Source organism: Rothia sp. BD8, assembly GCF_044878465.1.
GTDB lineage: Bacteria > Actinomycetota > Actinomycetes > Actinomycetales > Micrococcaceae > Rothia > Rothia kristinae.
In genome coordinates this window covers 56,961-114,631 of record NZ_JANJES010000002.1, presented here as the reverse complement: position 1 = coordinate 114,631, position 57,671 = coordinate 56,961, and the positions used below count along the sequence as shown (strand labels likewise).

Here is a 57,671-nt window from a genome sequence, read left to right as displayed (position 1 = left end):
CGCTACCGGGTGGCGGCCGAGGAGTTCGTGCGCCCCACCTGGGACCTGCGGGTCACCGGGCACCGGGAGTTCGCCGCCTACGCCGGGATCGGCTGACGCCATCGATCGACTGACGCCAGGCCGGACGGAAACGGCCAGGGCCCCCGGCGGTGCGCCGGGGGCCCTGGTCTCAGATCGAGCGGGGACGGAGGGTCAGTGCCACATGCCCAGCACGAACATCCAGCCGCCGCCGACCAGGGACCAGATGAGGATGTTGGCCACCGAGGCGATGAACGAGACCCGGAACCACTCGCTGGTCGGCACGTAGCCGGAGCCGAAGATCACCCCGGCCGGCCCGGAGGCGTAGTGGCTGATGCCGCCGAAGAGGTTGCCGATGAAGCCCAGCGCCAGGGCCGCGAGCATCGGCGGGGTCCCGGTGGCGATGGCCGCCCCGAGGAACACCGAGTACATCGCGACGATCTGGGCGGTGTTGGAGGCGAACAGGTAGTGCACGTAAAAGTACACCAGGCTCAGCACCGCGAAGGCCGCGATCCACGGCAGCCCGCCGACCAGGGAGGCCACGCCGTGCCCGATCCAGTCGATCACGCCCAGGTCGTTGAGCTGGGTCGCCATGCCCACCAGCACGGAGAAGAAGATCAGCGTGGACCAGGCCCCGGAGTTCTTCGCCATGTCCTTCCAGGTCAGCACCTTGGTGACCAGCAGGATCGCGATGCCCAGGAAGGCCGCCGCCGTCGCGTTCACGTGCAGGGTCGACCCCAGGACCCACAGCACCAGCAGGAGCACGAAGGTGGCCAGCATGACCCATTCGCCGCGGGACATCGGCCCGAGCTCGGCCAGCTCCTTCTTCGCCCGTGACGGGGCCTCGGGGGTCTGCTTCAGGGTCGGGGCGTAGATCTTGGACATCAGCCACGGCATGACCGCCAGCGCCACCAGCCCCGGTACGATCGCGGCCAGGGCCCAGGTGCCCCAGGAGATCTCCACGCCCTGCTTCGCGGCGAAGCCCACGGCCAGCGGGTTGCCGGCCATGGCGGTGACGAACATCGCCGAGGTGATGGTGTTGACCTGCACGGAGGTCAGGGAGAGGTAGGAGCCCAGCCGACGGCGCGACTCGGCGTCGTCCGGGCGGGAGCCGTTGACCTCCGCCAGGGACTTGATGATCGGGTAGACGACGCCGCCGGCGCGCGCCGTGTTCGACGGGGTCGCGGGCGCGAGGACCAGGTCGGTCAGGGCCATCCCGTAGGACAGGCCCAGGGAGGACCTGCCCAGCACGGAGACGAACATCAGCGCGATGCGACGGCCCAGCCCGGTGATCAGGAAGCCGTCGGCGATGAAGAACGCCGCGACGATCAGCCAGATCGAGGCGTTGCCGAAGCCCTGCAGGGCCTCCTTGGAGGCGTCCATGGTGCCGGTGATCATGGCCGCGGCCAGACCGATCAGCGCCACGGAGGCGGTGGGCAGCGGCTGCAGGATGAGCCCGAGGATGGTCCCGGCGAAGATCCCGGCCATGTGCATGCCCCGCGGATCCACGCCGTCGGGCACGGGCAGGAAGTACACGACGACGGTGACCAGGAGGATCGCCGCGATCTTGATGATCATTCCCGTGGGCGGTCGCCTGGCTTCCGAAGCGGCGGTGGTGCTGGTCTTCTCGGCGCTCATCTGTTGCGACCCTCCCGTGGCGATCTCGGCGTCGGTGCGCGGGCCCGGCGCCTTCGGCCGACGGCGGACCGAGCCCGTCCCCGATGCTACTCCGCCGGCACCCGCTTTCTGTTGTGTTTCCGTGGGTTCGTGTGCGTCTGTGCGGGCAGGACGTGCTCTCCGGTGCGATCCGTGGCCAGGGCCAGCGAGGAGATGTACTGGATCTCACCGGCCGGACCGGGCCGGGCGGAGGCGATCATGTCCGGACGCTCGAACTCCAGCCCGGTCACGCAGCAGCGCAGCCGCTCATCGGTCGGGTTGCCCTCACCGTCGTACATCGGCACGGCCACGCCGTCATCGGTGCGCCGCAGGTAGTACCGTCCCCCGGTGACCACGGCCAGCACCGGGGTGCACACCACCGCCAGACCCACCGCGAACAGCGCCGAATACGGCTGGACCCCGGATCCGAAGGCGCCGAAGTACACGGCGATGGACACCCCGGCGGAGATCAGGAAGGCGCCGAAGCCCACCGGGTTCACCGCATAGAGCATCCCGCGGCGGAACTCCGGCTGCTTCGGGGAGATCCCCAGCAGCATCTTGTTCACCGCGATGTCCGCGGCCACCGTGGTGATCCAGGCGATCGCGCAGTTGGCGTAGAAGCTCAGCACCGCGCTGAGCATCGCGAACATGTCCGCCTCCATCAGCGCCAGCGCGATGCCGAGGTTCACCAGGACGAACACCAGCCGCCCCGGATACCGCCGGGTCAGCCGCGTGAAGCTGTTGGTCCACGCCAGGGAGCCGGAATACGCATTGGTCACGTTGATCTTGATCTGCGAGATCACGACGAGCACCACCGCCAGCGTCATCGCCAGCCACCCCGGCATCATCTCCCGGTACACCCCCAGGAACTGGTGCACCGGCTCCTCGGCGTGCGGATCCGTGCCCGGCACCGCGTGGGAGATCAGCCAGACCGCCACGAACATCCCGATGATCTGCTTGGCCGCACCGAACAGCACCCACCCGGGCCCGCCCAGCACCAGCGCGGTCCACCAGGCCCGCCGGTTGCGACCGGTGCGCGCGGGCATGAACCGCAGGTAGTCGATCTGCTCGGCGATCTGCGCCATCAGCGACAGGCACACCCCCGCCGCCAGCATGACCGACGCCGTGCTCACCCCGGCCTGACCGGAGCGGCCCGTGTACGCCAGGAAGGTCCCCACCGCGTCCGGGTCGCGCTGGACCAGGTACACCAGCGGCACCACCATCAGCACCAGCCACAGCGGCGTCGTCCACACCTGCAGCTTCGCCAGCGCCTTCATCCCGTAGGCCACCAGCGGGATCACCATGACCGTGGAGATCAGATACCCCACCGGCAGGGGGATGCCCAGACCCAGCTTCAACCCCTGGGCCATGATCGAGCCCTCCGTGGCGAAGAAGATGAACGTGAAGGAGGCGAACACCACGTTGGTCAGCACCGAGCCGTAGTAGCCGAACCCCGAACCCCGGGTGATCAGGTCCAGGTCCACGTTGTACCGGGCGGCGTAGTAGGCCAGCGGGAACCCGGTGACGAAGATGATCACCGCTGCCACCAGCACACCCCACACCGCGTTGGCCGTGCCGTAGGAGATCCCGATGGTCGCCCCGATCGAGAAGTCCGCCAGGTAGGCGATGCCGCCCAGGGCGCTGATCGCGACGACCGCGGGACTCCAGGTGCGGTAGGAGCGCGGGGCGAAGCGCAGGGTGTAGTCCTCCAGGGACTCCCGGGTCCCCGCATCGGGTGCGGCGGGGGCCGGGGCCCCGGCGGTGCCGGGGGCGGAGAGGGTCTGGGTCATCGGGGCTCCTCAGGTGCGCGGGTGCGGTGCAGCGGCCTGAGTGCGTGCGGGCCGCCGGGATGCCCGCCATCCTCCCGCGCCCGGATTTCACCGCCATCAGCGGCGTGTTTCCGCGGCGTCATCGGGTCCCGGCGGACCCGGAGAGACCCGAAACACCCGGGAAACAGCCGCCGCCTAGTCTCGAGCCCATGATGCTCAGTCCCTCGGACACCGAGAAGCTGCTGCTGGCCGTGGCCGGGATGGTGGCCCGCGAGCGCCTGCAGCGCGGCGTCCTGCTCAACCACCCCGAGGCTGTCGCCCTGATCTCCTGCTGGGCCATCGAGGGCGCCCGGGACGGACGCGGCGTCGCCGAGCTCATGGCCGAAGGACGCCACGTGCTCACCCGGGATCAGGTCATGGACGGGGTCCCCGAGATGATCCCGGACATCCAGGTGGAGGCCACCTTCCCCGACGGACGCAAGCTGATCACCATCACGGAGCCGATCTCATGATCCCCGGGGAGATCCTGCCCGCCGAGGGCGAGCACGAGCTGCTGGGCGAGCGCCCCGTGACCACCCTGACCATCACCAACACCGCCGACCGCCCCGTGCAGATCGGCTCCCACTACGAACTCAGCCAGGTCAACCCAGGGCTGAACCTGGACCGGGAAGCAGCCCGCGGCCACCGCCTGGCGATCCCCGCCGGCACCTCCGTGCGCTTCGAACCCGGTGTGACCCGGCAGGTGCAGGCCATCCCCCTGGCCGGCACCCGCACCGTGCCGGGTCTGCGCGCGCCCCTGGACCGCCCCGCACCCCAGGGTGCCGGGCCCGCGACCTCGCAGGAGACGGCATGAGGATCCCCCGCCGCGACTACGCCCACCTGTACGGACCGACCATCGGGGACCGGGTGCGCCTGGGCGACACCGACCTGACCATCACCCCGGAGGTCGACCACTGCTTCGGCGGCGACGAGGTCGTCTTCGGCGGCGGCAAGGACATCCGGGAGTCCATGGGTCAGTCCCGACGCACCAGCGCCGCCGGCCACGGAGAACCCGGGGCGCCGGACCTGGTCATCACCAACGCCCTGGTGCTCGACGCCGCCGGGATCGTCAAAGCCGACGTCGGCATCAAGGACGGGCGCATCGCGGCCCTCGGCAAGGCCGGCAACCCCGAGACCATGGACGGGGTGCACCCCGACCTCGCCATCGGCCCCGGCACCGAGATCCTCGCCGGGGAGGGCAAGATCCTCACCGCCGGCGGCATCGACACCCACGTGCACCTGCTCGGCCCCGGGGCCCTCGAGGAGGCGCTCGCGGCGGGGATCACCACGGTGGGCGGCGGGGGGACCGGGCCCGCCGAGGGGTCCAAGGCCACCACCTGCACCCCGGGGCCGGCCAACCTGATGACGATCCACCGCGGGCTGGACGCGGTGCCGCTGAACATCCTGCTCTACGGCAAGGGCAACACCTCCTCCCTCGAAGCCTGCCGGGAGCAGATCATGGCAGGCGCGGCGGGGCTGAAGGTCCACGAGGACTGGGGTGCCACCCCCGCGGCGATCGACACCGCCCTGCGCGCGGCCGAGGAGCTGGGCATCCAGGTGGCCCTGCACGCGGATTCCCTCAACGAGGCCGGATTCGTGCAGGACACCCTGGCCGCCATCGGCGGGCGCGGCATCCACATCTTCCACTCCGAGGGCGCCGGTGGAGGACACGCCCCGGACATCATCACGGTCGCCTCCCACCCCAACGTGCTGCCGGCCTCGACCAACCCCACCCTGCCGCTGACGGTGAACACGGTGGACGAGCACCTGGACATGCTCATGGTCTGCCACCACCTGAACCCTCGCATCCCCGAGGACCTGGCCTTCGCCGAATCCCGCATCCGCGGCACCACGATGATGGCCGAGGACATCCTGCACGACATGGGGGCGCTGTCCATCACCTCCTCCGACGCCCAGGCGATGGGCCGCATCGGGGAGACCATCACCCGCACCTGGCAGGTGGCCCACGCGATGAAGGCTCTGCGCGGGCGCACCGCCGAGGACGAGGCCGCCCCGGCGGACAACGCCCGGGCCCGCCGTTACGTCGCCAAGTACACGATCAACCCGGCGATCGCCCACGGCATCGACGACGAGGTGGGCTCGGTGACCCCGGGCAAGCTGGCGGATCTGGTCCTGTGGTCCCCGGCCTTCTTCGCCGTGCGACCGGACGCGGTGATCAAGGGCGGCGGCATCGTCCTGGCCCCGACGGGCGATCCGAACGCCTCCCTGCCGACCCCGCAGCCGGTGCTGATGCGGCGCCAGCTGGCCGGGTGGGGGCCCAGCGCGGCGGACCTGGCCACGACCTTCGTCGCCCCGGCGGCCCTGGAGGACGGCCTGCGGGACCGGCTCGGGCTGCGTCGGCGCCTCACCCCCGTCAAGGACACCCGCGGCATCGGGAAGGTGGACATGGTCCTGAATGCCGCGACCCCGCGCATCGACGTGGACTCCGAGACCTTCCGGGTCAGCATCGACGGCGAGCCCGTGCCGCACCGACCCGCCCGCCGGCTGCCGCTGACCCAGCGGTACCACCTGTTCTAGGAGGCTCCCGTGCACACCGAGGTCGAGGCCGCCGCGGACCCGCGGGCCACCGCCGAGCTGCTGCGTCTGCTGCTGGCCGACGCGCGCCTGCCCACCGGGGCACACGCGTTCTCGGGATCCCTGGAACCGGCCCTGCTGGCCGGGCAGCTGCGCCCGGAGCAGATCCCCGGGTACCTGCGGACCCGGCTGCTCAGCGTCGTCGCCGCGGAGGCCGCCGCGGCCGTGCTCGTGGCCCGCAGCCCGGATCGGGGCACCGTGCGTGCGGTGGAGGCGGAGCTTGCCGCCCGCACGCCCGCACCCGCGCAGCGGCGCACCGCGGCCTTCCTGGGGAGGGCCTTGCTGCGCCTGGCCCGCACCCTGCCGCACGCCGTCGCCCCCGAGGCCCTGGACCCGCAGGTCTGCGGGCCCCGACCGCATCGGGGCGTGGCCCTGGGGCTGATCGCGGCGGCCTGGGGCCTGGAGGAGACCGCGCTGGTCACGGCCCTGTGCTACGAAGACGCGCAGACGGTGGCCGCGGCCGCCCTGAAGCTGGAGCCGATGGACCCGGCCGTGCCCCCGGCCTGGATCCTGCGGCTGGCGCCCACGGTGACCCACGTGGTGCGCACCGCCCTGGCGGTCCGGGCCCCGGAGGACATCCCGGCCCTGGCCGCGCCGATGATCGACCACTGGGCCCAGACCCACGACCGACGAGACAGGAGGCTGTTCCGTGCCTGAGCAGACGACCACCCCCGAGACGACCACCGAGAACCCCGCCGCCACCGGCAGCCCCGCCCGCCCCACCCTGCGACTGGGGGTGGCCGGGCCTGTGGGCACCGGCAAATCCTCGCTGATCGCCTCCATCTGCGCCCGGCTGAGCGGACAGCTGAGCATCGGCGTCATCACCAACGACATCTACACCGACGAGGACGCCCGCTTCCTGCGCTCCGCCGGAGTCCTCGACCCCCAGCGCATCCGCGCCGTGGAGACCGGGGCCTGCCCGCACACCGCGATCCGCGACGACGTCACCACCAACCTGATGGCCGTGGAGGAGCTGGAGGAGGACTTCGCGCCCCTGGACCTGGTCCTGGTCGAATCCGGCGGGGACAACCTCACCGCGACCTTCTCCCCGGCGCTGATCGATGCCCAGATCTTCGTCCTGGACGTGGCCGGTGGGGGAGACGTCGCCCGCAAGGGCGGCCCCGGCATCGGACGGGCGGACCTGCTGGTGATCAACAAGACCGACATCGCCGCCTACGTCGAGGTGGACGTCGAGCAGATGGTGGGCGACGCCGCCGCGGCCCGCGAGGGCGCGCCTGTGCTGCCCGTGTCCAAGAACCGCCCCGAGACCGTGCAGGCCCTGTGCGACTGGATCCTGCAGGTCCGGGGCAACCACCTCGCCGGGGTGCACACCCCCGTGGATCCCGGCCCCATGGCCCCGCACTTCCACGCCGACGAGGACGGCGGATACCTGCACACCCACGACGGCGCGGACGAGCCCCACGTCCACGAGCACCCGCACACCCACTCCCACGGGGAGACGGGCGCGGGCCCGGCCGAGGCGTGAGCGCCAGCCGCCCCACCGTCATCGAGATCGACGCGGATGAGCAGGGCCGGGCCCGGGTGACCCGGCTGCAGCCCGGGGACCTGGTCAGCGCCCGCCCCGTGCACCGGGACGGACCGCGGGTGCGCATCGCGCTGCTCGGGCGGCAGATGAGCCTGCTCGGCGGAGACCGGCTGGCCCTGCGCGTGCGCCTGGGACCCGGAGTGAGCGCAGAGCTGATCGAACCGGCCGGGCTGGTCGCCTACGACGCCGGCGGGCGAGCCAGCCGCTGGGAGCTGACCGGCAGCCTGGGCCCCGGGGCACGGCTGCGCTACGACGCCGCCCCCTGCGTGGCCGCCCAGGGCTCGGCCCTGACCCGGGCCACCCGGCTGGAGCTGGCCGACGGCGCCCGGGCCGTGCTGGCCGAGACCCTGGTGCTCGGGCGCTCCGGGGAGACCGGCTCCCCGGTGCGCACCACGACCCGGATCACCCACGACGGCGCCCCGCTGCTGGTGGAGGACCTGCTCACCGGGACCGTGCCCGGAACCGAGACGAGCCTGTGGCGGGACCCGGCCGTGCTGGCCGGACACCGCACCCTCGTGCAGGCCATGGCCCTGGGCTTCGTCCCGGACCCGGAGGGCACGGGGGAGGAGCTGCTACACCTGGCCGGGCCCGGGATCCTGTGGCGGTGGATGGGCGAGCACGCCCACCGCGGCCGCGCAGCCCTGGAGCCGGTGCTGCACCGGTGGCTGGCGGCGATGGACCGCCCCGAGCCCGGTGACCGCCCGGAGGTCACCGGACGCCCCGACCCCCGGTGACCTGACGGGACCTGAGGACGGACAGGCTCCGGACCAGGCGCGGCAGATACACCGCGCAGCCCAGCACGCTGAGCACCAGCAGCCACACGCCCACATACTCCACGTTGAGCCCGGCCAGCAGACGCGGCACCGGCAGATCCGCGTCCGCGGCCAGCTCCGCCGCGGTCACCGCCGCGACCAGCAGCGCAGCCACCGCGGAGATCAGCGTGACCGACGCATCGTAGGCCCGCCGCCGCGCCGGGGCCTCCAGGGCCCACCCGTAGACCCGCCGCACGATGGTGGAATCGGCCAGGTCGCAGCAGGCCATGCCCGCGGTGAACAGCAGCGGCAGCCCCAGAGCGGCCGACCAGGACGCACCCTCGATGGCCTGGGCGGAGATCACCATCAGCCCCACCGAGGCCGCCGTATCGAAGCCCAGCCCGAACAGCAGACCCACCGGATACATACCGCGGGCCGAGCCGATGCCGGACAGCAGGGAACCGAAGATCGCCCCGGCTGGACCCCGAGCCGCACCGGGGCGCTGGCCGCGCTCGCGGCGCAGCAGCAGGACCACGTTCCACACCGCGATTCCCACCAGGAACACCGCGGACACGCTCGGGCCCCACACGCCCGTGAACCGACCCAGGGCCGAGTCCTCGTCCCCGAGCTGCTCCCGCAGCGTCCGCGAGCCGGCCAGCAGCAGCACCACCGCGGCCAGCACCACCGTGGAGTGCCCCAGGGAGAACCACAGCCCGGTGGTTCCTGCCCCACCCCGGCGGCCGCGGGCGTCGTCGGCCCCCATGAGACGACGGGTCACGTTGTCGATCGCGGCGATGTGGTCCGCATCCAGCCCGTGGCGCATGCCCAGCAGGAAGGCCGTCCCGCCCAGCAGCCACAGCCGCCCCTCCGTCCCGGCCGCGCAGGCCCACCACAGCCACGTGCCGGCCAGCAGGAGGAGGACGAACAGCCACGCGCGGCGCACGGCGGGATCGGGGACGCGGAGGGAGGGGGCGCAGGCCTGCTGGGTCATGGGCCCATGATGCCCGGGGCGTGTTGCCCGCAGGTGAACCGCCCGGCCCGACCGGCGCGGCTGTGCCAGCATGGAACCCATGCGCCTGCCCCGCCGCCGCGTCCGCGGCTCCTCGACCTCCGTCGTCGGCGCCGAGGCCCTGAACCTCGGCTACCGCATCATGGACCGGGTGCACGAGCACCGGGAGACGGCCGCCCGCCGGGCCGGCAACGAGCCCGTCATCGTGCCCTTCGTCGGCTACGGCACGACCTCCTGGGTGCGGGTGCTGTGCCGGGCGCTGTACAAGACCCAGCTGTTCACCGAGCTCACGGAGATGCTCACCGGCAACCCCCGCCGCACCAGCGCGGCCCGCGGCTGGCGCTCCTTCACCTCCGTGCCCATCTCCGAGGCGCCGATCACGGTGCGCATCGAGGGTCGGGAGTTCCCCGTGCGGGCCGACGAGGGCGGGGTGCTGGACGTGCGCCTGCCCATCGCCCTGACCCCGGGACAGCATCGGGTCACCCTGGCCATGTCCGGTGCCGAGCCCACCGAGACCACGGTGTACGTGGTCCCGGACGGGCAGCGGATCGGCGTCGTCTGCGATGTGGATGACACCGTGATGGTCACCGCCCTGCCGCGGCCGCTGCTGGCGGCGTGGAACTCCTTCGTGCTCAGCGAGCACGCGCGCATGCCCACCCCGGGGATGCCCGTGCTGCTGGAGCGGATCCACCGGGCCCACCCCGAGGCGCCGATCATGTACCTGTCCACCGGGGCGTGGAACGTGGCCCCGGCGCTGCGCCGGTTCCTCTCCCGCAACGCCTATCCGGAGGGCACCCTGCTGCTCACGGAATGGGGGCCCACGCGCAGCCGATGGTTCCGCTCCGGGGCCGGGCACAAGGTCGGCTTCCTGCGTCGGCTGGCCGAGGAGTTCCCGGACGTGCGCTGGATCCTCATCGGCGACGACGGGCAGCGGGACCCGGACGTGTACAACGGCTTCGCGCTGCGCTACCCGGACCGGGTGGCCGCCATCCTGATCCGCAACCTTACGGTGGGGGAGTCCGTGCTGGCCTCCGGGCGGGTGTGGAGCGATGACCGGGCCAAGCAGATCGCCGCCGGCTCCCTGTGGATGGAAGCCAACGACGGGGCGAGCCTGTCGGACAAGCTGGGTTCGGCCGGGCTGCTCTGACCCGGCCCGCGCCGAACGCTCCCACTACCCCCGCGAGGGGGTCCAGACGGGCAGATCCGGCTGTGAGATGTTCCATGCCGGGCCTCCCGACGGCGCGGCATCGGGGGCGCCGCTGTGGACAACCGAGACCGCCCCGCGGAAACCCGCGGCCGCGCCTGGGGATAACCCCGAGCAGGGGTGTTGAGCACACTATCTGGGGGTCCTTGCAGGGGTCGCCACTAGATGTAGTATTGGAGCCGTTCCGCCGCCCACGAGCGCGACCCGCCGCATCAGGCCCGCGCGCACCCGTTCCGAGCGGATCCATCCCAGCAGTCTTCGGAGGAGCACCATGTCTGTGACCGTGTACACCAAGCCCGCCTGCGTCCAGTGCAACGCGACCTACCGCGCCCTGGACAAGCGGGGCATCTCCTACGACGTCGTCGACGTCACCGAGGACGCCGCCGCCCTCGAGCGGATCAAGGAACTGGGCTACCTGCAGGCCCCCGTCGTGATCACCGAGGACGACCACTGGTCCGGCTTCCGCCCGGACAAGATCGCCGCCCTGGAGGCCACGCTCGTCTCCTGAAGCCCCCGCCTGCACGCGCGGGCACCGGTCGGCCGCCTTCCTCCACGAGCCGCCCGCGGACCGCGCACGCACCCCCAGGACGCGCCCGACCGACGTCGTCCACCGCACCACCCCTGTGAGGAATGAGGTCGAAGTGTCCACCGCCGCGGACTCATCGCACACCATCGATCCGAACACCCCGCCGCACCCCCGGGCTGCGGCGCAGCAGGACCCCCTCGTCGTCTACTTCTCCTCGATCTCCGGCAACACCGCCAAGTTCGTGGCGAAGCTGGGCTTCCCGACCGTGCGCATCCCGCTGCGCACGGGGGAGGACACCCCGATCATGGACCGGCCGTTCGTCCTGTGCGTGCCCACCTACGGGCGTCCCCGCTCCGGGGAGACCATCCCGCCGCAGGTCATGAAGTTCCTGCGCGAGCCCCGCAACCGCGAGCTGATGCTCGGCGTGATGGGCGCGGGCAACACCAACTTCGGGGAGGACTTCGGCATCGCCGCGGACAAGATCGCCGCCAAGTGCCAGGTCCCCGTACTCTACAAATTCGAACTCATGGGCACGTCCGAGGACGTGACCCGCGCACACGAAGGACTCACCGCGTTTTGGACACGAAACTGCCCGCCGCTGCCGGCATGACCGACGAGGCCCCCGCCGCCGACAAGACCATCCCCGAGAAGTACAAGGGCCTGGGCTACCACGAGCTCAACGCCATGCTGAACCTCTACGACGCGAACGGCATGATCCAGTTCGACGCCGACCGGCAGGCCGCCCGCCAGTACTTCCTCCAGCACGTGAACACCAACACCGTGTTCTTCCACGACCTGGAGGAGAAGCTGGAGTACCTGGTGGAGAACCAGTACTACGAGCCGGAGGTGCTGGAGCAGTACAGCTTCGAGTTCATCAAGGGCCTGTCCAAGCTGGCCTACTCCAAGAAGTTCCGCTTCCCGACCTTCCTCGGCGCGTTCAAGTTCTACACCTCCTACACGCTGAAGACCTTCGACGGGCAGCGGTACCTGGAGCGCTTCGAGGACCGGGTGGTCATGGTCGCCCTGACCCTGGCCCGCGGCGATGAGCAGCTGGCCACCGAGCTGGTGGAGGAGATCATCTCCGGGCGCTTCCAGCCGGCCACCCCCACGTTCCTCAACGCCGGGAAGAAGCAGCGCGGCGAGCTGGTCTCCTGCTTCCTGCTGCGCGTGGAGGACAACATGGAGTCCATCGGGCGCTCCATCAACTCCGCCCTGCAGCTGTCCAAGCGCGGCGGCGGGGTGGCCTTCGCCCTGACCAACCTGCGCGAGTCCGGCGCCCCGATCAAGAAGATCCAGAACCAGTCCTCCGGGGTCATCCCCGTGATGAAGCTGCTGGAGGACTCCTTCTCCTACGCCAACCAGCTCGGGGCCCGCCAGGGCGCCGGGGCCGTGTACCTGCACGCCCACCACCCGGACATCTACAAGTTCCTGGACACCAAGCGGGAGAACGCGGACGAGAAGATCCGCATCAAGACCCTCTCCCTGGGCGTGGTCATCCCGGACATCACCTTCCAGCTGGCCAAGCGCAACGAGGACATGTACCTGTTCTCCCCGTACGACGTCGAGCGCGTCTACGGGATGCCGTTCTCGGACATCTCCGTCACGGAGAAGTACTACGAGATGGTCGATGACTCCCGCATCCAGAAGAAGAAGATCAACGCCCGGGAGTTCTTCCAGACGCTGGCGGAGATCCAGTTCGAGTCCGGCTACCCGTACGTGATGTTCGAGGACACCGTGAACCGGGCCAACCCCATCCAGGGCAAGGTCATCATGTCCAACCTGTGCTCCGAGATCCTGCAGGTCTCCGAGCCCTCCGCCTACGACGCGGACCTCGGCTACGCCGAGGTGGGCAAGGACATCTCCTGCAACCTGGGCTCCCTGAACATCGCCCACACCATGGACTCCCCGGACTTCGGCAAGACCATCGAGACCGCGATCCGCGGGCTCACCGCCGTGTCGGACATGTCCGACATCGACTCCGTGCCCTCGATCGAGCGGGGCAACCGGATGAGCCACGCCATCGGGCTGGGGCAGATGAACCTGCACGGCTACCTGGCCCGCGAGGAGGTGTTCTACGGGTCCGAGGAGGGCATCGACTTCACGAACATCTACTTCTACACGGTGCTCTACCACGCGATCCGCGCCTCCAACCTGATCGCCAAGGAGCGGGGGGAGTCCTTCGTGGGCTTCGAGGACTCCGCGTACGCCTCCGGGGAGTTCTTCGACAAGTACATCCGGCGGGAGTGGGCCCCGGCCACGCAGAAGGTGCGCGAGATGTTCGACGGCGTGCACGTCCCCACCCAGCAGGACTGGGAGCAGCTGCGCGAGCAGGTGCAGACCCACGGGATGTACAACCAGAACCTGCAGGCCGTGCCGCCGACCGGGTCCATCTCCTACATCAACGGCTCCACCTCCTCGATCCACCCGATCGCCTCGAAGATCGAGATCCGCAAGGAGGGCAAGCTGGGCCGGGTGTACTACCCCGCGCCGTACCTGACCAACGACAACCTGGAGTACTACCAGGATGCCTACGAGATCGGGTACGAGAAGGTCATCGACACCTACGCCGCGGCCACCCAGCACGTGGACCAGGGCCTGTCCCTGACCCTGTTCTTCCGGGACACCGCGAACACCCGGGACATCAACAAGGCCCAGATCTACGCGTGGCGCAAGGGGATCAAGACGATCTACTACTCGCGGCTGCGCCAGCTGGCCCTGGAGGGCACCGAGGTCGAGGGCTGCGTGTCCTGCATGCTGTGAGCGGCCCCGCCCGCCGCCGTCGTCGAATCCGCCACCACGCACAAGGAGCACCGAGAACGCCATGATGAGCGAGAAGGTCGAACTGGTCCACCAGGTCGAGGCGATCAACTGGAACCGCCTCCAGGATGAGAAGGACCAGGAGGTCTGGGACCGGCTGGTCGGGAACTTCTGGCTGCCGGAGAAGGTCCCGCTGTCCAACGACGTCCAGTCCTGGAACACCCTGAACGAGGAGGAGAAGCAGCTGACCATGCGGGTCTTCACGGGCCTGACGCTGCTGGACACCATCCAGGGCACCGTCGGGGCCGTCTCCCTCCTGCCGGATGCGATCACCCCGCATGAGGAGGCAGTGTACACGAACATCGCGTTCATGGAGTCCGTGCACGCGAAGTCCTACTCCTCGATCTTCTCCACCCTGGCCTCCACCAAGGAGATCGACGAGGTGTTCCGCTGGTCCCGGGAGAACCCGCACCTGCAGAAGAAGGCCAACATCGTCATGGACTACTACCAGGGCGAGGACCCGCTGAAGAAGAAGGTGGCCTCCACTCTGCTGGAGTCCTTCCTGTTCTACTCCGGGTTCTACCTGCCGATGTACTGGTCCTCCCACGCGAAGCTGACCAACACCGCGGATCTGATCCGCCTGATCATCCGCGACGAGGCCGTGCACGGCTACTACATCGGGTACAAGTTCCAGCGGGGCCTGGAGAAGGAGTCCCCGGAGCGCCAGCAGGAGATCAAGGACTACACCTTCGAGCTGCTGTTCGAGCTGTACGAGAACGAGGTGGCCTACACCCACAGCCTCTACGACGGCGTCGGCCTGTCCGAGGACGTGAAGAAGTTCCTGCACTACAACGCCAACAAGGCCCTGATGAACCTGGGCTACGAGGCGATGTTCCCGGCGTCGGTCACCGACGTCTCCCCGGCGATCCTCTCCGCCCTGTCCCCGAACGCCGACGAGAACCACGACTTCTTCTCCGGCTCGGGTTCCTCCTACGTGATCGGCAAGGCCGTGAACACCGAGGACGAGGACTGGGACTTCTGATCCGCTGACTCCCGTCCCGCGAGGACGCAGAGGAGCCCGGCCCGCCCCCATCCGGGGTGCGGACCGGGCTCCTCTGCGTCTCCGGGCTTTCCGAGTGGCGCTGGGCTTTCCGAGTGGCGCTGGGGCCTGCGGTCCTGTATGACGGAGATCATGAGCATTCCCGATCCCACCGAGCAGTTCGAGCGCGTGGACCGCCACGTCAAGGACAACGAGAAGACCCACGTGGTCATGCTGGCCACCCGCTACACCAACCCCATCGCCGAGGTCTGGGACTCCCTCACCGAGCCGCAGCGCCTGGCCGACTGGTTCGGAACCGTCACCGGGGACCTGCGCACCGGCGGGAGCTTCGCCGTCGAGGACCGCGGCGTCACCGGCACCATCCAGTACTGCGACCGCCACCGGGCCATCCAGCTGGAGTGGACCGAGGCCGAGCGCACCGGGAAGGTCGCCGTCGCGGTGACCACTGGGGTCACCGGGACCTCAGTGACCGTGCGGCACACCGTGGCCGATGACCAGCGGTGGGGCGAGTACGGGCCGGCCGAGCTCGGCGTCGTGTGGGATGAGGCCCTGGCCGCCCTGGACGTGCACCTGTCCGGCAATATCGGGCACACCCGCGAAGTCCTCGAGCAGATCCACGCCGAGCAGGGCGAGGATGCCCTGCGCGGTCGGCTCGTGGAGGCTTGGCGTCAGGAGCACGTGGCCGCCGGCGCCGAGGAGGATGACGCGCGGCAGCGTTCCGAGGCCGCGGCGCGGCTGCTCGGCTGAGCCGCCCGCTCATCCCTCCGTCGAGGCCCGCCCCGCTGAGGTCAGATGACCTGCGGGCGGGTCCCGCGCGGCAGCAGCCGGGCCAGCACCGTGCCGACGATGACGCCGATCGCTAGGTCGTGGGTGGCCACCGTCAGTCCGACGGTGGCCACCAGCACGACGGTGACCGGCCAGGGGGAGCGTTTGAGGGTCCGCGGGGCCACCGAGTGCCAGTCGAAGGTGGTCACGGCGATGAACACCATCACCGCGGTCAGCGCCGCCATCGGCATCGCCGCCAGCAGGTCCGCGAGCACCAGGGCGAGCATCAGCACCGAGCCGGCCGCGGCCAGCGTGGACAGGCGGGTCCGGGCCCGGCCGTGCCGGACGTTGATCATGGTCTGCCCGATCATCGCGCACCCGCCCATCGCGCCGAAGCATCCCGCGGCGATGTTCGCCGTGCCCAGCGCCCAGGCCTCCCGGGTCTTATCCGAGCCCGTGCCGGTGATGTCATCGACCAGGCGGGCGGTGAGCAGTGACTCCACCAGCCCGACCACGGCCATCGCGGCCGCGATCGGCACGATCGCCGTCCACGCGCCCGCATCCGTGGGCAGGCTCGGCAGCCCGAGGCTGGGCAGGCCGTGGGGCAGCGCGCCGCGGTCCCCGACGGTCGGCACCGTCCACCCCAGCAGCCACGCCGCGGCCGTCACCACGACGACGGCGGCCAGCGGCCCCGGCACGGCCGTGCTCAGGCGGGGGAGCAGGAAGACCACGAGCAGCCCGAGGGCCACCAGCGGGTACACGGCCCAGGGGACGCCGATCAGCTCCGGCAGCTGCGAGGTGAAGATCAGGATGGCCAGGGCATCCACGAACCCGCGCATCACCGCCGGCGGGATCAGCCGCATCAGCTTCGCCGCCCCGCACACCGCGAGCACCACCTGCAGCGCCCCGGAGAGGATGACGGCCAGCAGGTAGGCCTGCACCCCGTGGGAGCGGACCAGGGGAGCGGCGACCAGCGCGACCGAGCCTGCCGCGGCCGAGACCATGCCGGGGCGCCCGCCGAGCACCGAGGTCACCACCGCGACGATGACGGCGCCGTACAGCCCCATCCGCGGGTCCAGCCCGGCCACCACCGCGAAGGCCGTGGACTCCGGGATCAGCGCCAGGGAGGTCATGAACCCGGCGGTCACCTCCCGCCCCAGCACCCGTGGGTGACGCAGCGCGTTGAGGACGGCGCCGCCTTCGGACGGGTCGGTCTGATCGCGCCCGGAAGACGGGGTGGTGGTGGGCACGGGCGGGGACCTCGGTTCGAGACGGGAATGAGGGGGGCGGCGCTGTTCGAGGATACCCCCGCGCCCGGGACGGGCACCTGCTCGGTTTCCCGAACCGGAATAGGGGCCACAGCGAGCGTCGGGGCTGGACTAGGCTGGCCGGGAATCGGGAGAAAAGGAGGCGCCGGTGCGCATCGAGCGGGTGGAGGCCGCGGCCCCGGGTGCCGCGGACTACGCGCGGACCCTGGAGCTGCTGCGCGCCGTCGGGCGCGGGGAGCACCCGGAGGTGCTGCGCCTGTCCCGTCCGGCGCCGGTGGTGGCCTTCGGGCGTCGGGATGAGCTGAACTCCGGCTTCGCCCGGGCGGCATCGTCCGCCGCGGCTCACGGCTTCGAACCGTGGGTGCGCAAGGTCGGCGGGCGGGCTGCGGCCTATCACCGGGACTGCCTGATCGTGGACCACCTGTGCCCTGACGCCGATGCCACCGGCGGCAACCAGCGCCGCTACCGCGAGTTCGGGGCGCTGTGGGCGCGGGCCCTGGCCGACCTGGGGGTCGACGCCGGGGTGGGGGAGCTGCCGGGCGAATACTGTCCCGGGGAGTTCAGCGTCCACGGCGCGGCCGGTGGCATCGGACCGACGAAGCTGGTGGGCACCGCGCAGCGGGTGGTGGCCGGCGCCTGGTGGTTCTCCGCCGCCGTCGTCGTGGACCGGCGGGAGCCGCTGGCCGCCGTGCTCACCGAGGTCTATGCGGCCCTGGGTCTCGAGCTGGATCCCGGCACCGTGGGAGCGGTCCGGCAGCTGATCTCCGAGGCGAGGATCGAAGACGTCGAGGATGCCGTGCTGGAGCAGTATGCCGCGTGGGAGCGGGCCGCCCGGGGCGGGCTCGGGTGAGCGGGCGCGGTCGGCCTCATCGCCCGGATGGCGTGTGAGCTCGAAGTGCACACGGCGGATGGCATCGGGTCGGAGGTCTAAGGTGGAGGCCGAAGATCGGGATCGCGATGAGCAGGGTGAGCGTGATGAAGCCGGCCACCGTGCCGGCCGCCGACACGACGATCGCGGTGGAGCCCTGCCACTTGGCCTTCCGCCTCTGACACACGCCGATGATGCCCAGGAGTAGGCGATCGGCAGCAGGATCACGCCGAACAGCCCCAGCAGGGGGACACGGAGGAAGATCAGCTCGGTGCCGAGGATCGAGCAGACCAGCGCGATGATGCCGACGACGTTGGATCCGGTCCTTCCCGGCGGGAACGGGGGGTCCCGTCGGGGACCTGCGGGTGGCCGCCCGGGAGGGGTAGGCCCGCGGGACCGGATTGCCAGCTCGGGTGGGGACCGTGGGGTGTCTCGGAGACGGGGCATCTCCCGCGGGGCGAGACGGGATGAGGGTGCACAGGACATTACCGGGTTCTCCCACGGTATGGGAGAGGCGACGTCGGCGTGGCATCGCGAGCCCGCGGAACACGGCGTGGAGGGGTCTTCGTCGCGTGGGAGCGGAAGAAGGACCATGTTGCGCGGCAGGGAAAATCCGGATGGACGCAAAGAGCCCCGGCATCGCTGGGATGTCGGGGCCCGAGGCGGATCGCGAGGGCGATCAGGAAACGAAGGTCACCTCATGGGTGTCCAAGCTGTCCGGATCGATGATCGACAGGTCGAAGCTGATGTCCGACGGATCGGCCACCTGGTAGACAACGTCGAAGGTCAGATCCTTGCCGGGCTGGATCTTCCCAGAAGGAATCTCGATGTTCTGCGCGGAATCGAAGACGGAGTCAGCCTGCTTTCCACCCGACTGGACCGTGGAGCTGATGCCCATGGCATCGATGGCCTTGTCGGTGCCGTTGTGCACGGTGATGGTGAACTTCCGAGCCTGTCCATCGCCCTGGACGGAAGCGCTTTCCGAGGGGGTGAACTCCTGCGGTTCGCCCACGGTGGCCTTGAGACCATCATCCCACTGGACGGTCTGGCCGAACTTGCCCGTCTCCTCGGCGGCGGAACCCGCCGCGGCGGAGGAGGACGCTGAAGTGGACGGCGAGGTATCACTATCCTGCACGGCGTCGTTGACGGCGTTGGCGATGACGAGGAAGAACACGAGCAAGCCGATCAGCGTCCCGACCACCGACACGATGATCGCGGTGATCCCTTGCCACTTGACCTTGCCCTTCAGGCACACGGCGACGATGCCCATGATGAAGCCCACCGGAAGCAGAATCCATCCCAGGGCCAAGATCCCGGGGATGCAGGCCAGGATGGTCCCGAGGATCGCGCAGATCATGGCGATGATGCCGACGACGTTGCGCGCCTTGCTCTGGGGCGCAACCTGGGGAGCGCCGTAGGGGGCCTGCGGGTAGCCGGCCTGCTGCTGGCCACTCTGGTGGGTGGGGGCGGGGTAGCCCTCGGGGGTGGGCTCCTGGCTCGGGTGGGAGCCGTGGGGGTTCTCGGACACGGGGGATCTCCTGTTGGTGCGAGATGGATGGGAACCCGAAGAACCTTACAGGTTTTTCCCAGGGTGTGGGGGAGGCGACGTCGGCGTGGCATGATGGCCGTCGGACGAGGGGAGACGCCGAGGACTGGGAGAGGGGGACCGGCGATGTGCGGACGCTACGTGATCGCCCGGGCGGCGGGGGACCTGCTGGCCGGGGTGGAGCTGGAGGAGAGCTGCGCGGACTACAACGTCGCTCCCACGCACACGGTGCCCATCATCGTGGACCACGCCCAGGAGGACGGCACCCGGCGACGCGCCATCCACCCGGCCCGCTGGGGCCTGCTGCCCCGGTGGGCGAAGGACGAGACCTTCTCCTCCCGCACCTTCAACGCCCGCAGCGAGACCGCCGCGACCAAGCCCGCCTTCCGCCACGCCGCCGCCGCCCAGCACTGCGCGATCCCCGCCAACGGCTACTACGAGTGGCTGCGCACCGAGGTCCCCGGCCGCAAGACCCCCGAGAAGACCCCGTACTACGTGCACCCTTCCGCCGAGGAGCAGAGCATCTACTTCGCCGGCCTCTACGACTGGTGGCGCATCCCCAGCGGCCCCGACGAAGGACAGTGGCTGCTCTCGGCGACCATCCTCACCATGGACTCGCCCTCTGCCGAGGAGGCCGATGCCCGGGACTCCGAGACCCTGCGCCAGCTCTCCCGGCTGCACGACCGCCTGCCGATCCCCCTGGAGACCACCGGGGACCCGCAGGACGGGCTGAGCACCTGGCTGCGCACCGCCGCCGAGGGCGCCGAGGCCGCCCAGCGGGCCATCGACGCGGTGCGGGAACGAGCCTACGATGTCGCCGCCGCATGGCGCCTGCGCGAGGTGGGACCGGCCGTGGGCAGCCCCCGGAACAACGGGCCCGAGCTGCTGGAACCGGCGGGGCAGCGGCGGCTGCTCTGAGCAGTCACGGCAGACACAGCAGACCCGTCAGACGCGCGCGGGCCGAGCGCACCTCGGTGCGATCGGGCCCGCGCGGCGGCGTCCCGTGGGAGCCTAGAGCTCATCCTCCTCGGGGAACCACCGGCGGAAGTCCAGGGTCAGGTACAGGGCCAGCGCCGCGGCGTTGTCCTCGCTGATCCGCAGGGCCACGTGCTCGAACCCCTCCTCCTTCAGCTCTGTGATGGCCACGCGCAGCAGCTGCTCGGCGAAGCCCTCCCGGCGCCGGGAGGACTCCGTGAACAGCTCGAAGATATACGGCGAATCCGGCAGGTCATCGCCCACCCGGGACTCCAGCACCAGGGCGGCGGCGATGATCCGGCCCGCATCATCCACCACCACGGGGGAGGCCTTCGGCAGCACCGCGCCGTACTCGCCGTCGAACATGTGGTGCAGGATCTCCAGAGCGTGGGCCTGGGAAGTCACCGAACCGTCATCGTAGGCCGTGAAGAACAGCCGGGCCAGGCCGTCGGCGTCCTGGCGGGCCACCGGACGGGTGCTGACCGTGACCGGGCGGGTGGACGTCCACGTGTCCCCGATCAGCGTGATCTTTCCGCTCATGGGTTGCTCCTTCCGGGAGAGGGTGCCTCGGGTCCCGCGCCGAGGATCGGGCGGGACCGGGGTGGGCGCCCGGGAACCTGCACGTCAGTGTACCCGGCGCCACATGGGGACCGGGCAGATGACCGTCTGCGTCCGCTCAGGGCCGCGTTCAGGGCCGCCCCGGACCTCACGCGGGCGACACCGGATTGCCCGGCAGGGCCCCGGCGCGGGCCAGCAGCTCGCCCAGCCCGTGCAGCACCTCCCGGGAGTCGTTGCCCAGGGCGTCGTGGTGCAGCGTCGGGGAGGTCCACAGGTCCAGCGACCCCACCGACGCCGCGGTCTGTCGGGCCGCGTCGAAGTCCACGTACACGTCGTGCTCATACGCGCTGGCCGCCACCGGCACCTCGTTGCCCCGCAGAACCCGCAGGTCGTAGAGCCGCCCCCAGTCCTGCTTGGCCGCCAGCAGCTCGGCGACTTCCCGCAGCGGGCGCAGCGCCGGGTCCAGGCGGAAGTGCCACGGCTGGATCATCTCCCCGGTGAACAGCAGCGGGCGGGCCGCCGGGGAGAACTCCGGCAGCTCCTTCCGCACCCGCTGCGCCGCCCACGCCGTCGCCGTGCCCGGGCCATCCGCGTAGATGGCCTCGTGCATCAGGGCGTACAGCGGGTGCCCCGCGAAGCCGACGACGCCGGCCGCCTCCGCCAGGAAGCCCTCCGCGAGGCCATCCGGGCCCTCGGCGAAGGCCGACTCCAGCAGGTAGTGCAGCCGGTGCACCCGCCCGGTGCCGCCCAGCAGCATCCCGACGCTCTGGAACCGCTCCGGGCTCAGCGGAGACCCATCCGGCAGCAGCGCCTCCCGCCCCGCCAGCAGATCCGCGATCCGCCCGGCCCGCTCGGCATCCTCCGGGTACCAGGAGAGGAACTCCCGGCTGCGCTCGGCCATCCGCCGATACGTCGCCCGGTAGACCTCCTCGGGGCCGCGGTGGATCGGGGCCAGGCCCGCGGTCATCCAGCAGTGCAGCAGGGACTCCGGGGCGAAGGACAGGTAGGTCAGGGTTAGGAAGCCGCCGAAGCTCTGCCCCAGGCTCGCCCACCGGGTCTCCGGTTCCCCGGCCAGCAGCGTCGCGCGCACCGCCTCGGCATCGGCCACGATGTCCGGGGCGCGGAAATGCTCCAGGTACGCCGCCTGCGCCGCGGCGTCGCCCTCCCGGGCCAGGGACCCCGCGCTGAGCGGGGTGGACAGGCCGGTGCCGCGCTGATCCAGCAGCACCACCCGGTAGTGCGGGGCGAGCAGCCCCAGCCACCCGGAATCCGACGCCGGGCGCGGGGAGGCCATGCCCGGCCCACCCTGCAGGTACACCAGGTACGGCCGACGCCGCACCGGCACCGGCGCCTCCGGATCAGCACTCGTGGCCACCCGGGCGAAGACCTCGATCTCCCGGTCCGCCACCGCCTCCGGCACCGCCGGATCCTCCGGGTGGGTCCAGACCCGGGCGTGCGCCAGCGGCACCCGGAACCGATGCTCGCTCAGGTGCAGGCTCCCGACCTCGTGCACGGGACCGGCCCGGTGCGGCACCGGGGCCGCACCGGGCGCGGGCAGGATCCGGCTCATCGCCGCACCCCCTCGGCACCGCCGGTCGGCGCCTGCCCCTCCAGCAGGTCCTCGACGGCCTCCAGCGGCCCGGCCTCGGCGAAGGGACCGACGTGCCCGATGCGCAGCACCGGGGCCCCGGCCTCATCCGAGGCCGCCAGATCCACCACGGCCGTGATCCCGTGGTCGTAGTTCTCCTCCGGATCCGCGAAGGCCAGGCGCACCCGCCAGATCCCCGGCTGCGCGTCATCGATCATCAGGTGCTGCGGGGAGCGCGCCTGCGCGTCCGTGAACAGGTCGTCGTAGGCCTCGAAGTACTCATCCATCGCATCGGCCCACCGGTCGGCATCCCACCCGCAGTCCCCGTCCAGGGAGCCCAGGGTGCGCTCGCGCTCGTCGGCGAACAGCTCCACCCGCCGGAACAGGGCGTTGCGCACCATGACGCGGAAGGCCCGCGGGTTGTCCGTGACCTTCGGGGCGGATTCCGCCACGAGCTCCTCCAGGGACTCCGGCTCGGGTGCCGCGTCCTCTCCGGCGCTCAGCCGCTCCCACTCGTCGATCAGGGAGTTGTCCGTCTGGCGGATCAGCTCGCCCAGCCACGCGATGAGATCCTCCAGCTGCTCGGTCAGGGCCGCCGGGGGCACCGTCTGGCGCAGGGCCCGGTAGGCGTCCGAGAGGTAGCGCAGCAGGATGCCCTCCGAGCGGGAGAGCTCGTAGAACTGCACGTACTGGCCGAAGGACATGGCCCGCTCGTACATGTCGCGTACCACGGACTTCGGGGACAGCTCGAACTCCGCGATCCACGGCGCCCCGGAGCGGTAGGTCTCGAAGGTCTGCTCCAGCAGCTCGGCCAGGGGCTGCGGGTAGGTGATCCGGTCCGCGGCGTTCATCCGCTCCGTGTACTCCATGCCCTCGGCCTTCATCGCGGCGATGGCCTCCCCGCGGGCCTTGCGCTCCTGGCCGATGAGCACCTGCCGCGGGTCATCCAGGGTCGCCTCGATCACGGAGACGGCGTCCAGCGCGTAGTCCGGCGACTCCCGATCCAGCAGCTCCAGGGCCGCCAGGGCGAAGGGGGACAGCGGCTGGTTCAGCGCGAAGTCCTCCTGCAGCTGCACGGTCAGCGCCACCGGGCGGCCCTCCTCATCCGGGCGATCCAGGCGGCGCAGGACGCCGGCAGCCAGCAGCTCCCGGTAGATGCCCAGGGCCCGGCGGATCATCTCCCGCTGCCGGGCCGGGGTCTCGTGGTTCTCCCGCAACAGCCGGCCGGCCGCGGCGAAGGGGTCCCCGGGCCGGTGCAGCAGGTTCAGCAGCATCGAGTGGGTCACCCCGAAGGAGCTGGTCAGCGGCTCAGGCTCGGCGGCCACCAGCTGCTCGAAGGTCTGGCGCGACCACGTCACGAAGCCCTGCGGGGGCTTCTTCCGCTTGCCCCGCAGGGACTGCTCGATCCGCTTCTCGTCCTCCCCGAAGCGGTTCCTGGCCTTCTCCAGCAGCTTCGCGTTCTCGATCTCGTGCTCCGGGGCCTGCACGACGACGGTCCCGGCCGTGTCATATCCGGCCCGCCCGGCCCGTCCGGCGATCTGGTGGAACTCCCGGGCCTTCAGCCGCCGGGTGCGGCGTCCGTCGAACTTGGACAGGGCCGTGAAAAGCACCGTGCGGATCGGCACGTTGATGCCGACGCCGAGGGTGTCCGTGCCGCAGATGACCTTCAGCAGCCCGCGCTGGGCCAGCTGCTCGACCAGCCGCCGGTACTTGGGCAGCATCCCGGCGTGGTGCACCCCGATGCCGTGGCGCACCAGCTTGTTCAGGGTCTTGCCGAAGCCCGCCGAGAACCGGAAGCCCGCGATCGCCTCGGAGACCGCCTGCTGCTCCTCCTTGGACAGCACCGCGATGCTCATCAGCGCCTGGGCCTGCTCCATGGCCTGGGCCTGGGAGAAGTGGACCACGTACACCGGGGCCCGGTCCGTGCGCACCAGCTCCTCGATGGCCTCGTGCACGGGCTGCTCCGAGTAGTAGTAGTGCAGCGGGATCGGCCGCTCCGAGGAGGTCACGTAGGCCGTCTCCCGGCCCGTCAGCTCGCTCAGCTCCCGCCGGAACCGGGTCACATCCCCCAGGGTCGCGGACATCAGCAGGAACTGCGCCTGCGGCAGCTCCAGCAGCGGCACCTGCCACGCCCAGCCCCGCTGGGGATCCGAGTAGAAGTGGAACTCGTCCATGACCACCTGGCACAGATCGGCCCCCGCGCCCTCGCGCAGCACCACGTTCGCCAGGATCTCCGCGGTGCAGCACACGATCGGCGCACCGGCGTTGATCGAGGAGTCCCCGGTGACCATCCCGACGTTCTGCGCGCCGAAGATCGCGCACAGGTCGAAGAACTTCTCCGAGACCAGCGCCTTGATCGGCGCCGTGTAGTAGGAGCGCTGCCCGCGGGCCAGGCCCGTGAAGTGCGCGGCCACCGCGACCGTGGACTTCCCGGAGCCGGTCGGGGTGGCCAGGATGACGTTGGCCCCGGAGGCCAGCTCCAGCACCGCCTCCTCCTGCGCCGGGTACAGCTGCATCCCCCGGGAGTCGATCCACCGGGAGAAGCCGTCGGCGATCTCCTCCGCGGTCAGCGGATTCGAGGCGAAATCTCCCCGGAAGTAGCGGCGGTCGTCATCGGCGAGGCGGGGGTCCAGGGCTTCGAGCAGTCTCATCGGGCCCGAGTCTACCGACCCGCCCGGGTCGGCCCCGCTTGCGCCCGCCCGACCCGACCCCGCCGCCTCGGCCGGGTTGGGTCCCGCCGCCACCATACTGGAGAGGGAACGCACCCATCCCCACGACGACGGGAGTCCCCATGAGCATGCCCTCCGACCTCGAGATCGCCCAGCAGGCCCAGCCCCGGCCCATCGAGGAGATCGCCGCGACCGCCGGCATCGAGCGCGACCGGCTGGAGCCCTACGGCCGCCACGTCGCCAAGCTCCTGCCCGCCGCCGACGCCGCCCCCGAACGGCGTCGCGGCCGCTACGTCCTGGTCACCGCCATCACTCCGACGCCGCTGGGGGAGGGCAAGACCGCCACCTCCGTCTCCCTGGCCCAGGGCATGGCGCGCACCGGCCGCTCCGCGATGCTCACCCTGCGCCAGCCCTCCCTGGGCCCGACCTTCGGGATCAAGGGCGGGGCCGCCGGCGGCGGGTACTCGCAGGTCATCCCCATGGACAAGCTCAACCTGCACCTGACCGGGGACTTCCACGCCGTCACCGCCGCGCACAACATGCTCGCGGCGCTGCTGGACAACCATCTGCACCACGGCAACGCCCTGGACATCGACGAGCGCAGCATCACGTGGCGGCGCGTCCTGGACATCAACGACCGCTCCCTGCGCCACGTCGTCATCGGCCTGGGGGAGCGCCAGGACGGGGTCACCCGCCAGAGCGGCTTCGACATCACCTCGGCCAGCGAGATCATGGTCATCCTCTCCCTGGCCACGGATCTGGCGGATCTGAAGGCCCGGCTGGCCCGCATCGTCGTGGCCTCCACCCGGGACGGCGCGCCCGTGACCGCCGAGGACCTGAAGGCCGACGGCGCGCTGGCGGCCCTGCTGGCCGACGCGATCCACCCGAACCTGATGCAGACCCTCGAAGGGGTCCCCGCCCTGATCCACACCGGGCCCTTCGGCAACATCGCCACCGGCAACTCCTCGATCCTCGCCGACTACGCCGCCCTGGAGCACGCCGACTACGTCATCACCGAGGCCGGATTCGGAGCGGACATGGGTGCCGAGCGCTTCGTCAACGTCAAGTGCCGGGTCTCCGGGCTGACCCCGGACGCCGCGGTCCTCGTGGTCACCGTCCGGGCGCTGAAGGCCCACTCCGGACGCCACCGGATCGTGCCCGGCAAGCCCCTGCCCGAGGAGCTGCTGGCCGAGAACCCCGAGGACGTGCGCGCCGGGGCCCCGAACCTGCTCAAGCACCTGGCGATCCTGCGCGGCTTCGGCATCAGCGCCGTCGTGGCGATCAACGCCTTCCCTACCGACCACCCCAGCGAGCACGCCGTCATCCGGGAGATCGCCGAGCGGGCCGGGGCGCGGGTGGCCGTGCACGAGGGCGTGGCCCGCGGTGGAGACGGCGCCACCGAGCTGGCCGACGCCGTGGCCGAGGCCTGCGAGCAGCCGCACGAGCTGGTGCCCACCTACGCCCCCGAGGATTCCCTGACGGACAAGCTCGACGCCGTGGCCCGGAAGGTCTACGGGGCCGACGGGCTGGAGATCGCCCCGGCGGCTGCCCGCCAGCTGGCCCGCTGCGAAGAGCAGGGCTACGGGGACCTGCCCGTGGTCATCGCCAAGACGCACCTGTCCCTGACCGCGGATCCCACCCGGAAGGGCGCCCCCACGGGATGGCGCCTGCCCGTGCGGGAGGTGCGCCTGGCCGCCGGGGCCGGCTACGTCTACGCAATCTGCGGGACCATGCGCACCATGCCGGGGCTGTCCGCCTCCCCGGCGGCCGAGCGCATCGGGCTCGACGCCGACGGCGCCGTGCACGGGCTGTTCTGAGCCGGTTCAGGCGCGACGACGCCCCGTCGACCGCTCGCACGAGGGCGGTCGACGGGGTGTCGCGGCGTCGTCGGGAGGGCGGGGGAGGGATCAGCGATCGGCCGAGACCACGCTCCCGGCTGCCGATCCGCGGCTCACCAGCCGCGCCGCTCCCACTCGTCCAGGTGCGGGCGCTCGGCTCCCAGAGTCGTGGACTCGCCGTGACCGGGCAGGATGAGGGTGTCGTCGTCGTAGACGTCGAAGATCTTGGTGCGCACATCGTGCAGCAGGGCGCGGAAGGCCTCGGGAGAGTCGGTCTTGCCCACCCCGCCGGGGAACAGGGAGTCGCCCGTGAAGATCACGGTGCGCCCGGCCGGGTCCTCGTAGGCCAGGGCGATCGAGCCGGGGGTGTGCCCGCGCAGCTCGATGACCTTGAGGGAGAAGCCCTCCAGATCCGCGGTGTCCCCGTCCTGGAAGGTGATGTCCATCGGCACGTCGATGTCCTGCTCGTCCCGCGCCCCGCAGGCGGTCAGGGCCTCCGAGCGGGAGCGGATCTCCGCCAGCGCCCGCACGTGATCCCAGTGCGAATGCGTGGTCACGATCAGCTGCACGTTGCCGCAGCAGGTGCAGGACCCGGAGACGTCCTCGCGCCCGGCGGCCACCAACCCGGAGATCCGCTCCGGCTCATCGGCCGCGTCGATCAGCAGCTGGGCCCCGGTGGAGCGGCAGGTCATCAGGTACACGTTGTTGTCCATCGAGGAGACGCTGATCCACCGGATCGTCACCTCGGACAGGTCGAGCTTCTCGGTCGCGAGTGCCATCATGCGCACGATTCTAGGGCCCCGCGGCCCCGCCCCCGCAACACGCGCGTGACGCACGCGCAACGCGACCGCCCCTCCGCACCCGTGGACCCGCGCCCGTGAGCCTCGGACACGCCGCGACCCCTGCCGGGCTCATGGGGCGCGGAAGGGGCGGGCCGGTGCGTTCGCCGGTGAGGGAAATCCGCCCGGCGGTCGTTCCGGACAGCTTCGCGAGCCGTAGAATAGATCTTCGAATGCCCGGCGACCGCGCCGCCCCCAACCCGGAAGGGAGCCCTCCCGCACCCATGAGCACCACCGCCGCCGCGCCCGCCGCGGGCGCCCAGGACCCCACCGAGATCATCGTCAAGGGGGCGCGGGAGAACAACCTGCGCACCGTGGACCTGCGGATCCCCCGCAACGCCATGGTGGTGTTCACCGGTCTGTCCGGCTCCGGCAAGTCCTCCCTGGCCTTCGACACCATCTTCGCCGAGGGCCAGCGCCGCTACGTCGAATCCCTGTCCGCCTACGCCCGGATGTTCCTCGGCCAGGTGGACAAGCCCGACGTCGACTTCATCGAGGGGCTGTCCCCGGCGGTGTCCATCGATCAGAAGTCCACCTCCAAGAACCCCCGCTCGACGGTCGGCACCATCACCGAGATCTACGATTACATGCGCCTGCTCTGGGCGCGCATCGGGCACCCCCACTGCCCGGTCTGCGGGGAGCCGATCGAGAAGCAGACCCCGCAGCAGATCGTGGACCAGCTGATGACCCGCCCGGAGCGGACCCGCCTGCAGGTCCTCGCCCCGGTGGTCCGCGCCCGCAAGGGCGAGTTCCAGGACCTGTTCTCCTCCCTGGCCCAGCAGGGCTACTCCCGGGCCGTGGTGGACGGGGAGCAGATCCGGCTCACCGAGCCGCCGAGCCTGAAGAAGCAGTACAAGCACACGATCTCGGTGGTCGTGGACCGCATCGCGATCAAGGACTCCGCCCACCAGCGGCTGACGGACTCCATCGAGACCGCCCTGGGTCTGGCCGACGGGCGGGTGACCATCGACTGGGTGGACGAGCCCGAGGATTCCGAGGCGCGCAGCCGCACCTACAGCGAGAACCTCGCCTGCCCCAACGGCCACGAGCTGGGCCAGACCGAGATCGAGCCGCGCTCCTTCTCCTTCAACAGCCCCTTCGGCGCCTGCCCCGAGTGCGACGGCATCGGCTCCCGGCTGGAAGTGGACGAGTCCCTGGTGGTCCCCGACCCGGAGAAGACCCTGGGGGAGGGGGCCATCGCCCCGTGGTCCCAGGGCAAGTCCACCACTGAGTACTGGCTGCGCCTGCTCGGGGGGCTGGGCCGGGAGGTCGGCTTCGACCTGAACACCCCGTGGGAGGAGCTGCCGAAGAAGGCCCGCCGGGCGATCCTGCACGGCAAGGACTTCAAGGTGGAGGTCGCCTACCGCAACCGCTTCGGGCGGGAGCGGCGCTACACCTCCGGCTTCGAGGGCGTCTACGCCTACATCCAGCGCAAGCACGAGGAGACCGAGTCCGACTGGGCCAAGGACCGCTACGAGCAGTACATGCGCCAGACCCCGTGCCCGGCCTGCGGCGGCGCGCGGCTGAACCCGACGATGCTCGCGGTGCACGTGGGCGGGAAGTCCATCGCCGAGGTCACCGCGATGCCGATGACCGGTGCCCAGGAGTTCATGGCCGGGCTGCGCCTGGATGAGCGCGAGCGGCACATCGCCGAGCAGGTGCTCAAGGAGATCAACGCCCGGCTGCAGTTCCTGCTCGACGTCGGCCTGGACTACCTGACCCTGGACCGGGCCGCAGCGACCCTGTCCGGCGGGGAGGCCCAGCGCATCCGCCTGGCCACCCAGATCGGCTCCGGACTGGTGGGGGTCCTCTACGTCCTGGACGAGCCGTCGATCGGCCTGCACCAGCGGGACAACCGGCGGCTGATCGAGACCCTGACCAAGCTGCGGGACATGGGCAACACCCTGATCGTCGTGGAGCACGACGAGGACACCATCCGGGAATCCGACTGGGTGGTCGACGTCGGCCCCGGCGCCGGCGAGCACGGCGGGCGCATCGTGCACTCCGGGCCGTACGGGCAGCTGCTGGAGAACCGGGAGTCCCTGACCGGGGCCTACCTGTCCGGGCGTCGGCAGATCGCGGTGCCCGCGCGGCGGCGCCCGGTGGACCGCAAGCGGATGGTGAAGGTGGTCGGGGCGAAGGAGAACAACCTGCGCGACGTCACGGTGTCCTTCCCCCTGGGCGTGCTCACCGCCGTCACCGGGGTCTCCGGCTCGGGCAAGTCCACCCTGGTCAACGACATCCTCTACACCGCGCTGGCCAACCGGCTCAACGGCGCCAAGCAGGTGCCCGGGCGGCACCGGCGGGTGGAGGGCCTGGAGCACCTGGACAAGATCGTGCACGTGGATCAGAGCCCCATCGGCCGGATGCCGCGCTCCAACCCCGCGACCTACACGGGGGTCTTCGACCACATCCGGCGGCTGTTCGCCGAGACCAACGAGGCCAAGGTGCGCGGCTACCAGCCGGGGCGCTTCTCCTTCAACGTCAAGGGCGGGCGCTGCGAGGCCTGCGCCGGTGACGGCACGCTGAAGATCGAGATGAACTTCCTGCCCGACGTCTACGTGCCGTGCGAGGTCTGCCACGGGGCCCGGTACAACCGGGAGACCCTGGAGATCCGCTACAAGGGCAAGAACATCGCCGAGGTGCTGGACATGCCCGTGGAGGAGGCCGCCGAGTTCTTCTCCGCCTTCACCCCGATCGCCCGGCACCTGAACACCCTCGTGGACGTCGGGCTGGGCTACATCCGGCTGGGTCAGCCCGCCCCCACCCTGTCCGGGGGTGAGGCCCAGCGGGTCAAGCTCGCCTCCGAGCTGCAGAAGCGCTCCAACGGCCGGACCATCTACGTGCTGGATGAGCCGACCACGGGCCTGCACTTCGAGGACATCGCCAAGCTGCTGCAGGTCCTGCAGTCCCTCGTGGACAAGGGCAACACCGTCCTGACGATCGAGCACAACCTGGACGTCATCAAGTCCGCGGACTGGATCGTGGACATGGGTCCGGAGGGCGGCTCCGGCGGCGGGCAGGTCATCGCCCAGGGCACCCCGGAGCAGGTCGCCCAGGAGCCGGGCAGCCACACCGGGCGCTTCCTGGCGGAGATCCTCGGGGCCGACGACGACGGGCACGGCGCGTGAGCGGCGAGCACGACGGCGTCCCGGCGGTGCTGTTCGACCTGGACGGGACCCTGCTGGATCCGGCCGGGGCCATCACCGAGACCATCGCCGAGGCCATCCAGGCCCAGGGCCATCCGCGCCCGGATGAGGCCACGCTGCGCCGGTTCGTCGGGCCGCCCGCCTCGGTGGGCCTGGAGCGGCACACGGACCTGGACGAGCGCCAGCGCCGCGCCGCCCTGGCCGCCTACCGCGAGGCGTATCCCGCCCGGGCTGCCCGGGACTCCCGGCTCTACCCCGGGGTGGCGCAGCTGCTGCGGGACCTGCGCGCCGCGGGGGCCGCGGTGGCTCTGGCCACCCAGAAGCCGCAGCCCAGCGCCGAGCGGATCGCCGCGCACTTCGGGCTGGACGCCCTTGCGGACGTCATCTCCGGGGCGAGGGATGAGCTGCGTCCGGAGACCGCCCACCTGCCCGTGGACAAGGCCGGGGTCATCGCCCGCTCCTTGGACCTGCTGGCCCGGCGCGGGCTGGCGGCCGATCCGCGGCGCACCGTGATGGTCGGGGACCGGGAGTACGACGTCGAGGGCGCCCGGGTCCACGGCCTGGACTGCGTCGGGGTGGCCTGGGGGTTCGCCGCCCCCGGGGAGCTCACCGCACACGGGGCCGCCGCCGTCGTGGAGGACGTCGATGCGCTGCGGGCCCAGCTGGCCCGGCGCTGCGACCTGCGGCTGGAGGGGGACGGGATGACCTCGCCGCCGTGACGCGCCGCGCCCGGGAGCGTCGCGGGGGTGGGAGCCGGTGTCGGGGAAATGTACAGTGTTCATGAAACGCGCACCACACCGGCGAGGTCGCCGGATCGGATGAGGGAAGGACCTTGACCAGACCCATGGAGAAGCTGTACCGGCTGACGCAGACGGCCGTGACCGGCCTGATCAAGACCGTCTTCCGGGCCAGGGTCACCGGTCTGGAGCGCTTCCCCGCCTCCGGTCCCGTGATCGTGGCCTCCAACCACCGGGCCTTCCTGGACTCCGTGATCATCTCCGCGCTCATGCCGCGGCGGGTGGCCTTTCTGGCGAAGGCCGAGTACGTGAACTCCCCGGGGCTCAAGGGTCGGCTGATGAAGCGGATCTTCGAGCTGATCGACATCATCCCCGTGAACCGGGCGGATCAGATCGAGCGGCTCAAGGCCCTGGAGATCGGCCTGGAGCGCCTGGAGCGCGGCGGGGTCTTCGGGATCTACCCGGAGGGCACCCGCTCCCTGGACGGCTACCTGTACCGCGGCAAGATCGGGGTGGCGTGGCTGGCGCACATGACCGGCGCCCCCGTCGTCCCCGTCGGGCTGATCGGCACCGAGCGGATCCAGCCGCCCGGAACGAAGCTGCTGCGTCCGGTGCGCTTCACGGTGCGCGTCGGCGAGCCGATGAGCTTCGAGAAGCTCGGCGAGAAGCAGTCCGGGGCCCAGCGGCGGGCCACCACGGACGCGATCATGGACGAGATCGCCCGCCTGTGCGGGCAGCCGCGCAAGAACGAATACAACACCTCGCCCTCCCTGGCCAAGGACGCCGGCGCCTGACGTCCCGCGGGGAGGACCCGGTGCCCGAGCACTCAGGAGGACACCCTTCCCATGGCCGATCCGGCGACCTACCGGCCCCGCACGGGGGACATCCCCACCGACCCCGGTGTGTACCGCTTCCGGGACGACGTCGGGCGGGTCATCTACGTGGGCAAGGCCAAGAACCTGCGCAACCGGCTGACCAGCTACTTCGCCAAGCCCGAGCAGCTGGCGCCGAAGACCTACGCGATGGTCAACACCGCGGCCGGAGTCGAATGGACCGTGGTGGCCTCCGAGCTGGAGTCCCTGCAGCTGGAGTACACCTGGATCAAGCAGTACACCCCGCGGTTCAACATCAAGTACCGGGACGACAAGTCCTACCCGTACCTCGCGGTGTCCATGGCCGAGAAGTACCCCCGCGCGCAGGTGATGCGCGGGGAGAAGAAGAAGGGCACCCGCTACTTCGGTCCGTTCTCCCAGGCGTGGGCCATCCGCGAGACCCTGGACGCCCTGCTGCGGGTCTTCCCCGTGCGCACCTGTTCCCGGGCGGTGTTCCGCCGCGCCGAGCAGCAGGATCGGCCCTGCCTGCTCGGGTACATCGACAAGTGCTCCGCCCCGTGCGTCGGGCGCATCTCCGCGGAGGACCACCGGGAGCTGGCCGACCGGCTGTGCCGGTTCATGGCGGGGGACTCCGAGCGGTTCATCCGGGAGCTGACCCGGCGGATGCAGCGGGCGGCGGAGGAGATGGACTTCGAGGTCGCCGCCCGGCTGCGCGATGACATCCAGGCCCTGCGCACCGCCTTCGAGCGCAACGCCGTCGTGCTCTCGGATTCGGTGGACGCGGACCTGTTCGCCTTCCACGAGGACGAGCTGGAGGCCGCCGCCCAGGTCTTCCACGTGCGCGGCGGACGCATCCGCGGCCAGCGCGGGTGGATCGTGGAGAAGGTCGAGGAGCTCACCCCGGGGGAGATGGTCGAGCAGCTGCTGCAGCAGGTCTACGGGGAGTCCGCGGTGACCTTGGCCTCCACCCCGCACGAGGAGGAGACCAGCGCCCACGAGATCCCGCGCACCGTGCTGGTGCCCGTGCTGCCCAGCAACCGCGAGCAGCTGGAGCAGTGGCTGACGGGGCTGCGCGGGTCGCGCGTGCGGATCTCCGTTCCGCAGCGCGGGGAGCGGGCGCAGCTGATGGGCACCGTCGCGGACAACGCCAAGCAGTCCCTGATGCTGCACAAGTCCCGCCGCGCCGGGGATCTGACCACCCGCAGCGCCTCCCTGCAGGAGCTGCAGGAGGCCCTGGGGCTGCCGGACCCGCTGATGCGCATCGAGTGCTACGACATCTCCCACGTGCAGGGCACCAACGTCGTGGCCTCGATGGTGGTCTTCGAGGACGGGCTGCCCCGCAAGTCCGAGTACCGCAAGTTCTCCATCCGCGGGGAGGCGGCCCGGGACGACACCGCCTCGATGCACGACGTCATCACCCGCCGCTTCAAGCGCCACCTGGCGGATCAGCAGGAGCGGGCCCGGGCGGGGGTGCGCACCGGGCAGATCGACGCCGAGCAGGCCGGGGCGCCGGAGCCGCAGCGCTTCGCCTACCCGCCCAATCTCGTCGTCGTGGACGGCGGGCCCCCGCAGGTCGCCGCGGCCCGCCAGGCCCTGGACGAGCTGGGGATCTCCGACGTCGCGGTGGTCGGGCTGGCCAAGCGCCTGGAGGAGATCTGGGTGCCGGACGACGACTTCCCGGTCATCCTGCCGCGTGCCTCGCAGGGATTGTTCCTGCTGCAGCGGCTGCGCGATGAGGCCCACCGCTTCGCGATCACCTTCCACCGCTCCAAGCGCGGCAAGGCCATGCTCTCCTCGGCCCTGGACGGGATCCCGGGGCTCGGGGCCGCCCGCCGGGATGCGCTGCTGGCGCAGTTCGGCACCCTGCAGGCCATCCGGGAGGCCGACCTCGAGCAGCTCACCCGGGTGCGCGGGATCGGGCCGAAGCTGGCCGAGGCCGTGCAGGAGCACCTGCGCGCCCAGGAGTCGGCACCGGCGCCGGACTCGCCGCCGGAACCGCAGGCGGAGCAGGATTCGCAGCCGCAGACGGCATCGGCACCGGCCGCCGACGGCGTCTGATCGGCGCCCCGGGTGGCCGGGGTCTCGGGGTGCCGGAGTATCCTGGAGGGGCAGCCGCGTCCCGCTTCCCCCGTCCGGGGACGCGCCCCTGACCACAGGCACGACCCAGCAGGAGACGAGCACCCGGTGACCTCGCAGCAGCCCCCCTCAGCATCCGCCCCGCATCCGCCCCGCGATCCGTCCGAGACCTCGACCCGCGATGCGGGGCAGGAACCCCTGGTGCCCCAGAAGCCCGCCGCCCAGTCGGAGATGCTCGTGATCACCGGGATCTCCGGGGCCGGGCGCTCGACCGCCGCGCACACCCTGGAGGACAACGGCTGGTACGTCGTGGACAACCTGCCGCCGCAGATGCTCACCCCCCTGGTGGATCTGGTGGCGCGCAGCCCCAAGGCCATGCCGCGCCTGGCCGTGATCATCGACATCCGGGGCACCGCCCTGTTCGAGAACTTCCGCGAGGCCCTGGACGTGCTCAACGCCGCCCCGGTCGAGTACACGGTGCTCTTCCTCGACGCCTCGGATCAGGCGATCATCGCCCGCTACGAGGCCCAGCGCCGCCCCCACCCGCTGCAGGGGGAGGGGCGCATCCTGGACGGGATCCACGCCGAGCGGGAGCTGCTGGCCGATCTCAAGCGCCGGGCCGACGTCGTGCTGGACACCTCGGAGTACAACGTGCACGAGCTGTCCAAGGTCATCTCCCGCACCTACTCGGCCACGGGCCCCTCGGTGGTGAACCTGACGGTCATGAGCTTCGGCTTCAAGTACGGGGTGCCGGCCGATGCGAACTTCATGGCCGATATGCGCTTCGTCCCCAACCCGCACTGGGTTCCCGCCCTGCGGCCCAAGACGGGCCAGGACCCGGAGGTGCGGGACTTCGTGCTCAAGGACAGCGGCGCCCAGACCTTCGTGGACCAGTACGCCGAGGCGCTGAAGCCGGTGATCGCCGGCTACCGCTCGGAGAACAAGCACTACGCGACCATCGCGATCGGCTGCACCGGCGGCAAGCACCGCTCGGTCGCGGTGACCGAGGAGCTGGCCCGGCGGCTCAAGGGCCTGCCCAACGTCACCGTGAACGTCCAGCACCGCGATCTGGGGCGGGAGTAGCGCCGTGGCCGCGATCGGATCCCGGGGCGAGGCCGTCCCGGAGGCCGGGGCCGGCGCCCCGCGCGTCGTCGCCCTCGGCGGGGGCCACGGGCTCTACGCCTCGCTCTCGGCGCTGCGCCTGCTCACCCCGCAGCTGACCGCGGTGGTCACGGTCGCCGATGACGGCGGCTCCTCCGGGCGGCTGCGGGAGCAGTTCGACGTGCTGCCGCCGGGGGACCTGCGCATGGCGCTGTCCGCCTTGTGCGACGACTCCGCGTGGGGGCACCTGTGGCGGGAGGCGATGCAGCATCGCTTCTCGACCCTGCCCGGTTCCTCGGGGGAGCTGGACGGGCACGCGATGGGCAACCTGCTGCTGCTGAGCCTGTGGCAGCTGCTGGATGATCCGGTGGCCGGACTGGACTGGGCCTCCCAGCTGCTGAAGGCCCGCGGGCGGGTCCTGCCGATGGCGGTGGATCCCCTCGTGGTCTCCGGGTGGGTGCGGGACCATCAGGGCGCCCCGAAGCGGATCACGGGCCAGGCGCGCCTGGCCACCGCCGAGCGCGTCGAGCGGATCAGCCTGGAGCCGGCCGAGGCCCGGGCCTGCCCCGAAGCGCTGGAGGCGATCCGCGCGGCGGACTGGCTCGTGCTGGGCCCCGGGTCCTGGTACACCTCGGTCATCCCGCACCTGCTGCTGCCGGAGCTGCGGGAGGCGATCTGCTCCTCCGCGGCGCGGGTGTGCGTGTGCATGAACCTCGCGATGGAGCGGCGCGAGACCGCCGGACTGGGTGCCGTCGGGCACCTGGAGGTCCTGGAGCGGTACGCTCCCGGCCTGCAGATCGACGCCGTCGTCGCGGACCCCTCGGCCCTGTCGGATCCGCAGGGGTTCGACGCGGCGGTGCGCGAACGCGGCGCGCGGCTGGTCAGCCAGTCGCTGCGTCGGCGCCGCGGGGAGGACGTGCACAGCCACCTGCGCCTGGCCGCGGCCTACCAGGAGGCCATGGGCCTGCCCGAGGAGCCCGTGCTCAGCCCGCCCGCGGCGCCTCACGACTGAGGCCCCGCGACTGACCCCACCCACTGACCATCCCGGCCGGTGCCTCCGCTGAGCGCCGTCTCACCGCGGGCACCCGGCCCAGACCCCCTTCGGAGAGGAATCCCCCACCATGGCCCTGACCGCACTGGCTAAGGACGAGCTGGCAGGCCTGGAGACGCCCCGGGCTTCCGCGCGCCAGGCGCAGACCGCCGCGCTGCTGCGCTTCGCCGGGGGTCTGCACCTGGTCGGCGGGCGCATCGTCATCGAGGCCGAGCTGGATCACCTGCCCACCGGGCGGCGGCTGCTCGCGGAGATCGGGGAGCTGTACGGGCAGACGGGACGGCTGTACTCGGTGGCCGGCGGCGCGCTGAAGAAGGGCGGGCACTACGTCCTGCGCATCGACCGGGGCGCGGAGGCCCTGGCGCGCCAGACGGGCCTGCTGGATGCCCGGGGTCGGCCGGTGCGCGGGCTGCCCTCGGCCGTGGTCAACGGCTCCGTCGATGATGCGGCCGCCGCCCTGCGCGGGGCCTTCCTGGCCCGCGGATCCCTGTCGGAGCCGGGCCGCTCCGCCGCCCTGGAGTTCACCTGCCCGGGCTCCGAGGCGGCCCTGGCGCTGGTCGGCTGCGCCCGGCGCCTGGACGTGCTGGCCAAGGCCCGGGAGTCCCGGGGGGCTGACCGGGTGCTCGTGCGCGACGGCGCCGGGATCTGCGCGCTGCTGCGCGCCCTGGGGGCCACCCGGGCGCTGCGCCGATGGGAGAAGGGCCGCGTCCACCGGGAGGTGCGCGGCACGGCCAACCGGCTGGCCAACTTCGACGACGCCAACCTCCGGCGCTCCGCGCAGGCGGCCGTGACCGCCGGGGCGCGGGTCGAGCGCGCCCTGGAGATCCTGGGCGATGACGTCCCGGAGCATCTGCGCGAGGCCGGGAGGCTGCGACTGGAGCACCGACACGCGAGCTTGGATGAGCTGGGGCGCCTGGCGGATCCGCCGCTGACCAAGGACGCGATCGCCGGGCGGATCCGGCGGCTGCTGGCCCTGGCCCGGCGCACGGCCGAGGCCGAGCAGGCGCGGGCGGGCGAGGAGGAGGACGCCGCGGGCCGGTGAGCCCGCGCGTCGATGACGCCGCGCCGCCCGCGCTGTTCGCCATCGGCGATGAGAAACCCACACGATCCCAGATCCGGCGGCTCAGCGGCCCGGGAGACGGCCATTTCGGTGGCGGGCGTCACGAGAAGGAGGGCTCGGAGGGTGTGAAATCCCACCGGAAACAAAATTCACCCCCGGAATCGCACCCAAACACACACGCGATCCACTAGGCTGGAACCAGCACCGGATGCGAGGGCGGTTCCACCCGCCGCCGGGTCCGGACCTGGGGAGGCCCCCGCGGGTCCCCTCGACCACGAATACTCAAACTGAGGAGTTTGATCACAGTGACTGTACGCATCGGCATCAACGGCTTCGGACGCATCGGGCGCAACTACTTCCGCGCCGTGCGGGAGCAGGGCGAGAACATCGAGATCGTTGCCGTCAACGACCTCACCTCCCCGGAGACCCTGGCTCACCTCCTCAAGTACGACTCCATCCTCGGGCCGCTGAAGGCCGAGGTGTCCGTCAAGGACGGCAACATCGTCGTCGACGGCAAGGAGATCAAGGTCCTGTCCGAGAAGGACCCGACCAACCTGCCGTGGAAGGACCTGGGCGTGGACATCGTCCTGGAGTCCACCGGTCTGTTCACCGACGGCAACAAGGCCAAGGCCCACATCGAGGCCGGCGCCAAGAAGGTCATCGTCTCCGCCCCGGGCACCAACCTGGACGGCACCTTCGTCATGGGCGTGAACGACGACACCTACGATGCCGAGAAGCACAACGTCGTCTCCAACGCCTCCTGCACCACCAACTGCCTGGCCCCGCTGGCCAAGGTGATGGACCAGAAGTTCGGCATCAAGTCCGGCCTGATGACCACCATCCACTCCTACACAGCGGACCAGCGCCTGCAGGACGCCCCCCACAAGGATCTGCGTCGCGCCCGGGCCGCGGCCGTGAACATGATCCCGACCTCCACCGGCGCCGCCCGCACCGTGGGCAAGGTCTACGAGCCGGTCGCCGGCAAGCTGGACGGCATGGCCTTCCGCGTGCCGACCATCACCGGCTCCATCGTGGACCTGTCCCTGACCCTGGAGAAGGACGCCACCGTCGAGGAGATCAACGCCGCCGTCAAGGAGGCCGCCGAGGGCGAGTACCAGGGCATCATCAAGTACACCGAGGACCCGATCGTCTCCACCGACATCGTCGGCGAGGAGATCTCCACGGTCTTCGACGCGCAGCTGACCTCCGTGCTGAACGGCCAGGTCAAGGTCTTCGCGTGGTACGACAACGAGTGGGGCTTCACCTCCCGCACGGTGAAGTTCACCAACAAGATCGCCGCCGCGCTGTAAGCGCGGACTGAGCGGGAACATCACCTTTCGACGCGAGGCAAGGGAGCAAGCGATGGCACAGGCACTGGATGAACTGATCGACGCGGGCGTGAAGGGACGCCGGATCCTGGTCCGGTCCGACCTCAACGTCCCGCTGGACGGACAGCAGGTCACGGACGACGGACGCATCAGGGCGTCCCTGCCCGTGCTCGAGAAGCTGACCGGCGCCGGTGCCCGGGTCATCGTGACCGCCCACCTCGGTCGGCCCAAGGGGGAGCACAACCCCAAGTACTCCCTCAAGCCCGCGGCCGACCGCCTCCGTGAGCTCGCGGATTTCCCCGTGCAGCTCGCGGAGGACGTCGTGGGGGATGACGCCCGTGCCAAGGCCGAGGCGCTGTCCGACGGCGAGGTCCTCGTCGTCGAGAACGTGCGCTTCGACCCCCGGGAGACCTCCAAGGACGACGCCGAGCGCGAGGCGTTCGCCGACGAGCTCGTGGCGCTGACGGGTCAGGACGGCGCCTACGTGGACGATGCCTTCGGCGCCGTGCACCGGAAGCACGCCTCCGTCTACGACGTCGCCCGTAAGTTGCCGGCCTACCTGGGCGACCTCGTCAAGACCGAGCTCGAGGTCCTCAAGCGGATCACCGAGGACCCACAGCGGCCCTTCGTGGTCGTGATGGGCGGGGCCAAGGTCTCCGACAAGCTCGCCGTGATCGAGAACCTCATCGGCAAGGCCGATGCCCTCCTGATCGGCGGCGGCATGAGCTACACCTTCGCCGCCGCGCAGGGTCACGCGGTCGGCAAGTCCATCCTCGAGAAGGACCAGATCGACACCGTCAAGCGGTACCTGGCCGAGGCGAAGGAGAAGGGCACCGAGATCGTGCTGCCCGTGGACGTCACCTGGGCCGCGGACTTCGCCGCCGACGCCGAGCACGAGATCCGCCCCGTGGAGGACCTCGAGGGCGGGAAGATAGGCCCCGAGGGCGAGGGCCTGGACATCGGAACCGAGACGGTCAAGCTGTTCTCCGAGCGGATCAAGGACGCCCGCACCATCTTCTGGAACGGCCCCATGGGCGTGTTCGAGATGCCCGCCTTCGCCAAGGGCACCGAGGCCATCGCCCGGGCCATCGCCGACTCCGACGCCTTCAGCGTGATCGGCGGCGGCGACTCCGCTTCCGCGGTGCGCAACCTCGGCTTCTCGGACGACGAGTTCGGGCACATCTCCACCGGGGGCGGGGCCTCCCTGGAGTTCATCGAGGGTAAGACCCTGCCGGGTCTCGAGGCCCTGGGCGCCTGAGCCCGGATCCCCACCGCACCGAGAGCAGACGACCCGAAAGGACCATCCGCATGACCACCCAGACCAACGGGAGCTTCGACCGGAAGCCGCTGATCGCCGGCAACTGGAAGATGAACATGGATCACTCCGAGGGCGTGGCGCTGCTGCAGAAGCTCGCCTGGACCCTGGATGACGCGAACTTCGACTACGACCGCGTCGAGGTGGCCGTCTTCCCGCCGTTCACCGACCTGCGCTCCGTGCAGAGCCTGGTGGCCGGGGACAAGCTGAGCATCGCCTACGGCGGGCAGGACCTCTCCGAGCAGGACTCCGGGGCCTATACCGGTGACATCTCCGGGCAGTTCCTCGCCAAGCTGGAGTGCTCCTACGTGCTGGTCGGGCACTCCGAGCGCCGCAGCATCCACCACGAGTCCGATGCGCTGTGCGCCCAGAAGGTCCAGGCGGCCTACCGCCATGGGCTCACCCCCGTGCTGTGCGTGGGCGAGGGCCTGGAGGAGCGCAAGGCCGGCAACCACGTCTCCTACACCCTCGAGCAGCTGCGCGGCTCCCTCGACGGGCTCACCAAGGAGCAGGCCGCAAGCCTCGTCGTCGCGTACGAGCCCGTCTGGGCCATCGGCACGGGCGAGACCGCCGGCCCCGAGGACGCCCAGGAGATGTCCGCGGCCATCCGCGGGCAGCTGGCCGAGCTGTTCGATGAGGAGACCGCCGGGAAGATCCGGATCCTCTACGGCGGCTCCGTCAAGGCCGCGACCGCGGCCGGCACGCTGGCGGAGAAGGACGTCGACGGCGTCCTGGTCGGCGGGGCCTCCCTGAAGGCGGAGGAGTTCGCCAACATCGCCCGCTTCGAGAAGCACGTGGTGGCCTGAGCCACCCGCTCTCATGAGCCCGAGGCCGCCCCGGTCGGATCGGATGATCCCCGCGGGCGGCCTCGGGCTTGCGTCCACCCGAGTCCCGCGCGCCCGATGGCGTACAGTGGGGCGAGGACACCCGCGAACATCATGCGCGGCGGTGAGCCGGAGCGCTCGAGGCGCCGGCACCGCCCGCCGAGGAAAGGCCTGGAACACCCGTGGAGACGCTGCGCTGGATCCTGCTGGGCGTGATCGTGCTGACCAGCATCATGACGATCTTCTTCGTCCTGCTCAACAAGGGCAAGGGCGGGGGGCTGTCGGACATGTTCGGCGGCGGGATGACCAGCTCCCTGAACTCCTCCGGCGTCGCCTCGCGCAACCTGGTGCGCCTGACCGTCACGACGATCCTCATCTGGGTCTTCGCGATCATCGGCTACGGCCTGGTGCTGCGCTTCGACGCGGTGTGAGCACCACGGGCGGTGTCGCCCGGACCCCGGTATGATGAGACAAGGCCCCGGTGAGCAGAAGCTCACCGGGGCCTTGTCTCATCATGCCGGGACCGTGACGGTCGCCGGGGCGCAGACCTGGAACGTCGTGGGTCAGGAGGCCGGTCGCGCCTCCCGGCTGACCAGGTAGAGGGTCTGGGCCCAGCCGCGGGCGGCCACCGCCGGCGCCTCCAGCAGCGCCTGCTCATCCGGGGCGCGCCCGTCCCGGGCCTCGACGCGGGCGGCCTGCTCGAGCCGGGAGAACGCCTCGGCCTTATCCGCCCCGGAGACCAGGAACCAGATGCGCGCGGCCAGGTCGATCATCGGTCGGGTCATGGTCACCCGGCGCGGCGGCGGCTTCGGGGAGTCCTCGATGGGCAGCACGTCCACGGCGTCGTCGAGGATCTCCCGGCGTCCCGGGAAGAGGGAGGCCATGTGCCCGTCCGGACCCATGCCCAGCAGTGACACCGCGAACACCGGGGCCTTCTCGCCGGTCGGGGCGTGCTCGGCCAGCTCCCGGGCGTAGGCCTCGGCGGCCTCCCCGGGGGTGGGGTAGGCGTCCGATGAACCCATCGGGTGGATGTTGCCCGCCGGCACCTCGGCCCGGTCGAAGAAGACCTCGCGGACCTGCTGCACGTTGCGGTCCTCGTGGCCCTCCGGCACGTAGCGCTCATCGGACCACCAGAAGTGCACCCGGGACCAGTCCACGATCCGGTGCAGCGCGGAGTCGGCCAGCCGCTCCCACACGGCGATGCCGAGGGAGCCGCCGGTCAGGCACACGTGCACGTCCTCGTCGGTCTCGGCCAGCTCATCCGAGAGGGTCAGCGCCAGGCGGGCCGCCGCCGCCTGAGCCAGGGCCTCCTTGTCGGGGTGCTCCACGACCACCGGGGCCGGGGCGGGCACCAGGGGCTCGGCGGGGGAGAGAGGGGACTGCTCAGGCATCGAAGACCTCCGTGTATCGAGAGTGATCCTCATCCGCCGCGGGCTCCTGGTGCGTGCGGCACCAGTCCAGCGGCGTCGAGGTGAGGGCGTCCATCAGGACCTCGCCGTAGGCCTCGTCGGGATAGAGTCGACGCAGCTCCTCGGCCAGGCACTGGGACAGGGTGCGCACCGGCAGCGCGATCTGCTGCTCGGGGGCACCGGGCGGGCTCAGCGTGGCCACGCTGCGGCCGGGACGGTACAGGACGACCTCGCCGTCCTCCCGCTCCAGCCGCACCCGGTACAGGCCCCGCGGCTGGTCTGCGCCGGAGAACTCCACGGGGGCGCCCAGCCGGTGGCCCAGCCACGCCCCGAGCAGGATCACCGAGGGGGACCGGTCCGATCCCTCCACGATGACCTTGCGCACCGGGGAGGGCTCCAGGTCATCGAGCACGGCGGTGAGCTGGATGCGCCACTGCGTCAGCCGCGTCCAGGCCAGGTCCGTGTCCCCGGGCGCGAAGACCTCGCGCAGCCGGTGCAGGGCGCGCATCGCATCCGGCTCCCGGGCGGAGTCGGTGATCCGGCGGGTCGCGATCCGGCCCACCGAGTGATCGACCGGGGACTCCGGCAGCGCGTGCGGCCACCACGCCACGATCGGCGCGTCGGGCAGCAGCAGCGCGGAGAGCAGGGACTCGGTCGGGTGGGAGGATTCCCCCCAGCCGCGCAGCACGATGACCTCGCTGGCTCCGGCGTCCCCGCCGATGCTCACCTCGGCGTCCAGCCGGTTCGGCTTCTCGACGCTGTGGGCGATGTGCACGATGATCCGGCACGGGTGCTCCCGGCTGGCGGAGATCGCGGCCTGAACCGCGTTCTTGGAGTGCCCCTTCTCCGCCATGATGACCAGCGTGAGCACTCGACCCTGGGTGCGCAGCCCGATCTCGCCGCGCAGGCGCGAGATCTCCTTGTCCACCTCGGAGGTGGTGGTGTCCTTCAGCTCGGTCCTCATTACGGCCTCCTCCAGGCCCGCCCGTCCCGGGCGAGCAGCTCATGAGCGGATTCCGGACCCCAGGATCCGGGCGCGTACGGCTCGGGCCGCACGTCGTGCTCGGCCCAGTGCCGTTCGAAGGGATCGAGGATCTTCCAGGACAGCTCGACCTCCTCGTGGCGGGGGAACAGCGGCGGCTCACCCAGCAGCACGTCCAGGATCAGCCGCTCGTAGGCCTCCGGACTGGACTCGGTGAAGGACTGGCCGTAGCCGAAGTCCATGGACACATCGCGCAGCTCCATCTGGGTCCCGGGGACCTTGGAGGCGAAGCGGATCGTCATGCCCTCATCCGGCTGGATGCGCAGCACGATCGCGTTCTGTCCGAACTCCTCGTGGTCGTTCTTCTGGAACAGCAGGTTCGGGGCGCGCTTGAACACGACGGCGATCTCCGTGACCCGCCGCCCCAGCCGCTTGCCGGCCCGCAGGTAGAACGGCACTCCGGCCCAGCGGCGGGTGTCGATGCCCAGCTTCAGCGCGGCGAAGGTCTCCGTGCGCGAATCCGGGGGAATGTCCTTCTCCTGCAGGAATCCGCTCACGGCGCGACCGCCCTGCAGCCCGGCCTCGTACTGCCCGAGGGCGGAGCCGGCGGAGATATCCTCGGGCAGGGTGACCGCCGCCAGGACCTTCGCCTTCTCGGCCCGCAGCTGCTGGGCGTCGAAGGTGATCGGCTCCTCCATCGCGGTCAGGGCCAGCAGCTGCAGCAGGTGGTTCTGGATGACGTCGCGGGCGGCGCCCACCCCGTCGTAGTACCCGGCGCGGGACCCGATGCCGATGTCCTCGGCCATGGTGATCTGCACGTGGTCCACGAAGTTCGCGTTCCACAGCGGCTCGAACATCTGGTTGGCGAAGCGCAGGGCCAGGATGTTCTGGACGGTCTCCTTGCCGAGGTAGTGGTCGATGCGGAACACGGAGTCGGCCGGGAACACCCGCTCGACGATCGCGTTCAGCTCCCGGGCGGAGTCCAGATCGTGCCCGAAAGGCTTCTCGATGACCACTCGCCGCCACCCGTGCTCCGTGTGCCGGCCCGCCAGGTCGTGGTCGGCCAGCTGCTGGCACACCGTCTCGAAGGCGTTCGGCGGGATCGAGAGGTAGAAGGCGTGGTTGCCCTGGGTCCCGCGCGTCTCGTCCAGCTCCGCGAGGGTCTCACCCAGGCGCCGGAAGGCCTCACCGTCGTCGAAGGCGCCCTGCACGAAGCGGATGCCGGTGGTCAGCTGATGCCAGACGTCCTCCCGAAACGGGGTCCGGGAGTGGGCCTCCACCGACTCCTGAACCACCTGCTGGAACCGCTCATCGGACCAGTCCCGGCGCCCGAAGCCCACCAGCGCGAAGCTCGGGGGCAGCAGGCCGCGGTTCATCAGGTCGTAGATCGCCGGCAGCAGCTTCTTCTGCGCCAGGTCGCCGGTGACGCCGAACAGCACCAGCGCCGACGGACCGGCGACCCGGGTCAGGCGCCGATCCTTCGGGTCGCGCAGGGGATTGGGATCCGGCGGCAGAGCCGGGGAAGGGGACACAGGGGGCTCCTCGTGTCGGGGATGGGTGCGGCGCGCTCCCGCCCCGTCCGCCGACGTCGAGAGGAGGCCGGCGGACGGGGCGGAGGCGGGGTTCAGTCGTGCAGATTGGCGGTGACGGTCTCGAGCAGCTCCTCCCAGGAGGCCACGAACTTGTCGACCCCCTCGCGCTCGAGCTTCTCGACGACCTCCTGGTAGGAGATGCCCAGCTGCTCCAGCTCGTTGAGGACCCGCTCGGAGTCGTCGTAGGTGCCGGTGATCGTGTCCCCGGTGACCTCCGCGTGGTCGGCGGCCGCCTCCAGGGTCTTCTCCGGCAGGGTGTTCACGGTGTCCGGGGCCACCAGGCCGTCCACGTACATCGTGTCCGGGTAGGCCGGGTCCTTGGTGCCGGTCGAGGCCCACAGCGGCCGCTGGACCACGGCCCCCGCCTCGGCCAGCAGCTTCCAGCGCTCGGAGGAGAAGGCCTCCTGGAAGACCTGGTAGGCCAGCCGGGCATTGGCGAGGCCGGCCCGACCCTTCAGGGCCAGGGCCTGCTCGGTGCCGATCTGCTCCAGGCGGGCGTCCACCTCGGAGTCCACGCGGGAGACGAAGAAGGAGGCCACGGAGTGGATCTTGGACAGGTCGCGGCCCTGCTCCAGGGCCCGCTCCAGCCCCGTGAGGTAGGCGTTGATCACCGCGCGGTAGCGCTCGAGGGAGAAGATCAGGGTCACGTTGACGCTGATCCCCTCGGCGAGGGTCGCGGCGATCGGCTCCAGGCCCTCCTCGGTGGCCGGGATCTTGATCATCACGTTCTCACGGTCCACGGTCCGGTGCAGGCGCCGGGCCATCTCGGCGGTCTCCTCGCCCTTCACGGCCAGGCGGGGATCCACCTCGATGGAGACCCGCCCGTCCTGCCCGCGGGTCTGGCGGTAGATCGGGGCGAGCACGTCGCAGGCCTCGCGCACGTCGTCAGTGGTCACCGCGAACACGGATTCCTCGACGTCGCGGCCCTCCTCGGCCAGGCGGCGCATCTGGGCGTCGTAGCGGTCCCCGCGCGAGAGCGCCTGGGCGAAGATCGTGGGGTTGGTGGTCACGCCGACGACGTTGCGGGTCTCGACCAGCTCCTGCAGGTTGCCGGTCTCCAGGCGCTCACGGGAGAGGTCGTCCAGCCAGAGGGAGACTCCCGCGTCGGAGAGCTTCTGGGTCGCTTCGGTCATGGGTTCTCGTGCTCCTTCGCTCGAGGGATGGATGTCGGTGGGGGTTCAGCGGGCGGCGAGGGATTCCCGGGCCGCCTCGACCACGGCGTCGGCCGTGATGCCGAACTCGCGGAAGAGGGTCTGATAGTCCGCGGAGGCACCGAAGTGCTCCAGGGAGACCGCGCGCCCGCGCGAGCCCAGCAGGTCGTGCCAGGACTGGGCCAGGCCCGCCTCCACGCTGACCCGGGCGGTGATCCCGCGGGGGAGCACCTGCTCGCGGTACTCGGCGTCCTGGGCGTCGAACCACTCCCGGCAGGGCATGGAGACCACGCGGGCGGCGATGCCGTCGTCAGCCAGCTGGGTGCGGGCCTGCAGGGCCAGCTCCACCTCGGAGCCGGTGGCGATGAGGATGACGTCGGGCTCGCCCTCGGCGTCGGCAAGCACGTAGCCGCCGCGCGCGACACCCTCCGCGGAAGCGAACTTCTCCCCGTCCGCCTCCGGGTGCAGGTCCTGGCGGGCCAGGGTGGTGAGGTTCTGCCGGGTCAGCACGAGGCCGGCGGGGCGGTCCCGGTGCTCCAGGATCGTGCGCCAGGCCACCGAGGTCTCGTTGGCATCCGCCGGGCGCACGACGTCCAGGCCCGGGATGGCCCGCAGGCTCGAGAGCTGCTCGACCGGCTGGTGAGTGGGCCCGTCCTCGCCCAGGCCGATGGAATCATGGGTCCACACGTAGATGGAGGGGACTCCCATCAGCGCGGACAGGCGGATCGCCGGGCGCTGGTAGTCGCTGAAGATCAGGAAGGTCCCGCTGAAGGCGCGCGTGGGGGAGGAGAGCACGATGCCGTTGACGATCGCGGCCGCCGCGTGCTCCCGGATCCCGAAGTGCAGCACCCGCCCGTAGGGGCTGGCGGTGAACTTGGCGGTGGAGCGGGAGGTGGGGTTGAAGGAGGAGGCGTCCTCGATGGTGGTGTTATTGGATCCGGCCAGGTCCGCCGAGCCGCCCCACAGCTCGGGCAGCAGCGGGGCGACCGCGTTGATCACCTGGCCGCTGGCCGCGCGGGTGGCCAGGGAGCCGCCGGCCTCGAAGGCCGGGAAGGCGTCCCTGTACCCCTCGGGCAGGCGGCCCTCCTGAAGCCGATCCAGCAGCTCGGCCCGCTGCGGATTCGCCTCCCGCCACTGCTGGTAGGACCGATCCCAGGCGGCGCGCCGTTCGTCGCTGCGGGCCTGCAGGGCCCGGGTGTGCTCGATGACCTCGGGGGCGACGTCGAAGGTCTTCTCCGGATCGAAGCCGAGGACCTCCTTGGTCGCGCGCACCTCGTCGGCGCCGAGCTTGGAGCCGTGGATCCCGCCGGTGTTCTGCTTGGTCGGGGCGGGCCAGCCGATGATGGTGCGCAGGCTGATAAAGGTCGGCTTGTCCGTGACCTTCCGACCCTCCTGGATCGCGTCGTAGAGGGCCTGGACGTCCTCGCGGTATTCCCCGCCGGCCCGCCAGTCCACGGTGCGCACGTCCCAGCCGTAGGCGCGGTAGCGCTCGGCGACGTCCTCGGTGAAGGCGACGTCGGTGTCGTCCTCGATGGAGATCTGGTTCTGGTCGTAGATGACCACGAGGTTGCCCAGCTGCTGGTGCCCGGCCAGGGAGGAGGCTTCGCTGGTCACCCCCTCCTCGAGGTCCCCGTCGGAGGCGATGGTGAACACGGTGTGGTCGAAGGGGCTGCGCCCCGGAGCGGTGTCGGGATCCAGCAGGCCGCGCAGGTAGCGCTGGGCGTAGGCGAAGCCGACGGCGGAGGCCAGGCCCTGCCCCAGCGGGCCGGTGGTGATCTCCACGCCGCGGGTGTGCTTGTATTCGGGGTGCCCCGGGGTCAGCGACCCCCAGGTGCGCAGGGCCTGCAGGTCCTCCAGCTCCAGGCCGTACCCGCCGAGGTACAGCTGGATGTACTGGGTCAGGGAGGTGTGACCGGGGGAGAGGATGAAGCGGTCCCGTCCGGTCCAGCGGTCATCGGAGGGATCCTGGCGCATGATCTTCTGGAAGAGCAGGTACGCCACCGGTGCGAGGCTCATCGCGGTGCCGGGATGGCCGTTGCCGACCTTCTCCACGGCGTCGGCGGCGAGGACCCGGGCGGTGTCCACCGCCCGTCGGTCCAGGTCGGTCCACTCGAGGTTCTCGCGGTCGTCGGACACGAGGCATGCCCCTTTCGTCTCGGAAGTCGTCTCGCGTGGCCCCGGTCCGACGGCATCGCCGCGGCGCCGGCCCGATTCCCGAGCCCGCCGCGCGGCCACCGTGTGCCGGAAGGGGCCGCGGTGCTCCACCCAACTCTAGGCCACCGCCGCGCCGCGCGTCTGTCGGTGACGCTGTGGGCGGACGCCGCGAGTCCCGGGGGGGGGGCGGCCCGCCGAGGGAGTGAAACATCACCGCACCGTCCTGGAAGGCCGCGCGGGCTGGGATATATGCTCGAAGGAAGCTGTGACCATCGCGCGCCCGTCGTGCGCGCCCGTCCCGAGACCGGGAGGACAGCGGCATCGATCGCGTAAGGAAGCACCTGTGAAGCGCCAGAGCACGGACCATGGATCCCTCCTGGAGGCCAAGCCCGCCGTCCCCGCCCCCGCCGGGAAGACCGGCCGGGTGGGCCTGCGCCGCAAGCTGCGCGCCTACCTCCTGCTGACCAAGCCGCAGGTCATCGAGCTGCTGCTGGTGACCACCGCGCCGACCATGATCTTCGCGGCCGGCGGGATGCCCTCGCTGTGGCTGATCCTGAACACGATGCTCGGCGGGGCGATGGCCGCGGGGGGCGCCGGCGCCTTCAACTGCTGGATCGACCGCGAGGCCGATCGGCTCATGAAGCGCACGGAGCGCCGCCCCCTGGTCACCGGGGAGGTCTCGGATCGCGAGGCGCTGATCTTCGCCTGGGCGCTGTCCGCGGTCTCCGTGGTGTACCTGAGCCTGGCCGTGAATCTCCTGGCCGGGGCGCTGGGCCTCGTCGCGATCCTGCTGTACGTGGTCTTCTACTCCCTGTTCCTCAAACGCCGGACCTCCCAGAACATCGTCTGGGGCGGGATCGCCGGGTGCATGCCCGTGTTCATCGCCTGGGCCGCCGTGCAGGGGACCCTCAGCTGGGCCGCCGTCGTGCTGTTCCTCGTGATCTTCCTGTGGACCCCGCCGCACTACTGGCCGCTGTCGATGAAGTACGCGGAGGACTACCAGCGCGCGGGGATCCCGATGCTCGGGGCGATCGCGTCGGCCAAGGCCGTGTCCGTGCAGGTGGTGCTCTACGCCTGGGCCACGGTGATCTGCTCGCTGCTGCTGATCCCGGTGGGCGGGGCCGGCTGGGTCTACGGCCTCACGGCGCTGGGCGCCGGGGCCTGGTTCATCTGGACCTGCCACCGGCTGCACGCGCTGGCCATGGCCGAGCTGGCCACCAGCCGCACCGCGATGGTCGTCTTCCACGCCTCCATCACCTACCTGACGGTGCTGTTCGTCGCGGTGGCCGTGGACCCCTTCGTCGGCGGCGCCGTCCTCTGAGGACGGCGCCCGCCGCGTTCCGGGGCGGCGTTGCGTCAGGCCTCGGTCCCCGCGATCTCCTGCGCCGCCCGCCGCTCCGGGGCCGTGACGGTGTGCACCAGGGCCGTCTCCCGACGGGTGGGCTGGGCCAGCACCGCCATCCGGTCGTAGGCGGCGGCCGCGGCCCACACGGTCAGCCCGGCGCCCAGCAGGTGCAGCTCCACCATCCAGATCGGCAGGCCGTTGAAGTACTGCAGGTAGCCGATGCCGCCCTGCAGCACCAGCACCCCCACCATCCGCAGCAGCGCCGCCCGCACCCCGGGGGCCCAGCCCCGGCGCACGCACAGGGTGATGCCCAGGGCCACGGTCAGCACGGTCAACCACACGGAGATCGAGTGCATCCGGGCGACCATCACGGCGTCGAAGGCGTGGCGGGCGCTGGTGGCGTCCCCGGAATGCGGGCCGGTGCCGGTGACCAGGGTGCCCAGGTACACGGCGATGCCCGTCAGCGCCAGCAGGATCGCCCCCAGGCGTCCCATCGTCGGATCCGACTCCTCGAGGCGCTCCAGCCGCTCGGCCTCGCGCACCCGCGGCAATGAGTAGCGTCGGGTGCGGCTCCACAGGGCCGCGGCCAGCGCGATCATCACGGCCGAGAGCACGAAGTGCACCCCGACCATCCAGGGATTCAGCCGCAGCCATACGGAGAAGCCGCCGACCACGGCCTGCACCGGGATCCCCGCGAACAGCAGGATCGCCAGCCAGAAGAGGTCGCGGTACTCGGTGCGCAGGCGCATCACGGCCAGGACGGTCAGCACCGCGACGATCCCGAGGAGCCCGGTGAGGGTGCGGTTGCCGAACTCGATGAAGCCGTGGATCCCCATCTCCGGGACGTTGTTCCAGGAGTCGTCCGTGCAGCGCGGCCAGGTGGGGCAGCCCAGCCCGGACTGGGTCAGGCGCACCAGCCCCCCGGTGATCACCAGCAGCAGGTTCGCCAGCACCGACGCCAGGGCCGTGCCGCGCACCCACCCGGTGACGGTCAGCGGGGTCAGCACGCGCCAGAGGCGGGCCGGCGCGGAGTCGGAAGGGGTGCGGGTCTGGGGCTGTGTGCTGCTCGTGCTCAAGCGGACACCTCGCGTCCTGGTCGTGGGCTGAATCGTCAAAAGGGGCCGGGGCGCATTCCCGGTTTCCGCGTGCGTGCGGGGCGCTGGGCCCCCGTCGATTATCCGCCGTCGGTGGTGCGCGGAGCCAACCGTGACGCCGTGATGCCCGCGTCAGATGCCTGCGACGCCGACGCTGGCGGGCAGGCGCAGGGAATGCTCAGGACCACCGGAACAGCCGGCGCGCCAGCAGCCCGGCGGCCGCGGCCCAGACCAGCAGCACCAGGTGCGGACCCCACAGCGGCCCCTGGCCCAGCATCTCCGCGCGCAGCGCCGAGCCCAGGGCCCCGGAGGGCAGCAGCTCGATCAGGGCGGCGGCCGCGCCGGGGAAGTGCCGGGCCGGCAGCAGCGTGCCGCCGACGGTGGCCAGCAGGACCCACAGCGTGTTGACCACGGCCAGGGTCGCCTCGGCCCGGATCGTACCGGCCACCAGCAGCCCCAGGGCGGTGAAGGCCGCGGCCCCGAGCACCAGGGTGGGCACGGAGGCCAGCACCGCCGTCGGGCGCGGCTCCCAGCCCAGGAACAGCCCGACCGCGCCCATCACGGCGTACTGCACGACCATGACCCCCAGCACCGCCAGGGCCTTGCCGGCGATCAGCCCGCCGCGACCCAGGGGAGTGGTGGACAGGAAGCGCAGGACCCCGTAGCGGCGGTCGAAGCCGGTGGCGATGCCCTGACCGGACAGGGCCGTGGAGATCGTGCACAGGGCGAGGATCCCGGGCATCGCCAGGTCCACCCGGGACGCGCCGAACTCCCGGGCCCATCCGTCGAGGAAACCCGTGCTGGTCAGGCCGATCAGCGCCATCAGCGGGAACAGGATGAGCAGCAGCAGCTGTTCGCCGTTCTTCAGCATCGCCAGGATCTCGTATCCGCCCTGGCGCAGGATCCGCCGGGCGGCCGGTGCCGGCCGGCCCGTGCGGCGGGTGAAGTCCGTGGGAGTCGCGCTCACGACCGCTCTCCTTCCGAGATGTCCAGGAACAGGTCCTCCAGGGAGCGCGGGGTCAGCTCAAGGTGCGTCGGCAGCACGTCCTGCCGCTCCCACCCGGCGGTCAGCGCCGCCAGGTGCGCCGGGCCCAGGGGGCCGGTGAGGGTGTACGCGCCGGGGGAGTCCTCCGACAGCGTGAGCCCCGCGCGCAGCTGCTGGGGGAGGAGGTCCTCGATCCCGAGCCCGCAGCGCGGCAGGGTGAACACGAGGGTCTGGGCGTCGCGGGAGCCGGCCAGCAGCTGATCCACCGTGCCCTCCAGGACCACCTTCCCGGCGTCCATGATGTAGACCTGGTCCGCCAGCCGCTCGGCGTCGTCCATGAGGTGGGTGGTCAGCACGACGGCGGTCCCGGCGGCCCTCACCTCGCGGATCAGGTCGAAGACCACCTTGCGCGAGTGCGGGTCCAGCCCGGCCGAGGGCTCGTCCAGGAAGAGCACCTCCGGGCCGCCGGCCAGGGCGGCGGCCAGGCTGACCCGCTGGCGCTGCCCGCCGGACAGGCGCCGGATGGTGGTCCCGTCGAACTCATCGATGCCCAGTCGCCGGATCAGGGCATCCATGTCCACCGGGTCCTCATACATCGAGGCCACGTGGTGCAGCAGGGGCACGGGCCGGATCGCCTGGGGCAGTCCGCCGTCCTGGAGCATGATGCCCACGCGGGCGCGCAGCTGCGGCCCGGCCCGCCATGGATCCTCGCCCAGCAGGCGCACGGTACCGGAGCTCGGGCGCACCAGGCCCTGGGCGCAGGACAGCGTGGTGGTCTTGCCGGCGCCGTTGGTGCCCAGCAGGGCGGTCACGGCCCCGGCGCGCGCGCTCAGGCTCACCCCGTCGACGGCGCACACCGTGCGCCCGCCCCGGGTCCGGCGGGAACCGGCGGCGGGGAACTCCTTGCGCAGCCGCTGCACCAGCACGGCGGGCTGCTCGTCGGCGAGGGGCCCCGGCGCGGTCTCCGCGGGGGCCACGGCGGTCGGGGTGGATCCGTGGTTCGGCACCGTCCCAGTGTACGGTCCGCGGCGGGAGGGCAGGGGCATCTCGGGGCTCGCGCCTCCACCGAGTGGTCCCTGCGGGCGGGTGGCACGAGGAAAGGTCTGCCTCACTGGATCGCCCGGAACAAATAAGCACATACTTTGGTTGTGTATTCCGTGAAGCAGAAGCAGTCCGCGCCCCGCGCCGCCGGTGCCGGGGAGCCCGAGGAGAGGACGCGCGACCGCGTCCTCCAGGGCGTGCTGGCTCACGGTCCGGTATCTGCGGCCGACCTCGCCAGCGCCCTCGGGCTCACCCCGGCGGCCATCCGGCGCCACCTCGAGGCCCTGGAGAAGGACCAGCTCGTGGAAGTCACCCTGGTGCGCAAGCCCGGGGCGGGGGCCGGCAGGCCCGCCCGGCGCTACGTCGTCGCCCCCCAGGGTCACGCCCAGCTGGGCAACGACTACCTGGACATCGCCCTGGACTCCCTGCGCACCCTGCGGGCGGCACTCGGGGAGGGGGCCCTGGAGCGCTTCGCCCAGTCGCGCTTCGAGGAGATGGAGCGGCGCTACCGCCCCGTCGTTGAGGCGGCGGGCCCGGACATCGGCGCCCGCGCCCGGGCTCTGGGGGACGCGATGACCCGCGACGGCTTCGTCGCCAGCACCTCCACGATGGCCATGAGCGAAGCCGCCAAGGCGGTGGAGCTTCCGGAGCACCTGCTCTCCAGCGTCCAGCTGTGCCAGGGCCACTGCCCGGTGCGGGACCTGGCCGAGGAGTTCCCGGAGTTCTGCGACGAGGAGACCCGCATGATCGCCTCGCTGCTGGGGGTGGACGTGCGCAGGCTGTCCACCATGGCCGGCGGGGCCCACGTCTGCACCACGCACATCCCGCTCGCGCGGGGAGCACAAGCCAGCGTTTCAGGAAGAAACGTCCGACCCACCAAGGAAGGCTCACATGACTGAACAGGTTGAGCGCCAGGCCGACGGAGGAGTCATCTCCGAGATCCTGGAGAAGAACCCGGAGCTCGAGGGCATCGGGAACTACCAGTACGGCTGGTACGACTCCGACGCCGCCGGGCAGGCCGCCCGGCGCGGGCTGAGCGAGGAGGTCGTCCGGGACATCTCCGCGAAGAAGAACGAGCCCGAGTGGATGCTGCAGCTGCGGCTGAAGGGCCTGAAGTTCTTCGACCGCAAGCCCCTGCCCACGTGGGGTGCGGACCTGTCCGGGATCGACTTCGACAACATCAAGTACTTCGTGCGCTCCACGGAGAAGCAGGCCGAGTCCTGGGAGGAGCTGCCCGAGGACATCCGGGAGACCTACGAGAAGCTGGGCATCCCCGAGGCCGAACGCAACCGCCTGGTGGCCGGCGTGGCCGCGCAGTACGAGTCCGAGGTCGTGTACCACCAGATCCGCGAGGACCTGGAGAAGCAGGGCGTGATCTTCATGGACACGGACACCGCCCTGAAGGAGCACCCCGAGTTCTTCGAGGAGTACTTCGGCACCGCGATCCCCGTCGGGGACAACAAGTTCGCGGCGCTGAACACGGCCGTGTGGTCCGGCGGCTCCTTCGTGTACGTGCCCAAGGGCGTGCACGTGGAGATCCCGCTGCAGGCCTACTTCCGCATCAACACCGAGAACATGGGCCAGTTCGAGCGGACCCTGATCATCGCCGACGAGGACTCCTACGTCCACTACATCGAGGGCTGCACCGCCCCGATCTACAAGTCGGACTCGCTGCACTCCGCGGTCGTGGAGATCATCTGCAAGAAGAACGCCCGCGTGCGCTACACGACCATCCAGAACTGGTCCAACAACGTCTACAACCTGGTGACCAAGCGGGCCATCGCCCACGAGGGCGCCACCATGGAGTGGATCGACGGGAACATCGGCTCCAAGGTCACCCAGAAGTACCCGGCCGTCTACATGGTCGGCGAGCACGCCAAGGGCGAGACCCTGTCCATCGCCTTCGCCGGCGAGGGCCAGCACCAGGACACCGGCTCCAAGATGGTGCACATCGCCCCGAACACCTCCAGCTCGATCGTCTCCAAGTCCGTGGCCCGCTCCGGCGGACGCGCCGCGTACCGGGGGCTCGTGCAGATCCGGGAGGGGGCGCACAACTCCAAGAACAACGTGGTGTGCGACGCCCTGCTGGTGGACACCATCTCCCGCTCGGACACCTACCCGTACATCGACATCCGCGAGGACGACGTGACCCTGGGCCACGAGGCCACCGTGTCTCGCGTGTCCGAGGAGCAGCTGTTCTACCTCCAGCAGCGCGGCCTGCCCGAGGACGAGGCCATGGCGATGATCGTGCGCGGGTTCGTCGAGCCGATCGCGCGCGAGCTGCCCATGGAGTACGCGCTCGAGCTGAATCGTCTGATCGAACTCCAGATGGAAGGATCCGTAGGCTAACCCGATGACTGAGCAGATCAACAAGGAGCACCCCGCCGCCGAACCGGAGAAGGTCGACGGCGTGCACACCGGCGAGTCCCGGGTGGCCATCCCCGGGATGAGCGAGGAGGGCGAGAAGCTCTCCCCGGAGCTGACCGCCGACGACACGATCCGGGTGCGCAAGTCCGCCAACGCCGGGCAGCCCGGGTCCCAGGTCATGCACTCCCGGGCCGAGCGGCCCTGGAGCCACGACGTCGCCGACTTCGCCGAGCCCACCGGGCGCGAGGAGGAATGGCGCTTCACCCCGGTGAAGAAGCTCGCCCCCGTCTTCGCCGACGCCCCCACCGAGGACGGCGCCCTGCAGATCGAGGTCGACGCCCCGCAGGCCTGGCAGGCTCCGGCCCTGGGCCGCACCGAGGCCCCGCGCGGGACCGTGCTGCGCCCGGCCGACCGGGCCGCCGTCGTCGGCTCCGCCAACGCCGAGTCCGCGACCCACCTGGTCATCCCGCAGGATGAGGAGCGCAGCCAACCCGTGACCGTGCGCCTGCGCGGACAGGCCGAGGGCCGCCGAGCCAACTCCCACCTGGTCATCGAGGCGCGGCCGAACTCCCACGCGACCGTGGTCCTGGAGCACACCGGCACCGCCCACCACAACGGCAACGTCGAGGTGATCGTCGGCGACGGGGCGAGCCTGTCCGTGATCTCCCTGCAGCTGTGGGAGGACTCCGCGATCCACGTGGGCCAGCACGACGCGCAGGTCGGGCGCGATGCCCACTACCGCCACGTCAACGTGACTCTCGGCGGCGGCATCGTGCGGCTGAACGCGAACGTCCGCTACGCCGGGGAGGGCGCCGACGCCCAGCTGTTCGGGCTGTACTTCGCCGACGCCGGCCAGCACCTGGAGCACCGCTCCTTCGTGGACCACAACGCCCCGAACAACACCTCCAACGTGCTCTACAAGGGCGCGCTGCAGGGGCAGGACGCGCACACCGTGTGGGTCGGGGACGTGCTGATCCAGAAGGAGGCCGAGGGCACCGACAGCTACGAGAAGAACCAGAACCTCGTGCTCACCGACGGCGCCCGCGCCGACTCCGTGCCGAACCTGGAGATCGAGACCGGCGTCATCGAGGGCGCCGGGCACGCCTCGACCACCGGTCAGCTGGACGGCGACCACCTGTGGTACCTCATGGCCCGCGGCATCCCCGAGAAGCAGGCCCGCCGCCTGGTGGTGCGCGGCTTCCTCAACGAGATCATCCAGCAGATCCGGGTGGATGAGCTGGAGGAGGGGCTCATGGACGCCCTCGAGGACGAGCTGGCCATCAGCGACAACTGACCCCTCGGGCCCGTGCGGCCCGCACCGACTTCCCTTCCCAAGGAGGAATCCCTTGTCCACTCTGGAAATCAAGGACCTGCACGTCTCGGTCATCCTCGATGACGAGAACACCAAGCCCATCCTCAAGGGCGTGAACCTGACCATCAACTCCGGCGAGATCCACGCGATCATGGGCCCCAACGGCTCCGGCAAGTCCACGCTGGCCTCGACCATCGCCGGGCACCCCAAGTACCGCGTGGACTCCGGCGAGATCCTGCTCGACGGCGAGGACGTCACCGAGATGTCCGTGGACGAGCGCGCCCGCGCCGGGCTGTTCCTGGCCATGCAGTACCCGGTGGAGATCCCCGGGGTGACCATGTCCAACTTCCTGCGCTCGGCCAAGACCGCCGTGGACGGCGAGGCCCCGGCCCTGCGCACCTGGACCAAGGACGTCAAGGCGGCCATGGGCCAGCTGAAGATCGACCCGGACTTCGTGACCCGCAACGTCAACGAGGGCTTCTCGGGTGGCGAGAAGAAGCGCCACGAGATCCTGCAGCTGGAGCTGCTCAAGCCCAAGTTCGCGATCCTGGACGAGACCGACTCCGGGCTGGACATCGACGCCCTGCAGGTGGTCTCCGAGGGCGTGAACCGCGCCCACGACGCCAACGACATGGGCGTCATGCTGATCACCCACTACACGCGCATCCTGCGCTACATCAAGCCCGACTTCGTCCACGTTTTCGTGGACGGCAAGATGGCCGACCAGGGCGGGCCCGAGCTGGCCGAGCGCCTGGAGGAGGAGGGCTACGTCAACTACCTCCAGAACCGGGAGGCCGCCCAGGCATGACCGAGACCGCACCCGCCGGGCGGCCCTCCGACCAGGAGATCGAGGACGCCCTGGCCAACGTCATCGACCCGGAGCTCGGGGTCAACATCGTGGACCTGGGCCTGCTGTACGG

Annotated in this window: 50 protein-coding genes (2 of these 50 cut by a window edge); 33 read left to right on the top strand and 17 right to left on the bottom strand. The window is 71.0% G+C overall.

Features of this window, described 5'->3' with window-relative positions; all coding sequences use genetic code 11:
• A protein-coding gene (locus NQ707_RS02105; protein WP_404434516.1) for a GNAT family N-acetyltransferase crosses the window boundary here: on the top strand, nucleotides 1-96 show its 3' end. It extends 666 nt beyond the left edge of the window; only the last 96 of its 762 coding nucleotides appear in the window; its start codon lies off the left edge, out of view; its stop codon occupies nucleotides 94-96.
• A gap of 96 nt (nucleotides 97-192) precedes the next feature.
• Here the strand turns inward: NQ707_RS02105 and NQ707_RS02100 are convergent, their stop codons facing one another.
• Entirely contained in the window at nucleotides 193-1,656 is a 1,464-nt protein-coding gene (locus NQ707_RS02100; RefSeq protein WP_100462957.1) for an anion permease, read from the bottom strand.
• 86 nt (nucleotides 1,657-1,742) lie between these two features.
• Nucleotides 1,743-3,464: a cytosine permease gene (locus NQ707_RS02095; RefSeq protein WP_075515291.1), complete on the bottom strand. Its 1,722-nt coding sequence runs from the start codon at nucleotides 3,462-3,464 to the stop codon at nucleotides 1,743-1,745.
• Nucleotides 3,465-3,652: 188 nt separating this feature from the next.
• Between NQ707_RS02095 and NQ707_RS02090 the strand changes: the two genes are divergently transcribed.
• Genes NQ707_RS02090 through NQ707_RS02065 form a run of 6 tightly spaced genes read left to right on the top strand, consistent with a single transcriptional unit; the run spans nucleotide 3,653 to nucleotide 8,357 of the window.
• Nucleotides 3,653-3,955 carry an urease subunit gamma gene (locus tag NQ707_RS02090; RefSeq protein WP_075515292.1) on the top strand — a complete coding sequence of 101 codons (303 nt, stop codon included), beginning with the start codon at nucleotides 3,653-3,655 and terminating at the stop codon, nucleotides 3,953-3,955.
• Nucleotides 3,952-4,296, top strand: coding sequence for an urease subunit beta (ureB, locus tag NQ707_RS02085; RefSeq protein ID WP_100462956.1), 345 nt, complete (start codon nucleotides 3,952-3,954; stop codon nucleotides 4,294-4,296). Before NQ707_RS02090 ends, ureB begins: the two co-directional genes overlap by 4 nt.
• Complete coding sequence (locus tag NQ707_RS02080) at nucleotides 4,293-6,020, top strand: urease subunit alpha (protein ID WP_100462954.1); 1,728 nt, start codon at nucleotides 4,293-4,295, stop codon at nucleotides 6,018-6,020. Before ureB ends, NQ707_RS02080 begins: the two co-directional genes overlap by 4 nt.
• Before the next feature lie 9 nt (nucleotides 6,021-6,029).
• A complete protein-coding gene (locus tag NQ707_RS02075; RefSeq protein ID WP_197939446.1) occupies nucleotides 6,030-6,734 on the top strand; it encodes an urease accessory protein UreF in 705 nt (234 codons plus the stop codon).
• On the top strand, nucleotides 6,727-7,563 hold the full coding sequence (gene ureG, locus NQ707_RS02070) for an urease accessory protein UreG (RefSeq protein WP_100462953.1): 837 nt from the start codon (nucleotides 6,727-6,729) through the stop codon (nucleotides 7,561-7,563). The genes NQ707_RS02075 and ureG overlap by 8 nt, the downstream gene beginning before the upstream one ends.
• Nucleotides 7,560-8,357, top strand: coding sequence for an urease accessory protein UreD (locus tag NQ707_RS02065; RefSeq protein WP_100462951.1), 798 nt, complete (start codon nucleotides 7,560-7,562; stop codon nucleotides 8,355-8,357). The genes ureG and NQ707_RS02065 overlap by 4 nt, the downstream gene beginning before the upstream one ends.
• On the opposite strand, the gene NQ707_RS02060 is transcribed toward NQ707_RS02065, so the two are convergent.
• On the bottom strand, nucleotides 8,332-9,366 hold the full coding sequence (locus NQ707_RS02060) for a HoxN/HupN/NixA family nickel/cobalt transporter (RefSeq protein WP_165869960.1): 1,035 nt from the start codon (nucleotides 9,364-9,366) through the stop codon (nucleotides 8,332-8,334). The genes NQ707_RS02065 and NQ707_RS02060 overlap by 26 nt on opposite strands.
• Nucleotides 9,367-9,445: 79 nt before the next feature.
• Between NQ707_RS02060 and NQ707_RS02055 the strand changes: the two genes are divergently transcribed.
• The 6 genes from NQ707_RS02055 to NQ707_RS02030 all read left to right on the top strand — a co-directional run bounded on the left by NQ707_RS02055 (nucleotide 9,446) and on the right by NQ707_RS02030 (nucleotide 15,678).
• Entirely contained in the window at nucleotides 9,446-10,531 is a 1,086-nt protein-coding gene (locus tag NQ707_RS02055) for an App1 family protein (protein ID WP_404434503.1), read from the top strand.
• Between the two features lie 328 nt (nucleotides 10,532-10,859).
• Nucleotides 10,860-11,096: a glutaredoxin-like protein NrdH gene (nrdH, locus tag NQ707_RS02050; RefSeq protein ID WP_075515299.1), complete on the top strand. Its 237-nt coding sequence runs from the start codon at nucleotides 10,860-10,862 to the stop codon at nucleotides 11,094-11,096.
• A gap of 163 nt (nucleotides 11,097-11,259) precedes the next feature.
• A complete protein-coding gene (gene nrdI / locus NQ707_RS02045; protein ID WP_404434697.1) occupies nucleotides 11,260-11,724 on the top strand; it encodes a class Ib ribonucleoside-diphosphate reductase assembly flavoprotein NrdI in 465 nt (154 codons plus the stop codon).
• Nucleotides 11,721-13,874, top strand: a complete 2,154-nt coding sequence (gene nrdE / locus NQ707_RS02040; protein ID WP_075515300.1) for a class 1b ribonucleoside-diphosphate reductase subunit alpha — start codon at nucleotides 11,721-11,723, stop codon at nucleotides 13,872-13,874. Before nrdI ends, nrdE begins: the two co-directional genes overlap by 4 nt.
• A gap of 64 nt (nucleotides 13,875-13,938) precedes the next feature.
• Nucleotides 13,939-14,913 (top strand): class 1b ribonucleoside-diphosphate reductase subunit beta, encoded by a 975-nt coding sequence (nrdF, locus tag NQ707_RS02035; protein WP_075515336.1) that lies wholly within the window; start codon nucleotides 13,939-13,941, stop codon nucleotides 14,911-14,913.
• 150 nt (nucleotides 14,914-15,063) lie between these two features.
• A complete protein-coding gene (locus tag NQ707_RS02030) occupies nucleotides 15,064-15,678 on the top strand; it encodes an SRPBCC domain-containing protein (protein WP_404434500.1) in 615 nt (204 codons plus the stop codon).
• A 41-nt stretch (nucleotides 15,679-15,719) separates the two neighbouring features.
• Here NQ707_RS02030 and NQ707_RS02025 read toward each other — a convergent pair whose 3' ends face one another.
• Complete coding sequence (locus tag NQ707_RS02025; RefSeq protein WP_404434496.1) at nucleotides 15,720-16,946, bottom strand: SulP family inorganic anion transporter; 1,227 nt, start codon at nucleotides 16,944-16,946, stop codon at nucleotides 15,720-15,722.
• A 166-nt stretch (nucleotides 16,947-17,112) separates the two neighbouring features.
• Between NQ707_RS02025 and NQ707_RS02020 the strand changes: the two genes are divergently transcribed.
• Entirely contained in the window at nucleotides 17,113-17,814 is a 702-nt protein-coding gene (locus tag NQ707_RS02020) for a biotin/lipoate A/B protein ligase family protein (RefSeq protein ID WP_404434494.1), read from the top strand.
• Nucleotides 17,815-18,511: 697 nt separating this feature from the next.
• On the opposite strand, the gene NQ707_RS02015 is transcribed toward NQ707_RS02020, so the two are convergent.
• The gene (locus tag NQ707_RS02015; RefSeq protein ID WP_100462943.1) at nucleotides 18,512-19,360 is read right to left on the bottom strand and encodes a tripartite tricarboxylate transporter TctB family protein; all 849 of its coding nucleotides are present in this window, start codon (nucleotides 19,358-19,360) and stop codon (nucleotides 18,512-18,514) included.
• 144 nt (nucleotides 19,361-19,504) lie between these two features.
• Between NQ707_RS02015 and NQ707_RS02010 the strand changes: the two genes are divergently transcribed.
• Complete coding sequence (locus NQ707_RS02010; RefSeq protein WP_100462942.1) at nucleotides 19,505-20,296, top strand: SOS response-associated peptidase; 792 nt, start codon at nucleotides 19,505-19,507, stop codon at nucleotides 20,294-20,296.
• A 93-nt stretch (nucleotides 20,297-20,389) separates the two neighbouring features.
• Here NQ707_RS02010 and NQ707_RS02005 read toward each other — a convergent pair whose 3' ends face one another.
• From NQ707_RS02005 to NQ707_RS01995, 3 genes are all read right to left on the bottom strand, one after another.
• Nucleotides 20,390-20,893, bottom strand: coding sequence for a GNAT family N-acetyltransferase (locus NQ707_RS02005; RefSeq protein WP_100462941.1), 504 nt, complete (start codon nucleotides 20,891-20,893; stop codon nucleotides 20,390-20,392).
• 166 nt (nucleotides 20,894-21,059) lie between these two features.
• Nucleotides 21,060-22,481: an alpha/beta fold hydrolase gene (locus tag NQ707_RS02000; RefSeq protein ID WP_404434491.1), complete on the bottom strand. Its 1,422-nt coding sequence runs from the start codon at nucleotides 22,479-22,481 to the stop codon at nucleotides 21,060-21,062.
• Nucleotides 22,478-25,150 (bottom strand): DEAD/DEAH box helicase, encoded by a 2,673-nt coding sequence (locus NQ707_RS01995; RefSeq protein ID WP_404434489.1) that lies wholly within the window; start codon nucleotides 25,148-25,150, stop codon nucleotides 22,478-22,480. Before NQ707_RS01995 ends, NQ707_RS02000 begins: the two co-directional genes overlap by 4 nt.
• A gap of 140 nt (nucleotides 25,151-25,290) precedes the next feature.
• On the opposite strand from NQ707_RS01995, the gene NQ707_RS01990 reads away from it, so the two are divergent.
• Nucleotides 25,291-26,985: a formate--tetrahydrofolate ligase gene (locus NQ707_RS01990; protein WP_196826265.1), complete on the top strand. Its 1,695-nt coding sequence runs from the start codon at nucleotides 25,291-25,293 to the stop codon at nucleotides 26,983-26,985.
• A 134-nt stretch (nucleotides 26,986-27,119) separates the two neighbouring features.
• On the opposite strand, the gene NQ707_RS01985 is transcribed toward NQ707_RS01990, so the two are convergent.
• Entirely contained in the window at nucleotides 27,120-27,788 is a 669-nt protein-coding gene (locus tag NQ707_RS01985; RefSeq protein WP_100462935.1) for an MBL fold metallo-hydrolase, read from the bottom strand.
• 281 nt (nucleotides 27,789-28,069) lie between these two features.
• On the opposite strand from NQ707_RS01985, the gene uvrA reads away from it, so the two are divergent.
• From uvrA to secG, 11 genes are all read left to right on the top strand, one after another.
• Nucleotides 28,070-30,976: an excinuclease ABC subunit UvrA gene (gene uvrA, locus NQ707_RS01980; RefSeq protein WP_404434486.1), complete on the top strand. Its 2,907-nt coding sequence runs from the start codon at nucleotides 28,070-28,072 to the stop codon at nucleotides 30,974-30,976.
• A complete protein-coding gene (locus NQ707_RS01975) occupies nucleotides 30,973-31,713 on the top strand; it encodes an HAD family hydrolase (protein ID WP_404434484.1) in 741 nt (246 codons plus the stop codon). The genes uvrA and NQ707_RS01975 overlap by 4 nt, the downstream gene beginning before the upstream one ends.
• A gap of 125 nt (nucleotides 31,714-31,838) precedes the next feature.
• On the top strand, nucleotides 31,839-32,525 hold the full coding sequence (locus NQ707_RS01970; protein ID WP_064725491.1) for a 1-acyl-sn-glycerol-3-phosphate acyltransferase: 687 nt from the start codon (nucleotides 31,839-31,841) through the stop codon (nucleotides 32,523-32,525).
• A 51-nt stretch (nucleotides 32,526-32,576) separates the two neighbouring features.
• A complete protein-coding gene (gene uvrC, locus NQ707_RS01965; RefSeq protein WP_198490440.1) occupies nucleotides 32,577-34,622 on the top strand; it encodes an excinuclease ABC subunit UvrC in 2,046 nt (681 codons plus the stop codon).
• A gap of 249 nt (nucleotides 34,623-34,871) precedes the next feature.
• Nucleotides 34,872-35,723, top strand: coding sequence for an RNase adapter RapZ (rapZ, locus tag NQ707_RS01960; RefSeq protein WP_081046244.1), 852 nt, complete (start codon nucleotides 34,872-34,874; stop codon nucleotides 35,721-35,723).
• A 4-nt stretch (nucleotides 35,724-35,727) separates the two neighbouring features.
• A complete protein-coding gene (gene yvcK / locus NQ707_RS01955; protein WP_058743508.1) occupies nucleotides 35,728-36,753 on the top strand; it encodes a uridine diphosphate-N-acetylglucosamine-binding protein YvcK in 1,026 nt (341 codons plus the stop codon).
• 109 nt (nucleotides 36,754-36,862) lie between these two features.
• Nucleotides 36,863-37,834: a DNA-binding protein WhiA gene (gene whiA / locus NQ707_RS01950; protein WP_404434481.1), complete on the top strand. Its 972-nt coding sequence runs from the start codon at nucleotides 36,863-36,865 to the stop codon at nucleotides 37,832-37,834.
• Between the two features lie 323 nt (nucleotides 37,835-38,157).
• Nucleotides 38,158-39,162 carry a type I glyceraldehyde-3-phosphate dehydrogenase gene (gene gap, locus NQ707_RS01945; RefSeq protein WP_404434479.1) on the top strand — a complete coding sequence of 335 codons (1,005 nt, stop codon included), beginning with the start codon at nucleotides 38,158-38,160 and terminating at the stop codon, nucleotides 39,160-39,162.
• Between the two features lie 52 nt (nucleotides 39,163-39,214).
• On the top strand, nucleotides 39,215-40,438 hold the full coding sequence (locus tag NQ707_RS01940; RefSeq protein WP_058730511.1) for a phosphoglycerate kinase: 1,224 nt from the start codon (nucleotides 39,215-39,217) through the stop codon (nucleotides 40,436-40,438).
• Between the two features lie 50 nt (nucleotides 40,439-40,488).
• Nucleotides 40,489-41,301, top strand: a complete 813-nt coding sequence (gene tpiA / locus NQ707_RS01935; protein WP_058730510.1) for a triose-phosphate isomerase — start codon at nucleotides 40,489-40,491, stop codon at nucleotides 41,299-41,301.
• A 209-nt stretch (nucleotides 41,302-41,510) separates the two neighbouring features.
• The gene (gene secG / locus NQ707_RS01930; RefSeq protein WP_263619119.1) at nucleotides 41,511-41,750 is read left to right on the top strand and encodes a preprotein translocase subunit SecG; all 240 of its coding nucleotides are present in this window, start codon (nucleotides 41,511-41,513) and stop codon (nucleotides 41,748-41,750) included.
• Nucleotides 41,751-41,882: 132 nt separating this feature from the next.
• Here secG and pgl read toward each other — a convergent pair whose 3' ends face one another.
• The 5 genes from pgl to tkt form a co-directional block, all read right to left on the bottom strand.
• Nucleotides 41,883-42,710, bottom strand: coding sequence for a 6-phosphogluconolactonase (pgl, locus tag NQ707_RS01925; protein ID WP_058748412.1), 828 nt, complete (start codon nucleotides 42,708-42,710; stop codon nucleotides 41,883-41,885).
• Nucleotides 42,703-43,692 carry a glucose-6-phosphate dehydrogenase assembly protein OpcA gene (locus NQ707_RS01920; RefSeq protein ID WP_058731199.1) on the bottom strand — a complete coding sequence of 330 codons (990 nt, stop codon included), beginning with the start codon at nucleotides 43,690-43,692 and terminating at the stop codon, nucleotides 42,703-42,705. Before NQ707_RS01920 ends, pgl begins: the two co-directional genes overlap by 8 nt.
• The gene (gene zwf / locus NQ707_RS01915) at nucleotides 43,692-45,203 is read right to left on the bottom strand and encodes a glucose-6-phosphate dehydrogenase (protein ID WP_404434692.1); all 1,512 of its coding nucleotides are present in this window, start codon (nucleotides 45,201-45,203) and stop codon (nucleotides 43,692-43,694) included. The genes NQ707_RS01920 and zwf overlap by 1 nt, the downstream gene beginning before the upstream one ends.
• A 131-nt stretch (nucleotides 45,204-45,334) precedes the next feature.
• A complete protein-coding gene (gene tal / locus NQ707_RS01910) occupies nucleotides 45,335-46,435 on the bottom strand; it encodes a transaldolase (RefSeq protein WP_058731198.1) in 1,101 nt (366 codons plus the stop codon).
• A gap of 45 nt (nucleotides 46,436-46,480) precedes the next feature.
• A complete protein-coding gene (gene tkt, locus NQ707_RS01905) occupies nucleotides 46,481-48,589 on the bottom strand; it encodes a transketolase (protein ID WP_058731197.1) in 2,109 nt (702 codons plus the stop codon).
• Between the two features lie 394 nt (nucleotides 48,590-48,983).
• Between tkt and NQ707_RS01900 the strand changes: the two genes are divergently transcribed.
• The gene (locus NQ707_RS01900) at nucleotides 48,984-49,928 is read left to right on the top strand and encodes a heme o synthase (protein WP_404434690.1); all 945 of its coding nucleotides are present in this window, start codon (nucleotides 48,984-48,986) and stop codon (nucleotides 49,926-49,928) included.
• Between the two features lie 35 nt (nucleotides 49,929-49,963).
• Here NQ707_RS01900 and NQ707_RS01895 read toward each other — a convergent pair whose 3' ends face one another.
• From NQ707_RS01895 to NQ707_RS01885, 3 genes are all read right to left on the bottom strand, one after another.
• Nucleotides 49,964-51,028 carry a heme A synthase gene (locus NQ707_RS01895; protein ID WP_165869962.1) on the bottom strand — a complete coding sequence of 355 codons (1,065 nt, stop codon included), beginning with the start codon at nucleotides 51,026-51,028 and terminating at the stop codon, nucleotides 49,964-49,966.
• A gap of 196 nt (nucleotides 51,029-51,224) precedes the next feature.
• Nucleotides 51,225-52,013, bottom strand: a complete 789-nt coding sequence (locus NQ707_RS01890) for an ABC transporter permease (protein ID WP_058731195.1) — start codon at nucleotides 52,011-52,013, stop codon at nucleotides 51,225-51,227.
• On the bottom strand, nucleotides 52,010-53,077 hold the full coding sequence (locus NQ707_RS01885) for an ABC transporter ATP-binding protein (RefSeq protein WP_081046084.1): 1,068 nt from the start codon (nucleotides 53,075-53,077) through the stop codon (nucleotides 52,010-52,012). The genes NQ707_RS01890 and NQ707_RS01885 overlap by 4 nt, the downstream gene beginning before the upstream one ends.
• Nucleotides 53,078-53,179: 102 nt before the next feature.
• On the opposite strand from NQ707_RS01885, the gene NQ707_RS01880 reads away from it, so the two are divergent.
• The 5 genes from NQ707_RS01880 to NQ707_RS01860 form a co-directional block, all read left to right on the top strand.
• A complete protein-coding gene (locus NQ707_RS01880) occupies nucleotides 53,180-53,971 on the top strand; it encodes a metalloregulator ArsR/SmtB family transcription factor (protein ID WP_058731194.1) in 792 nt (263 codons plus the stop codon).
• Nucleotides 53,964-55,421 (top strand): Fe-S cluster assembly protein SufB, encoded by a 1,458-nt coding sequence (gene sufB, locus NQ707_RS01875; RefSeq protein WP_058731193.1) that lies wholly within the window; start codon nucleotides 53,964-53,966, stop codon nucleotides 55,419-55,421. Before NQ707_RS01880 ends, sufB begins: the two co-directional genes overlap by 8 nt.
• Nucleotides 55,422-55,518: 97 nt before the next feature.
• On the top strand, nucleotides 55,519-56,733 hold the full coding sequence (gene sufD / locus NQ707_RS01870; protein ID WP_404434687.1) for a Fe-S cluster assembly protein SufD: 1,215 nt from the start codon (nucleotides 55,519-55,521) through the stop codon (nucleotides 56,731-56,733).
• A gap of 52 nt (nucleotides 56,734-56,785) precedes the next feature.
• Nucleotides 56,786-57,559: a Fe-S cluster assembly ATPase SufC gene (gene sufC, locus NQ707_RS01865; RefSeq protein WP_058731192.1), complete on the top strand. Its 774-nt coding sequence runs from the start codon at nucleotides 56,786-56,788 to the stop codon at nucleotides 57,557-57,559.
• A protein-coding gene (locus NQ707_RS01860) for a metal-sulfur cluster assembly factor (RefSeq protein ID WP_058731191.1) crosses the window boundary here: on the top strand, nucleotides 57,556-57,671 show its 5' end (the start). Its footprint extends 220 nt past the window's final position; only the first 116 of its 336 coding nucleotides appear in the window; it begins with the start codon at nucleotides 57,556-57,558; its stop codon lies off the right edge, out of view. The genes sufC and NQ707_RS01860 overlap by 4 nt, the downstream gene beginning before the upstream one ends.

Bases quoted from the DNA above. Each gene is read 5' to 3' on its own strand.
- NQ707_RS02100 (WP_100462957.1), bottom strand. From the start codon at position 1,656: ATGAGCGCCGAGAAGACCAGCACCACCGCCGCTTCGGAAGCCAGGCGA.
- NQ707_RS02095 (WP_075515291.1), bottom strand. From the start codon at position 3,464: ATGACCCAGACCCTCTCCGCCCCCGGCACCGCCGGGGCCCCGGCCCCC.
- NQ707_RS02090 (WP_075515292.1), top strand. From the start codon at position 3,653: ATGATGCTCAGTCCCTCGGACACCGAGAAGCTGCTGCTGGCCGTGGCC.
- ureB (WP_100462956.1), top strand. From the start codon at position 3,952: ATGATCCCCGGGGAGATCCTGCCCGCCGAGGGCGAGCACGAGCTGCTG.
- NQ707_RS02080 (WP_100462954.1), top strand. From the start codon at position 4,293: ATGAGGATCCCCCGCCGCGACTACGCCCACCTGTACGGACCGACCATC.
- NQ707_RS02060 (WP_165869960.1), bottom strand. From the start codon at position 9,366: ATGACCCAGCAGGCCTGCGCCCCCTCCCTCCGCGTCCCCGATCCCGCC.
- NQ707_RS02055 (WP_404434503.1), top strand. From the start codon at position 9,446: ATGCGCCTGCCCCGCCGCCGCGTCCGCGGCTCCTCGACCTCCGTCGTC.
- nrdH (WP_075515299.1), top strand. From the start codon at position 10,860: ATGTCTGTGACCGTGTACACCAAGCCCGCCTGCGTCCAGTGCAACGCG.
- nrdE (WP_075515300.1), top strand. From the start codon at position 11,721: ATGACCGACGAGGCCCCCGCCGCCGACAAGACCATCCCCGAGAAGTAC.
- nrdF (WP_075515336.1), top strand. From the start codon at position 13,939: ATGAGCGAGAAGGTCGAACTGGTCCACCAGGTCGAGGCGATCAACTGG.
- NQ707_RS02030 (WP_404434500.1), top strand. From the start codon at position 15,064: ATGAGCATTCCCGATCCCACCGAGCAGTTCGAGCGCGTGGACCGCCAC.
- NQ707_RS02010 (WP_100462942.1), top strand. From the start codon at position 19,505: ATGTGCGGACGCTACGTGATCGCCCGGGCGGCGGGGGACCTGCTGGCC.
- NQ707_RS02005 (WP_100462941.1), bottom strand. From the start codon at position 20,893: ATGAGCGGAAAGATCACGCTGATCGGGGACACGTGGACGTCCACCCGC.
- NQ707_RS02000 (WP_404434491.1), bottom strand. From the start codon at position 22,481: ATGAGCCGGATCCTGCCCGCGCCCGGTGCGGCCCCGGTGCCGCACCGG.
- NQ707_RS01995 (WP_404434489.1), bottom strand. From the start codon at position 25,150: ATGAGACTGCTCGAAGCCCTGGACCCCCGCCTCGCCGATGACGACCGC.
- NQ707_RS01990 (WP_196826265.1), top strand. From the start codon at position 25,291: ATGAGCATGCCCTCCGACCTCGAGATCGCCCAGCAGGCCCAGCCCCGG.
- NQ707_RS01985 (WP_100462935.1), bottom strand. From the start codon at position 27,788: ATGATGGCACTCGCGACCGAGAAGCTCGACCTGTCCGAGGTGACGATC.
- uvrA (WP_404434486.1), top strand. From the start codon at position 28,070: ATGAGCACCACCGCCGCCGCGCCCGCCGCGGGCGCCCAGGACCCCACC.
- NQ707_RS01970 (WP_064725491.1), top strand. From the start codon at position 31,839: ATGGAGAAGCTGTACCGGCTGACGCAGACGGCCGTGACCGGCCTGATC.
- uvrC (WP_198490440.1), top strand. From the start codon at position 32,577: ATGGCCGATCCGGCGACCTACCGGCCCCGCACGGGGGACATCCCCACC.
- rapZ (WP_081046244.1), top strand. From the start codon at position 34,872: ATGCTCGTGATCACCGGGATCTCCGGGGCCGGGCGCTCGACCGCCGCG.
- whiA (WP_404434481.1), top strand. From the start codon at position 36,863: ATGGCCCTGACCGCACTGGCTAAGGACGAGCTGGCAGGCCTGGAGACG.
- NQ707_RS01940 (WP_058730511.1), top strand. From the start codon at position 39,215: ATGGCACAGGCACTGGATGAACTGATCGACGCGGGCGTGAAGGGACGC.
- tpiA (WP_058730510.1), top strand. From the start codon at position 40,489: ATGACCACCCAGACCAACGGGAGCTTCGACCGGAAGCCGCTGATCGCC.
- pgl (WP_058748412.1), bottom strand. From the start codon at position 42,710: ATGCCTGAGCAGTCCCCTCTCTCCCCCGCCGAGCCCCTGGTGCCCGCC.
- NQ707_RS01920 (WP_058731199.1), bottom strand. From the start codon at position 43,692: ATGAGGACCGAGCTGAAGGACACCACCACCTCCGAGGTGGACAAGGAG.
- tal (WP_058731198.1), bottom strand. From the start codon at position 46,435: ATGACCGAAGCGACCCAGAAGCTCTCCGACGCGGGAGTCTCCCTCTGG.
- NQ707_RS01885 (WP_081046084.1), bottom strand. From the start codon at position 53,077: ATGCCCCTGCCCTCCCGCCGCGGACCGTACACTGGGACGGTGCCGAAC.
- sufB (WP_058731193.1), top strand. From the start codon at position 53,964: ATGACTGAACAGGTTGAGCGCCAGGCCGACGGAGGAGTCATCTCCGAG.
- sufD (WP_404434687.1), top strand. From the start codon at position 55,519: ATGAGCGAGGAGGGCGAGAAGCTCTCCCCGGAGCTGACCGCCGACGAC.